This window comes from Ensifer adhaerens (assembly GCF_001270265.1).
In the GTDB taxonomy this organism is placed as follows: Bacteria; Pseudomonadota; Alphaproteobacteria; order Rhizobiales; family Rhizobiaceae; genus Ensifer; species Ensifer adhaerens_B.
This window is the reverse complement of the sequence record NZ_LGAP01000004.1, coordinates 57,672-113,540: the sequence shown is the minus strand read 5'-3', so window position 1 is coordinate 113,540 and position 55,869 is coordinate 57,672. Positions and strand designations below refer to the sequence as shown.

Here is a 55,869-nt window from a genome sequence, read left to right as displayed (position 1 = left end):
CCTTGTCGTGTTTGCGCTCTATGCGCACACGCTCAGCCGGCTCTAGGAGGCATCGATGTTCGAAGCCTTGCTCGGTCTCACTGTGGTCGCCGCACTGACGGTCTATCTCATCGTGACTCTCGTTCGACCGGAACGGTTCTGACCCCAGGTCGAACTTCGTACCCCGGGTCGAGTTTCGTACCCCGGGTCGAGTTTCATACCCAAGGGCCGTCCTTCATACCGTCCGGTCGTCTTTCGTGGAGAATTCCTCATGTCTATTATCGGGTGGCTGCAGATCGGCCTCCTCTTTCTCGCCGTCTTCCTCGCGATCAAGCCGCTTGGCCTCTTCATGGCCCGGGTTTTCGCCGGCGAACGCAATTTCCTGTCCCCGGTTCTCGGACCCGTCGAGCGCGGGCTGTATCTGGCCGCCGGCGTCGATGCCAGGAAGGAGCAGGGTTGGCTCGCCTATACGCTGTCGATGCTCGCCTTCAGCGCCGCCGGCTTCGCGCTTCTCTATGCCATCCTGCGTTTCCAGGGATCGCTGCCGCTGAACCCGCAAGGCTTTGCCGACGTGCCGGCGGATCTCGCCTTCAACACGGCGGTCAGCTTCCTCACCAACACCAACTGGCAGTCCTATGGCGGCGAGACCACCATGAGCCATTTCAGCCAAATGGCTGGCCTGACGGTGCAGAACTTCGTCTCGGCTGCGACCGGCATTGCCATCGCGCTTGCCGTCACCCGCGCCTTTGCCCGTTCGGGCGCGTCGACACTCGGCAATTTCTGGGTCGATCTGACCCGCTCGACGCTTTACGTGCTGCTGCCGCTCGCGGTCCTCGTTGCACTCGCCTTCGTCGCGATGGGCATGCCGCAGACCTTCCATGCCTCCGTCAGCGCCACCACGCTCGAAGGCGTGCAGCAGACGATCGCGCTCGGTCCGGTCGCGAGCCAGGAAGCGATCAAGCAGCTCGGCACCAATGGCGGCGGTTTCTTCAACGCCAATGCGGCGCACCCGTTCGAGAACCCGACTGCGCTCAGCAACTACCTGTCGATCTTCGCGATGCTCTCCATTACCTCGGCGCTCGTCTACACCTTCGGCCAGATGGTCGGTGACCGCCGCCAGGGTTGGGCCTTCATCGCTGCCATGGCGACCCTGCTGATTGCGGGCATCGGTGTCATCTATTGGGCGGAAAGCTACGGCAACCCGATCCTGCATGGGCTCGGCCTCGAGGCGTCGCTCGGCAACATGGAAGGCAAGGAAGTCCGCTTCGGCCAGGCCATGTCGGCGGCCTATGCCGGCGTCACCACCGGTATCTCAACCGGCGCGGTCAATGGCATGCACGGTTCCTTCACCGGTATCGGCGGCCTTGTTCCCATGCTCCTCATCCAGCTTGGCGAAGTGCTGCCCGGCGGCGTCGGCTCCGGCCTTTACGGCATGGTCGTTTTTGCCATCCTCGCCGTCTTCGTCGCCGGTCTGATGGTTGGGCGTACGCCCGAACTGCTCGGCAAGAAGATCGAAGGCCGCGAGATGAAATACGCGATGCTGGCGATCCTCATCCTGCCGGCCTCGATCCTCGGCTTCACCGCGATTTCCGCCGTCATGCCCTCGGCCGTCGCCAGCATCGGCACATCAGGTCCGCATGGCCTGTCGGAGATCCTCTACGCCTACACCTCGGCGACGGGCAACAACGGCTCCGCCTTCGGCGGCCTCTCGGCCAACACGCCCTGGTACAACACCACGCTCGGTTTCGCGATGCTGCTCGGCCGCTTCGCCTATGCGATACCGGTGCTCGCCATCGCCGGCTCGCTTGCCGCCAAGACGCGCCATCCGGCTTCCAAGGGAACCTTCCCGACGCACACGCCGCTCTTCGTCGGCCTGCTCATCGGCATCATCCTCATTCTCGGCGGGCTGCAATATTTCCCGGCCCTCGCGCTTGGTCCCATCGTTGAGCAATTCGCCATGCTCTCGGGCCAGACCTTCTGAAGGAACAAACAATGTCTTCGAAACCCGTCGCCCCGAGCCTTCTCGACCCGGCGATTCTCCTGCCGGCATTCAAGGCCGCATTCACCAAGCTCGACCCGCGCCAGCTTGTTCGCAACCCGGTGATCTTCGTCACCGAGGTGGTGGCAGCCATGGTCACGGTCTTCTTCATCCGCGATCTTGCGACCGGGACCGGCAGCCCGCTGTTTTCGGGGCAGATTGCAGCCTGGCTGTGGTTCACGGTGCTGTTTGCCACCTTCGCCGAAGCGGTCGCCGAAGGGCGCGGCAAGGCGCAGGCCGACAGCCTGCGCCGCACCAAGTCCGAGCTGACGGCCCGCAAGCTGGTCTCGGCGGAAGGTCGTGAAACGCAGACCATCGCCGCCACGTCGTTGAAAGTCGGTGACCTCGTGCTGGTCGAAGCCGGGGAATTGATCCCTGGCGACGGCGACGTCGTCGAGGGTGTCGCCTCGGTCAACGAAAGCGCGATCACCGGCGAATCCGCACCCGTGATCCGTGAGTCCGGTGGTGACCGCTCTGCCGTTACCGGCGGCACGCAGGTGCTGTCCGACTGGATCAAGGTGCGTATCGGCACGGCGCCTGGCGACACCTTCGTCGACCGCATGATCGCGCTCATCGAAGGTGCGCAGCGCCAGAAAACCCCGAACGAGATCGCACTGTCGATCCTGCTTTCGGGCCTGACGCTGGTCTTCCTGGTTGCCGTCGTGACGCTCTGGGGTCTTGCCGGCTATTCCGGCACCGTTCTGTCGGTCACGGTTCTTGCAGCGCTGCTCGTCACCTTGATCCCGACCACTATCGGCGGCCTGCTGTCGGCGATCGGCATCGCCGGCATGGACCGGCTGGTGCGCTTCAACGTCATCGCCACATCCGGTCGTGCCGTCGAGGCGGCGGGTGACGTCGATACGCTGCTGCTCGACAAGACTGGCACGATCACCTTTGGCAACCGCATGGCCGCCAACTTCATGCCGGTCCCCGGCGTGACGGATGCCGAACTTGCCGATGCCGCGCTGCTGGCAAGCCTTGCCGACGAGACGCCGGAAGGCCGCTCGATTGCCGCACTTGCGACCGGTGAATTCGGCCGTAAGACGCCAGCCGTGACTTTGCCCGTTTCCGGCAAGCAGACGAGCCGCGAGGTCGTGGCTTTGGCGGTCGGTGGTAGTGCAGTTCAGGCCGGAGCTTTGGCAATCGACGCCGTCGTGCCCTTCGCCGCCGAAACGAGACTGTCGGGCGTCGACTTCGGCGGTCGGCGGCTGCGTAAGGGCGCCGTGGATTCGATCCTGAAATTTGCCGGCGTTCGCGACGAAAACGTGCCGGCCGAATTCCGCCGCGCCGTCGACCAGGTCGCGCGCACCGGCGGAACGCCGCTGGCCGTTGCCGACGGCAATCGCCTGCTCGGCGTCATTCACCTCAAGGACGTGGTCAAGCCCGGCATCAAGGAGCGCTTCGCAGCGCTGCGGGCCATGGGGATCCGCACAGTGATGGTGACCGGCGACAACCCGGTCACCGCGGCGGCAATCGCGTCGGAAGCGGGTGTTGACGACTTCCTCGCCGAGGCGACGCCGGAAGACAAGCTCGGCTTTATCCGCAAGGAGCAGCAGGGCGGCCGCCTGATCGCCATGTGCGGCGACGGCACCAACGATGCGCCGGCGCTTGCCCAGGCCGATGTCGGCGTGGCGATGCAGACCGGTACGCAGGCGGCACGCGAGGCGGCCAACATGGTCGACCTCGATTCCAGCCCAACGAAGCTCATCGAGATCGTCGAGATCGGCAAGCAGCTCCTGATGACGCGCGGCTCGCTGACGACCTTCTCGATCGCCAACGACGTGGCAAAATACTTTGCCATCATCCCGGCGCTGTTCATCACCACCTATCCGGCGCTGGCCGCGCTCAACATCATGGGGCTGTCGTCGCCGCAATCGGCGATCCTCTCGGCGGTCATCTTCAACGCCTTGATCATCGTTGCGCTCATCCCGCTGGCGCTGAAGGGTGTCAAGTATCGCCCGGTCGGCGCCGCCGCGCTGCTGCGCCGCAACCTGCTGGTCTACGGCCTCGGCGGCCTGATCCTGCCCTTTGCCGGCATCAAGCTCGTCGACGTCGTCGTCTCCGCTCTCAATCTGGTGTAATCATGTTGAACCAACTTCGCCCCGCAATCGTCATGGCCCTGCTGCTGACCGCGATCACCGGCCTTGCCTACCCCTTCGCGATCACCGGCGTTGCCCAGGCATTGATGCCCGTGCAGGCCAATGGCAGCCTGATCCGCATGGATGGCACCGTCGTCGGCTCCGATCTGATCGGGCAGAATTTTACCTCCGACAAATATTTCTGGCCGCGGCCCTCCGCGACCGGGCCTGAGGCCTACAATGCAGGCGGTTCGACCGGCTCCAACCTCGGCCCGACCTCGGTCAAGCTGAAGGACCGGGTTACTGCCGACGTCGAGAAGCTGCGCGCCAGCGGCATCACCGGAGAGATTGCCGCCGACGGCGGCACGGCGTCCGGCTCCGGCCTTGACCCGCATATTTCGCCGGCTTTCGCCCGCGAGCAGGTTTCCCGCGTTGCCAAGGCACGCGGGCTTGCGGAAACGGATGTGGCGACGCTGGTCGAGCAGGCGACCGAAGGTCGGCTGCTGGGGATCATAGGCGAGCCGCGCGTCAATGTGCTAGAACTCAACCTTGCTCTGGATACCCGGAGAAGCTGAGTTTGAAGCCAGAGACACTGAATGCCTGAAACCGATCGCGAATCGAAAAGCCGTCCGGACCCGGACGCACTGCTGGCGCTGGCCGGGCAGGGGCGGAAGGGAAAGCTGACGGTTTTTCTTGGCGCAGCCCCTGGCGTCGGCAAGACCTATACGATGCTGACGCGCGCGCGGCGGCTGAAGGCCGACGGCGTCGACATCGTCATCGGTCTGGTGGAGACGCATGGGCGCGGCGAGACCGCCGCGCTCGTCGAAGGACTGGAGATACTGCCGCGCCGCGATGTCAACCATCGCGGTCGTGTGCTTTCTGAATTCGATCTCGACGCGGCGCTTGCACGCCGCCCAAAGATCGTCGTCGTTGACGAACTGGCGCACAGCAACCCGGAGGACAGCCGCCATCCGAAGCGCTATCAGGATGTCGAGGAGCTGATTACCGCCGGCATCGACGTCTGGACGGCGCTCAACATCCAGCATCTGGAAAGCCTGTCCGATGTCGTCGCCCAGATCACCGGTGTTGCGGTGCGCGAGCGGGTACCCGACACGATGATCAGCCGTGCCGACGACGTCCTGCTGGTCGACCTGCCGCCCGCCGAGCTCATCGAGCGGTTGAACGAAGGCAAGGTCTATCTGCCCGACAGCGCCAAGCGCGCAATCGAGCGTTTCTTCCGCCTGGGCAACCTGACGGCGCTGCGCGAACTGGCGCTGCGGCGGACGGCCGACCGGGTCGACGACCAGATGGTCGACTACCTCAAGCAGAACGCCATCGAGGGTCCCTGGGCGAGCGGCGAGCGCCTGCTGGTGTGCATCGGTCCCGATCCGCTGTCGGAAAAGGTGGTGCGCACCGCCGGCCGCCTGGCTTCGGGGCTGAACGCGCCTTGGATCGTCGTCTTCATCGAACGGGCCGACCGCGAAAGCGGCGATGGCGAGGCGGTCAGAAGGCTCGACGAGACGTTCCGCCTGGCCGAGCAGCTCGGCGCCGAGACGCGCCGCATCGTCGGCAACGATTTCGTCGAGGAAATCCTCAAGCTTGCCCGTCGTGAGCATGCGACACAGATCGTCATCGGCATCAGGCGTCAGCGGTTCCCGCTGCGCTTGTTCCGGCAATCGCTTCCCGATGCGCTGGCCGAGCGCATAGCGGGTGTCGGCATTCACCTGGTGACTGACAAGGAGCCGCCGCGCCCGAAGAGAGGCGTGACCGCCAAACGGCAAATGCCGGAGGGCTTAGGGCGGGCGCTCGCCATTGCCACCACCACGGTGGGGGCTGCGGTTGCGCTTGGCCTCTTCATCGAGCGCTTCATCATCCTGCCGAACATCTCTCTGCTCTTCCTGCTCGCGGTGCTGGCGTCGGCGAGCTATGCCGGCCACATCGCTGCCATCGCCGCGGCCTTGCTGTCCGTTCTCGCCTACAACTTCTTCTTCATAGAGCCGGTCGGCACATTCACGGTCGCCGAGCCGCACGAGGTCTTCGCGCTCTTCATTTTCCTGGTCGCGGCAGCGCTTGCCGGCAGTCTTGCATCCCGGGTGCGCGAACAGGCGAAGTCCGCGCGGCGCCGTGCCGCGGCAACGCAGGCGCTCTATGATTTCTCCCGCAAGCTCTCGGGAACTGCCAATGTCGACGACGTGCTCTGGGCGGCAGTCACCCAGATGCAGACGACACTGAAACGCAATGCCGCGTTGCTGTTGCCGGAAGACGGCGATCTGCGCCTGAAGGCCGCCTGGCCGCCGGACACCGAACTCGATGTCACCGACACCATGGCGGCGCGCTGGGCGATGGACAAGAAGGAGGCGGCCGGCAATGGCACCGGCACGCTGCCGAACAGCCCGTTTCATTTCCGGCCGCTGACGAGCCCGCATGGCGTCGTCGGCGTTTGCGGCTTCGTGCAGGCCGGCAAGCCGCTGGAGATCAACGAAGAGCGCGCGCTCGCCGCCATCCTCGACCAGACGGCGATCGCCATCGACCGGGCACGCCTCTCACGCGAGAGCCTGGATCACGCCGCCAAGCTTGAGGGAGAGCGGTTTCGAGCCGCACTGCTGTCGTCGATCTCGCATGATCTGCGCACGCCGCTTGCCACCATCACCGGCGCCGTCACCAGCTTGCGCCAATTGGGCGACCGCATGCCGCCGGAAAGCCGTGACGATCTGCTGCAATCGATCGAGGAGGAGGGCGGTCGGCTGACGCGTTTCGTCGCCAACCTCCTGGACATGACCCGCATCGAGGCAGGAACGGTCAATGCCAAGCGCGATTGGGTGGATGTCGCGGACGCCGTGCGCGCAGCCGTCGATCGGGCGCGCAAGTATTTTCCGGCCCGCGAGATCGAGACCAGCATCGCGCCCGAACTGCCGTTGATGCGTGGCGACAGCGTGCTTCTCGGCCAGGTGCTGTTCAACCTGCTCGACAATGCCAACAAATACGGCGGTGACGAGCCGATCAGCATCTACGCGCGACGGGACGGAAACGAGATCGTGCTGTCGGTCACCGATCTCGGCAAGGGGATCGCACAGGGCGACCTCGAACAGGTATTCGAAAAATTCTTCCGCAGGGGCAAGGTAGACGGCCGCACGCCGGGCACCGGTCTCGGGCTGTCGATCGCCAAGGGCTTCGTCGAGGCCATGGGTGGCCGCATCAAGGCTGAAAGCCCGGCTTTGAGGCGTCGCGGAACACGCATTTCCATGCGTTTTCCCGCCGCCGAAGCTGAAATATCCGAAAAGGACCGTGCATGAGCGTGGAGCGCATCCTCGTTGTCGACGACGAACCCCAGATCCAGCGCTTCCTGCGGCCGGCCTTGAGCGCTGCCGGCTACGATGTGCTGGAGGCGTTGACCGGAACGGACGCGTTGAAGGCGGCGGCGACGACCGCGCCCGACGTGGTGATCCTCGATCTCGGCCTGCCCGACATGGACGGCAAGGATGTGATCGCCAACATCCGCGCCTGGTCGCAGGTGCCGATCATCATCCTGTCGGCGCGCGACCGGGAGAGCGAAAAGATCGCCGCCCTCGATCTCGGCGCCGACGACTATATCGAGAAGCCTTTCGGCATCGGCGAGCTGACGGCGCGCATCCGGGCGGCTCTTCGCCACCGCATCCAGATGGAGGGTGGCCACACCCAGCTTTCGGCCGATGGTGTGGCGATCGATACGATCAAGCGGCTGGTGACGCGCGACGGAGAGCCAGTGCGTTTGACGCCGAAGGAGTATGACCTTCTGGTCATGCTGGCGCACCATGCCGGGCGCGTCGTCACCCACAAGACGCTGCTGACCTCGGTCTGGGGTGCGGCCCATGGCGAGGATCTGCACTATCTGCGCGTCTTCATCGGCCAGTTGCGCGGCAAGATCGAGCGTGATCCGGCCGATCCGAAGATCATCCGCACGGAGCCTGGTGTCGGCTACCGCTTCGTCGGCGACGACGACTGAGGCCGTGGTGCTGGTTCGATCGAGGCTGCATGGGCGGTAACCAACCCGGCGGACCGTGGCGCTTCTCGCACACGCCGATCCGTGCTAGGAGCGCGGTCAGAGGGATAACCGAAGCTCTGCCTCGAAACCCGGTGTGCAACCAGTCGCCACATCGGGAAGACCTTTTCCGACCGTGGCGTCCACTGATCGGGAAAGGCAAGATGAACATCCCCCTTCTTCTCCTCGCACTGGCGACCTTCGCCACCGGCACGGCCGAAAACATCGTCATCGGCATCCTGCCGGATGTGGCATCAGGGCTCGGCGTCTCCATCGGTCTTGCCGGGCAGTTGACCTCGGTATTCTCCGTGACATTTGCGTTGACGGCACCGGCAGCCCTTCTGCTGACGGCACGCCTGGAGCGCAAGACCCTGCTCTTGTTGGCGCTGGTGCTCTTCATCGCCAGCAATGTGCTGGCGGCTGCCAGCCCGAATTACGGCGTTCTGGTCGCTGCCCGCATCGGCATGGCGGCCGCGAGCGCTACGGCTTGCCTGGTCGCGACCATGCTGGCGACGGAGATCGTGCCGCCCGGGCGGCGAGGCCGGGCGATCGGCCTGATCTTCATGGGCATCAGCGCCTCGCTCGTTCTCGGCGTACCGGCAGGTATGCTGGTGAGCGGCGCGTTCGGATGGCGCAGCGTCTTCATCGGCCTTGCGCTGTTTGCCGTTTGTGTCCTGTTCGCATGTCAGTGGTTCGTGCCGGCCGCCGGCCGGTCGAAGCCGCCGCGCGGCCGCTCCTATGCCAGCCATCTGCGCTCGTTCTCGTGTGTCTGTGCGCAGCTGGTGTCGGTGCTGATGATCGGCGGCGCCTATCTCGCGCCCTATCTGGCCGAGATCGTCGGGATGCAGGGCGATGAGGTCGTCACGGCCTTCTTCGCCTTCGGCATAGCGGGTGTCTGCGGCGGCTATCTCGGCGGTCGGTTGAGCGATGCCGTGGCGCCGCGGCTGGCGATCCGGTTGACGCCGCTCGGCTATATCATTGCACTGATCGCCATACCCTTCGTGTCTGATACGCGTGTGCTGTTCGTTGCGGTCATGATGCTGTGGGGCTGCGTCAGCTGGATGATCTCGCCGGTGGTGCAGAGCTTCTTGATCAGGCAGAGCCCTGAGACGGCGGAAGCCGGTGTCGGCCTCAACCTGTCGGCCATGCATGTCGGCGTCGGGCCGGGCACGGGCGTCGGCGGCGTGCTTGTCGAGGCGGCCTCGCCATCGGTGCTTCCGGTTGCCGCGGTGCTCTTGGCGGGCCTTGCCGTCATCGCGGCTTTTGCCGCGACATGGCGTGCACCGGCTGCAAATGAGGCCAATCGCCAGCCGGTGTCGTGAGCGGTCTATGGCTTGTCGCGCAAGAGTGTGTAGCGGTTTTGTGATAACGACATACGCAAAAACAAGAGCTTAAACCGCAGCAGGCGAATCCTGGAGATCACGATGCGCTTTAGGTTGCCGCTTGTTTGCAGATCAGGACGCCGTGCCGGGCAGCGGCAGGTTGAGCGCCGGGCCGGGGCTGACGCCGTGCTGCCGGCGGACCTGCCGCGACGCGCTGCCGTCGAAGAGGGACATCGGCAATGTCCCGGTCAGGATCCAGCGATAGGGCGAGCCGGCATCGGGTTCGCGCGCTTGATGCGGGATCGACGCCAGCGGCAGAACGTATTCCGGCCGGCGTAGGCCCGCGTCCTTGTTTCCGAGCCATGTGAGCACGACAAGCACCTCGCCGCCGATCTCAAGCGCCGACAAGGAGCAAGTGCGGCCGGAGACATTGGCCTGCACGGCATCCTCATGAACTTGAAAACGGCTAACTTTAAGCGACATCGATCGGCTTCCTCGAAATGGACCTCTTGCCCGCCGCTCGTGCGTAGCAAGACGAGCTGGCCCTGGGCCAGCTTCAGACTATCATCCCGCTACAGTGCTCATTTCTTTGAAGGAAAATGGTGCCGCTTACGTGACTCGAACACGTGACCCCATCATTACGAATGATGTGCTCTACCGACTGAGCTAAAGCGGCCCTGAGGCGGTTCCGCGAAAAGATCGCGGAACGAAGTGTGAGGCGCTGATAAACGCAAAGCGCCAAGATTTCAAGCCATCAGTTTCGAGAACTTGAAAATTCCTTGTTGGTAGCAATCGTGGGGGTCGTATGCAGCCCGAGGCAGGCGCGCGCCGCGTCGTATTCGCGCTCCCAGCGATCGACCATATGTCCGACCGAGGTGACCTCGCGCACCGCACCGATGCCCTGGCCGCAGCCCCAGATGTCCTTCCAGGCCTTGGCGCCTTCGGTGGCCTGGGCGAAATCCATCTTCGACGGGTCGGCTTCCGGCAGGCTTTCCGGGTCCATGCCAGCCGCCACGATCGACGGCTTGAGGTAGTTGCCGTGGATGCCGGTGAAGTAGTTGGAATAGACGATGTCGGCGGCATTGCTGTCGACGATCATCTGCTTGTAGGCGTCGCTGGCGCGTGCCTCTTCGGTGGCGATGAAGGGCGAGCCTATATAGGCCATGTCGGCGCCCATGGCCTGGGCGGCCAGGATGGCGCCGCCGGTGGCGATCGCGCCGGAAAGCAGCAGGGGGCCATCGAACCAGGAGCGGATTTCCTGGACGAGGGCGAAGGGCGAGAGCGTGCCCGCATGGCCGCCTGCGCCGGCGGCGACGGCGATCAGCCCGTCGGCGCCCTTGCGGATCGCCGAATTGGCGTGGCGGTTGTTGATGACGTCATGCAAGACGATGCCGCCATAGGAGTGAATGGCGGCGTTGACCTCGGGCACGGCGCCGAGCGAAGATATGACCACCGGCACCTTGTACTTGATGCAAAGCATCAGATCCTGTTCGAGGCGGGTGTTGGACTTGTGGACGATCTGGTTGACGGCAAAGGGGGCGGCCGGGCGGCCGGGGTTCTTGGCGTCATGGTCGGCCAGCGCTTCGGTGATTTCGGCGAGCCATTCGTCGAGTTGCGATTGCGGGCGGGCGTTGAGTGCCGGGAAGGAACCGACCACACCGGCCTTGCACTGAGCGATCGTCAGCTTGGGATGCGAGACGATGAACAAAGGTGCGCCGACGACGGGCAGTCTCGTCGTTTCGGAAAGAATTGGCGGCAGCGACATCGAGTTCTCCATCCCTTAGAATTTTTGACGTTTGCGTAAACGTCAAAATAGATAGCAGCAAGTTGCGCGCTTGCAAAGGTGCGGTTTTTCCGGCCGAAGCTCTAAGCAGAAGGCAGTTTTCCCCGGCGTTGCCGGGACCAGTGGCGCGCCGGACTTGCGGATTTCGAAAGCAGCGGTTACGCAATTGTTAACAAAACCAACGGCGTGCATCCGGAATTAACCGATAAGCGCTTGCGGATGATGAAAAAGGCGTCGATCGATTGACGAGCGCCGGCGGGGCTACTGCATAATCCCTTAAATCGGATCCGATTTCAGGATAAAATTATGCAGCAGATTTAAAGCGTTGCAGCGTCCATTGCGCGCCATATTTGACGCGCGGCGCTGTAAGGCCCGGTGTGCACAGAAGGATTTGATGTGAGCGGACTCGAGACTGCAATCCGAAACGCGCTGGAGCGCTCCGACAGAACCAGCGCCGAAACGCGGGCGCGCATCTATCAATCCGCGCGCCAGGCGCTGGAAGCCGGGCTGCAGAAGCAGGGGATCGAGGACCAGAATGTCGTCGCCCAGCAGCGTCATCGGCTGGAAGCGGTCATTCATGCGATCGAAACCGAGGAGCGCGCAGCGCTGAAGGCGCGTCCGGCGCCGGCACCTTCTGTCAGCCTCGATGACGCGGTTGCACCGCGTGCGGCGGCGACCGCCAGGCCCGAGCCGCAGCCATCCGCCCCCGACCGCCGCGAACCGGCTTTCGCCGGCCAGGCGCCGCGCGCCGGGCAGAATGATGGTGGGCTGGGAGGCCTTCGCGCCGATCGCGACGGCCCTGTCGTATCGACGGCTGCGGCCGGTGAGGTTGCGGCCAGGCAGTCAAGTGACGGCAAAGGCGCGGTTGCGCCGGAAGTGCGCGCGATGGACGGCCGCACGCGTCGACGCAAGCGCGGGCGCCTGCTGTCGCTGACCATGGTCGTCGCAACGCTGGCCGCGGCGCTGGTCGCGGCCGTGTGGTGGGTCGAGACCAACAATCTGCTGCAATCTCCGGCCGCGCGCGACACCAATGTCGCTAACCCGCCGGCAACCGTGGCATCGCAGGATTTCGATGGCGCTGCCGGTCTGCAGACGCTCGGGGCCCAGGAAGGCTTCACCGGCGATTGGGTCGAGGTGTACACACCCGGCAAAACAGGCGCGATCGCGCCCGGCCCGCGGGCGACCGCCGAGCCGGTCAACGACGATGGCGGCCAGCGGGTGCTGCTGACATCGGCGAACGCCGATGCCGATGGCGATGTGACCATCGAGATTCCGGCCACGATCCTCGCCGAGCTTTCAGGCAAGACGTCGACGCTGGCGCTGACCGTGCAGGCGACGCCCGGAAAGTCGACCGAGTTTGCGGTAGAGTGCAACTTCTCTTCGCTGGGCGAGTGCGGCCGTCACCGTTTCACCCTGCATGACGAGCGCGTCGACATGCTGTTCAAGGTCACCTTCGATCGCAGCCTTGCGCCGAGCGCCGCCGGGCAGCTCGTCATCAACAGCGACATCAGCGGCGGCGGCAAGGGACTGAACCTCTACGCCATCCGCGTTCTGCCCGGGCAATAATACCAACTCTCTGCCGGCGTGCATAATTCCTTAAATCGGATCCGATTTAAGGAATTATGCAGCAAGTTTAAAGCGTTACAGCGTCCTTTGCGCGTCATAATTGACGCGCGGCGCTGCAAGTCTATTTCAGGAAGCCTGGGCCCGAGCCGATGATCTTGTCGTCGACCTCGCCGATCGCGTCCTTGTCCTTGCGGTCGTAGTCGAGCGTGGAAAGGATGTGGCGAATGAGGTTGAGGCGCGCGCGCCGCTTGTCGTTGCCGCGCACGACGGTCCACGGCGCATGGTCCGTGTGGGTCGCCTTCAGCATCTGGTCGCGCTTTTCGGTATAGTCATCCCACTTGTTGAGGGCTGCGATATCCATCGGCGACAGCTTCCAGATCTTCAGCGGATCGTGGCAGCGGTCGTGAAAGCGCTTGAGCTGCATCTCGCGGCCGATGTTGATCCAGAATTTGAAGAACTGGATGCCTTCGTGCACGATCATCTTCTCGAAACGCGGCACCTGCTTGAGGAATTGTTCGTGCTGTTCCGGAGTGCAGAAGCCCATGACCGGCTCGACGCCGGCGCGGTTGTACCAGGAGCGGTCGAAGAGAACGAGCTCGCCGGCGGTTGGCATGGTGGCGACGTAGCGCTGAAAGTACCATTGTCCGCGCTCGGTCTCCGTCGGCTTCGTCAGCGCAACCACGCGCGCCCAGCGTGGGTTCAGGTTGCCGCTCGTGGCTTGGATCGCGCCGCCCTTGCCCGCCGCGTCGCGGCCCTCGAACAGGGCGATGATGCGCTTGCCGGTCGCCTGCTGCCAGAGTTGAAGCTTGACCAGTTCGATCTGCAGCTTTTCCAGCGTCTCTAGGTATTCTTCCTCATCGACCTTCTTCTTGTACGGGAAATCGTCGGAGGAGAAAGCGGCCTCGTCGATCCACTTCGGCAATTCGGGATTGTCGATGTCGAAGAGCTTCTTCTTGCCGCCGATATCGAGTTCCACCGCCCGGCTTTCGGTCTTCGTTGCTGCCTGCGTTGACGCCATATGGTCTTCCTCCAGCCCGAGCGATTTCCTGTGAGGAGGCCACAATTGCATTGCGGATTCAAGCGCGTCGTGAAAATCATGTCATGAAGGGTCGCTATCTCTCGACCATTTGAGGCCGGGAGGAAGACAAAGTGATTCATGAGGATATGGTGCTGGACGGTTCCAAAGCGTTCTGGCGGGCGCTCGTGCCGCGACTGAAGGCGGAGCGTTGGCTCCTGGGCCTGACGGCGCTGCTCGCAGCACTTGCCACCGTTGCCGGCATTCATTTCCTCGTCGTGCTACCGTTCTGGATCGTGCTTGCCGCAGCCCTGCTCAATCGCAGCACGCCTTCGGCGCTGCCGAAGGCGACGAAGCCGACAAAGGTGACGGCGGTGACGGGCACGGCCAGCGATGCGCTGATCCCCGCCCTGAACGCGCTCGACATGCCGGTGCTGGTGGTGGCGGTCGATGAAACCGTTGTCTTCCAGAACATCGCTGCCGAAAAGGCCTTCGGCACCATCCCGCCCAACAGCTATCTCGCCGCCCGCGTCCGCTCGCCCGGCATTCTCGACATGGTCCGCGAGACGATAGCGACCGGCAAGATCAACCAGATCGAACATACCGAGCGCCTGCCGTCCGATGCCGTCTACGTGGTCCGAGTGGCGCCGGCCGAAATCGGTGGCGAGGGCCCGTGGCGCCGGGTTTTCCTGTTGACCTACCGCGATATTTCGCAGGCCCGCCGCATCGATCGCATGCGATCGGACTTTGTCGCCAATGCCAGCCACGAGCTGCGCACGCCGCTGGCTTCGCTGCGCGGCTTCATCGAGACCATGCAAGGGCCGGCGCGCAACGACATGAAGGCGCAGGAGAAGTTCTTCGGCATCATGCATGAGCAGGCAACGCGCATGAGCCGCCTTGTCGACGACCTGCTGTCGTTGTCGCGCCTCGAGCTGAAATCGCACATCGCACCCGACGATACGATCGATCTGCGCCCGCTTCTCGGTCATGTCCGCGACAGTCTTGCACCGCTTGCGAGCGATCTCGACGTGACGATCACGCTGACGATGCCGGATACCCCTGTCGTGGTTCAGGGGGACCGCGACGAGCTGACCGAGGTCTTCGAGAACCTGATCGAGAACGCCTGCAAATACGGCCAGGAAGGCAAGAAGGTCGATGTCGAGCTTTCCGGCGGCGAGGGCGGGCAGGCCGAGGTCGTGGTCAGAGATTACGGCCCCGGCATTCCGGCCGAGCATGTGCCGCGCATCACTGAGCGGTTTTACCGCGTCAATGTGGAGGCCAGCCGCTCGAAAAAGGGCACCGGTCTCGGCCTTGCGATCGTCAAGCACATCCTGACCCGTCACCGCGCGCGGCTCTTGATCCACTCCGAGCTGGGCAAGGGCACGGTGTTTACCGTGCGTTTTTGACATATTGGCCCGGGATAAATCCGCTCTGTTCATTTTTCATTATTATTTTCAATGACATGAGCTGTCATAAATGTTTCGCGAAACTGACATAAAAGGTGTGGCTATCGGCGGCTAGTTAGGGGCAGCCGATCAAACGGCGAAGAGCGCTGCAACGCTTGGCGCACTCAACACAAGCCCATTCCGGGAGAACTTTTATGAAAGCTCTTAAACTCACTGTTGCGGCGCTCGTCGCATCCGCCGCATTCGCTGGCGTGGCTGCCGCGCGCGATCAGGTTCAGGTCGCCGGCTCCTCGACCGTTCTTCCCTACGCCAAGATCGTCGCCGAGACGTTCGGCGAAACCTTCCCGGACTTCAAGACGCCGGTCGTCGAATCCGGCGGCTCCTCGGCCGGTCTGAAGGAATTCTGCAAGGGCGTCGGCCCTGACACCATCGACGTCGCCAACTCCTCGCGCAAGATCAAGGACAGCGAAGTCGAAGCCTGCAAGGCCGCCGGCGTCACCGAAATTCAGGAAATCAAGATCGGCTACGACGGCATCGTCTTCGCAACCGACGCCGGCAATGCCGACCTCGCCCTGAAGCCGGAAGACCTCTACAAGGGTCTGGCTGCCGAAATCGTCGTCGACGGCAAGCTCGTCGCCAACCCCTACAAGAAGTGGTCTGAAGTCAACTCCGCTCTGCCGGACGCCGACATCGCCGCCTTCATCCCGGGCGAAAAGCACGGCACGCGCGAAGTCTTCGAAGAGAAGATCCTGGCCGCAGGCTGCAAGAACGCTGGCGCCGTTGACGTCATCAAGGCTGCCGTTGCCGATGAAAAGCAGCAGCACAGCAAGTGCGTCGCGGTCCGCAAGGACGGCCTGGCTGTCGACATCGACGGCGACTACACCGAAACGCTGGCCCGTATCGCTGCCAACAAGAACGGCATCGGCGTATTCGGCCTGTCCTTCTACGAAAACAACGCCGACAAGCTGAAGGTCGCCACCGTCAACGGGATCGTTCCGTCGACCGAAACGATCGCTTCCGGCGAATACCCGGTTTCGCGCCCGCTGTACTTCTACGTCAAGAAGGCACACCTCGGCGTTATCCCGGGCCTCAAGGAATATGTTGAGTTCTTCCTCGACGATCAGATGATCGGCCCGGAAAGCCCGCTTGCCGAATACGGCCTCGTCGCCGCTCCGGACGCCGAGCGCGAAGAAGTTCGCAAGGCTTTCGCCGCCGGCAACATGCTCTGATACTGACAAGCCCCGGCGCGACATTTTCGCGCCGGGGCACGCCTCCATCCGAACTGCCGGCAGCGCATTGAGCGCCCCGCCGCGGAGACGTGCCGATGAGTACTTCGCTTCTTCTTTTGCTCATTGTTTTAATTGGTTTTATTTCTTACTTTGCAGGCCGCGCGCGCTCGCTCGCGCAGGCCAACGGCAAGCTCTCCAACCTGCATTCCTTGCCCGGCTATCACGGCAGCTATGTTGCCATCTGGGCGATCCTTCCGGCCGCGCTCGTGCTCGGCGCATGGCTCGTTGCGGCGCCGATGTATATCGATTCCAGCACCCGGGCGACCTTGCCTGAGGCGGTGCAGACGCAGGGCGGCGCGACCGTCGAACTGGCGCTTGGCCAGGTCAAGTCAGTCGCCGGCGGCCTGAAGCGGCTGACGACCGAAGAGATTTCGGCGCTTGAAAGCGGCTCGGCCAATCTTCGCTCCACGCTTGCGGCCAAGGGCGTTGCCCTTGCCGGCGAGGGCGAACCCTACATGATCACCGCTGCCCAGCATTTCAATGCGATGAACGCCACCAACCGCTGGCTGATGAGTGCGGTCGTGCTGCTGATCGCCATTGCCGGCGGCGTTTACGCCATCCGCAACATCGCCACCCGCTTCCGTGCCCGCAATCAGGTTGAGCGCGTCATGCTCGGCTCGCTCATCGTCGCTTCCTCGATCGCCATCCTGACGACGGTCGGCATCGTCGCTTCGATGCTGTCGGAAGCTGGCCGCTTCTTCACGATGGTTTCGCCCTTCGAGTTCTTCTTCGGCACGGTCTGGGATCCACGGTTTGCTGCCGCCGGCAGCGGCGGTGCGTCCGGCCAGTTCGGCCTGATCCCGCTTCTCGCCGGCACGCTCTACATCGCTTTCGTCGCCATGCTCTTTGCGGTGCCGATCGGTCTGTTCGCAGCCATCTACATGGCGGAATATGCGAGCCCACGCCTGCGTTCGACGGCAAAGCCCTTGCTCGAAGTGCTCGCCGGCATTCCGACCATCGTCTACGGTTTCTTCGCACTCGTGACCGTCGGCCCGTTCCTGCGCGATATCTCTGCCCAGTTGAACGGTCTCGTTACCGGCAACTATCAGAACTTCATCCAGGCGCAGAGCGTCGTGACCGCCGGCATCGTCATGGGCATCATGCTGATCCCGTTCGTGTCCTCGCTTTCCGACGACATCATCACCCAGGTGCCGCGGGCGCTGCGCGATGGCTCGCTCGGTCTCGGTGCCACCCGCTCTGAAACGGTCAAGAAGGTCATCCTTCCCGCAGCACTTCCGGGCATCGTTGGCGCCCTGCTTTTGACCGCCTCGCGCGCCGTCGGCGAAACGATGATCGTGGTGCTTGCCGCCGGTGTCGCGGCCCGCATGCAAATCAATCCCTTTGAGCCGATGACCACGGTGACGGTGAAGATCGTCAACCAGTTGACGGGCGACCTTGAGTTCACCTCGCCGCAGACGCTGGTTGCCTTCGCACTCGGCATCACGCTCTTCGTCATCACGCTCGGCCTCAACATTTACGCGCTCTACATCGTGCGCAAATATCGGGAACAGTACGAATGACCGACATCGCTTCCCCGACCGTCCGGATCTCCGCCCGTCCCGCATCCGCAACGCGCGATATCGGCATCAAGCGCCGCTACGCAGCCGAGCGCCGGTTCCGTGCCTATGGCATCGGCGCCATCAGCCTCGGCCTGTTCTTCCTCGCTCTGTTGCTGTGGACGGTGGTCTCCAACGGCTACACCGCGTTCCAGCAGACGACGATCACGCTGCCGATCGAATTCACCGAGAAGGTCATCGACCCCAAGGGTGAGCGCGCGACCGATGGCAAGGTGCTGATGACCGCCAACTATCCGCTGCTGGTGCGTGAGGCGCTGATCAAGCAGCTCGGCATCGATGCGAGCAAGCGTCCGCAGGTCAAGCAGGCCACCGACATGGTGTCGGCAAGCTCCCGCACGCTGTTGCGCGATATCGTCGTCGCCGACCCGTCGGTTATCGGCAAAACCATTCCGGTGACATTGCTCGCCGAAGCCAATGTCGACTCCGCGTTCAAGGGTCAGATCGACCTGAACGTCGAGGAGAGCAAGCGCAAGGTCAAGGACCAGCAGGTCACCTGGATGAACGAGCTGGCAAGTGCCGGCGTCCTGAAGAAGAGCTTCAACACCGGCATCTTCACCTTCGGCGCCTCGAGCCGCCCTGAAGCGGCAGGCGTTGGCGTTGCCGCCCTCGGCTCGCTGTTCATGATGCTGATCGTGCTTGTCTTGTCGCTGCCGATCGGTGTTGCCGCTTCGATCTATCTCGAAGAGTTCGCGCCGAAGAACAGGCTGACCGACCTGATCGAAGTCAACATCAACAACCTCGCCGCCGTCCCGTCGATCGTCTACGGTCTCCTGGGTCTGGCCGTGTTCATCAACTTTGCCGGCATGCCGCGCTCGGCTGCCGTCGTCGGCGGCCTGGTGCTGACACTGATGACCCTGCCGACGATCATCATCGCCACCCGCGCCGCGTTGAAGGCGGTCCCGCCGTCCATCCGCTCGGCAGCGCTCGGTCTCGGTGCGTCGAAGATGCAGACCATCTTCCACCACGTGCTGCCGCTGGCGATGCCGGGCATTCTGACCGGAACGATCATCGGCCTCGCCCATGCGCTTGGCGAAACCGCGCCGCTCCTGTTGATCGGCATGGTCGCCTTCGTCGTCGACTACCCCGGCTCGCCGATGGAGCCGTCGACCGCACTGCCGGTGCAGATCTACATGTGGGCCAACGAGGCGGAACGCGCCTTCGTCGAGCGCACCTCCGGCGCGATCATCATCCTTCTCATCTTCCTCGTCGTCATGAACCTTGGCGCCATTCTGTTGCGACGTCGCTTTGAGCGCCGTTGGTAGTGAGGTAATTACTATGAACATCATGTCAGAAGCAGCAGTCGAGAAAGCCTTGGATCAGAAAATGAACACCGTGCCCTACAAGATGATCGGCAAGGATGTGTCGGTCTACTACGGCGAGAAGCGGGCGCTTTTCGACGTCAACCTCAACATCCGCGAGAACACGGTTACGGCTCTGATCGGTCCTTCGGGCTGCGGCAAGTCGACCTTCCTGCGCACGCTGAACCGCATGAACGACACCATCGAGAACTGCCGCGTCACCGGCAAGATCACGCTCGATGAAGACGATATCTACGATCCGGCGATCGACGTCGTGGAACTGCGTGCCCGCGTCGGCATGGTGTTCCAGAAGCCGAACCCGTTCCCGAAGTCGATCTTCGACAACGTCGCCTACGGCCCGCGCATCCACGGCCTTGCCCGCACCAAGGCCGAGTTCGACGAAGTCGTCGAGACCAGCCTGCACAAGGCTGGTTTGTGGAACGAGGTGAAGGACCGCCTACATGAGCCGGGCACCGGCCTTTCGGGCGGCCAGCAGCAGCGCCTCTGCATCGCGCGTGCCGTTGCCGTCAGCCCGGAAGTGATTCTGATGGACGAGCCCTGTTCGGCGCTCGATCCGATCGCGACCGCCAAGGTCGAGGAGCTGATCCACGAGCTGCGCACCAACTTCACGATCGTCATAGTCACGCACTCGATGCAGCAGGCGGCGCGTGTATCGCAGCGCACCGCCATGTTCCACCTCGGCAATCTCGTCGAGGAGAACGACACCGACAAAATGTTCACCAATCCGGATGACCAGCGCACCCAGGACTACATCATGGGCCGCTTCGGTTGATGGCCGAAGCGCCTCGTCACCCTGTTTCCTGAACGCGCCCGCAAGGATCGAAGACTATGTCCATGCACATAATGTCCGCCTACGACGAAGAACTGAAATATCTCACGCGCCGCATCTCCGAGATGGGCGGTCTGGCCGAGCAGATGGTGGGCGAATCCGTCCGCGCGCTGGTCAATTCCGACCTCGCATTGGCGCAGAAGGTGATCTCCGACGACACCATCCTCGATGAAGCCGAACGTCAGATCGGCGAAAAGGCGATCATCACCATCGCCAAGCGTCAGCCGGTCGCCGCCGACCTCCGCGAGATCATGGGTTCGATCCGCATTGCGTCCGATCTGGAACGCGTCGGCGACCTCGGCAAGAACAACGCCAAGCGCGTCATTGCCGTTGCCGGCTCCGGCATCCCGCGCAAGCTGGCACGCGGTCTCGAGCACCTGGCCGAACTCGCGCTCGTCCAGCTCAAGGAAGTCCTCGACGTCTACGCCTCCCGCTCGCCGGAGAAGGCCAACAGCATTCGCGAGCGCGACGAGGAGATCGATGCGATCTACACCTCGCTGTTCCGCGAACTGCTCACCTACATGATGGAAGATCCGCGCAACATCACGCCCTGCACGCATCTTCTGTTCTGCGCCAAGAACATCGAGCGCATCGGCGACCATGCCACCAACATCGCCGAGACGATCTATTACATGGCGACGGGCGCGCAGCCGGAAGGCGAGCGTCCGAAGGATGACAATACGTCGACGCTGGGTGCCGTGAAGGACTAAACCCAAACTCGTTCGAGTGACTGCTTATGAACCTGCTCCGGTCGCAGCCTTGGTTGCGGCCCTGCTTTGTTGCGTCTGAAGTTATCCGTTTTCGCGCGTGCCTTTGAAAGCGCGCGGAGTGCTCCAGATGCTATATGTTCGAGCATCTCTGCCCGTTCGACCGAACGCGAGACGCTCTGGGTAAGGAGACGTTACCTGATGTTGCCGAAAATCGCCGTTGTCGAAGACGAAGAGGCGCTGAGTGTCCTGCTGCGTTATAACCTCGAAGCCGAAGGGTTCGATGTCGATACGATCCTGCGCGGGGACGAGGCCGAGATCCGCCTGCAGGAGCGCCTGCCGGATCTGCTGATCCTCGACTGGATGCTGCCGGGGGTGTCCGGTATCGAACTTTGCCGCCGGCTGCGCCAGCGCCCGGAAACCGAGCGCCTGCCGATCATCATGCTGACGGCGCGCGGCGAGGAGAGCGAGCGGGTTCGTGGCCTTGCCACCGGCGCTGACGACTATGTCGTCAAGCCGTTCTCGACGCCGGAGCTGATGGCCCGCGTCAAGGCGATGCTGCGGCGCGCCAAGCCCGAGGTTCTCTCGACGCTGCTTCGCTGCGGCGATATCGAACTCGACCGCGAGACCCATCGCGTCCATCGCCGCACCCGCGAGGTCCGTCTCGGCCCGACGGAATTCCGTCTGCTCGAATTCCTGATGTCTTCCCCGGGTCGGGTCTTCTCGCGGTCGCAGCTTCTGGATGGCGTCTGGGGCCACGATATCTATGTCGACGAACGCACGGTCGATGTGCATGTCGGTCGCCTTCGCAAGGCGCTGAACTTCTCGAGCATGCCGGATGTCATTCGCACTGTTCGCGGTGCCGGGTACTCGCTCGAAAGCTGAGCCATTCAATCAGTCACTAAAAAAGGGGCCGTGTGGCCCCTTTTTCATGCGTTGTTTTCGGTAGTCGCAAAGCGCGTCGCGATCTCTAGGATTCGCTTATTGCGCTTTACGCTCTTGTTTTTGCGCATGCCGTTATCGCAAAACCGCTGCGCACTTTTGCGCGACATGTCTTAGCGAGCGCGGCGGCGCTCGGCGGAAGGCTGGTAAGCAAGCCGTGCATGGAAGCTGCAATAGGGCGAAGCTTCCGGGGAGTCGTTGCCGCAGAAGTGGAACTCTTCCTTCAGCGGGTCGCCGATCGGCCACTTGCAGGTGCGCTCGGTCAATTGCGTCAGCTCCAGGCGGCGCGACATCGGCACGACCACATCCGTCCGAACGTGAAAATCCTGTTCGGCAACGAGATCGACTTCGACCTCCTCCTTGAGCACGGTCGCGCCGGCCGAACGGGTGACCGTGCGGGTCGTGACGCGCGACGCATAGTTCGGAGCGCGCGGCGCCGACGTTGCCGGGCGCTGCTTCGGCCGGGTCGCGGCGGTGGTTCCGCCAGCCTTGGCCCTGCCGGGCAGGCTCAGCCGGTGAACCTTGCCGATGACCGCATTGCGGCTGACGCCGCCGAGCTGTGCCGCGATCTGGCTCGCGCTCAGGCCCTCGGACCAAAGCTTCTTCAGTTTTTCCACCCGCTCGTCAGTCCAGTTCATTTCTGCACTCTCCGTTCTCAGCGTTGGCGATGGCAGAATCTCTCACCACGCTCCGGAGGAGCTCCGGAGCTGCAACGCGATAACACTTTTGGTGACTAGGTCCGCCGCATGCGTCTAGTAATTGAACATTAACCTACTGACGGGCGGACTCCGTGGCAAGAGTCCCGGGAATCACGCCGAATCGATTTCTTGGTTTTCCCCAACTTGCTCGGTGGGCGTTGCATTTTTGCAAGCCCCGCCGCGCGATTTTTTCGTCGCATGGAACAGACCCGTCCGACCGCACTGCACAGCTTGGTTTTGTTGACATTGCGCTGCGAAATAGGAATAGTGCCTGCGCCGCCGCAAGGCGGCATTTTTAATTTTTTGCCGGGCTCGACACGCGCTCGGATCGATGCCGATAGCAATGAAGGAGAGGCTCGCCATGACTGCAACCACGCCGCTTTACGACACCTACATGCGTGCGCCGTTGCGTTTCGAGCGAGGAGAGGGCGTCTGGCTGATCGCCGAAGACGGTTCGCGCTATCTGGACTTCGCCGCCGGCGTCGCCGTCAACTCGCTTGGCCATGCGCATCCGCATCTGGTCGAAGCGTTGAAGGCGCAGGCCGAGAAGGTCTGGCACCTGTCCAACCTCTATGAGGTCCCCGGCCAGGAGAGCCTGGCGCGCCGGCTGACGGCCGTCACTTTCGCCGACCGCGTGTTCTTCACCAACTCGGGCGCCGAAGCGCTCGAATGCGCGATCAAGACCGCCCGCCGCTACCACTATGCCAGGGGTAATCCGGAAAAATTCCACGTCATCACCTTCGAGGGCGCCTTCCATGGGCGCACGATCGCGACCATCGCCGCCGGCGGTCAGCAGAAGTACATCGAAGGCTTCGGCCCGAAGGCTCCGGGTTTCTACCAGGTTCCGTTCGGCGACATCGCGGCGGTCAAGGATGCGATCACCGACGAGACGGCGGCGATCCTGATCGAGCCGATCCAGGGCGAGGGCGGCATCCGCCCGGTCACCAAGGAGTTCATGCAGGAACTGCGCGCGCTTTGCGACGAGTTCGGCCTGCTGCTGATCCTCGACGAGGTCCAGTCCGGCGTCGGCCGCACCGGCAAGCTCTTCGCCTATGAATGGGCCGGCATCCGTCCCGATATCATGGCTGTCGCCAAGGGGATCGGCGGTGGCTTCCCGCTCGGCGCCTGCCTTGCGACCGAAGAGGCGGCGGCCAGCATGGTCGCCGGTACGCATGGTTCCACCTACGGCGGCAACCCGCTCGCCATGGCGGTCGGCAACGCCGTGCTCGACGTCATCCTGGCCGACGGCTTCCTGGAGCAGGTGCGCGACGTTGCACTGGTCTTCCGCCAGGGACTCGCCTCGCTGAAGGACCGTTTTCCCGATGTGATCGAGGACATCCGCGGCGACGGGCTGATGCTCGGCATCAAGGCGAAAGGCCCTTCGGCCGATCTGCTGAAGGCGATCCGCGCGGAGAAGCTGTTGGCCGTCCCCGCCGGGGAGACCGGGCGGCGCCTGCGGCCGCCGCTGACGGTGACCGCCGCGGAAGCACGCGAAGGCCTGGCGCGGATCGAGCGCGCGGCCGAAGCCGTGAGAAGCAGCAGCGGCACCGCCGCAGCGTAGTTTTTGAACCCGGAGATCGGCAGCGATTTTCCCATGGGTCCATGCGCGCACCTGAGGTGTCGAAGCGTCTATTGTGCTCTTCGACACCGGTCGTGCGTCAGGGGCCATTCTGAGGACAGGAATTGAGTACGATGGCAGGCACAAGACACTTCATCGATCTTTCGGCCATGACGGCGGCGGATCTGCGCACGATCATCGACGATGCACGCGTGCGAAAGACGGCAACCAAGGCCGGAACTGCCGAGAAGCCGCTCGCCGGCAAGATGCTGGCGATGATCTTCGAAAAGCCCTCCACCCGTACGCGCGTCTCCTTCGATGTCGGCATGCGCCAGCTCGGCGGCGAAACCCTGTTCCTCTCGGGCACCGAGATGCAGCTCGGTCGCGCAGAGACCATCGGCGACACCGCCAAGGTGCTGTCGCGCTATGTGGACGCGATCATGATCCGCACCACCGACCATCGCCGCCTTCTCGAGTTGGCCGAACACGCGACGGTGCCTGTTATCAACGGCCTGACAGACGACACCCATCCCTGCCAGATCATGGCTGATATCATGACCTTCGAGGAACACCGCGGGCCGGTGAAGGGCAAGACCATCGCCTGGACCGGTGACGGCAACAACGTGCTTCACTCGCTGATCGAGGGCTCGGCCCGTTTCGGCTACCGCATGAACATGGCGGTGCCGCTCGGCTCCGAGCCGCATGACAAGATCCTCAACTGGGCGCGCAACAATGGCGGCGAGATCCTGCTTTGCCATGAGGCCGAACAGGCCGTTGCCGGTGCCCATTGCGTCGTCACCGACACCTGGATCTCCATGAACCAGGAGCATCGCGCCCGCGGCCACAATGTCTTCCAGCCGTTCCAGGTCAACGAAGCATTGATGAAGCACGCGTCGCCGGACGCGCTGTTCATGCACTGCCTGCCGGCGCACCGCGGCGAGGAAGTGACCGACGAGGTCATCGACGGCCCGCAGTCGGTGGTGTTCGACGAGGCCGAAAACAGGCTGCATGCGCAGAAGTCGATCATCGCCTGGTGCATGGGGCTCGTCTGATCGGCGCGTCTGCCTATTGAAATTACCTGCATGCGACCCGATTTAGGCCGCATGCGGGACGTTCCGGGGTGGAAACAACGGACGTAACCTGGCGACAGGCAGCGCATGGGTGGCCGGCAAAACGGCACATGCCTGCTGGACAAATCCGTTTCTGGCGGGATCAAATAGGGTAACGGGCAGGCCGCGCCGGGGGATGTTTATGTCCTCTGCGCGGCCTTCTCCAGAGCATGTCGCGGAAAAGTGCGCAGCGGTTTTGCGATAGCGACATGCGCAAGAACAAAAACTTAAAGCGCAGTCCGCGAATCCTGGCGATCGCGACGCGCTTTAGTGACGTAAGGAGCAGCAGATGACAGAGATGGCACCAGGACTTGGCGAATTCGATTTTGCCGGTGACGACCATGTCGTGCCCTTCCAGGTGGAAGGCCTCGACGTGCGTGGCCGTGCCGTTCAGCTCGGCCCGATGCTCGATGCAATCCTTGAGCGCCACAACTATCCGCTTCCGGTCGCTCGGCTCGTTGCCGAGACCGTCGTGCTGACCGTGTTGCTCGGCACGTCGCTGAAGTTCGAAGGCAAGCTTATCGTTCAGACGAAGGGCGACGGTCCGGTCGATCTCGTGGTTGCCGACTTTGCCACGCCCGATCGGGTGCGCGCCTATGCCCGCTTCAATGAGGAGGCGTTGGCTGAAGCTCTGAAGGACGGACGCACGCAATCGCACGAGCTGCTCGGCAAGGGCGTTCTCGCCTTCACCATCGATCAGGGCGCCCATACCCAGCGCTATCAGGGCATCGTTGCGCTCGATGGCGCCACGCTCGAGGAAATCGCCGGCGTCTACTTCCGCCAGTCGGAACAGATCCCGACCAAGGTACGGCTTGGCGTCGCCGAACTGCTTGACCGCGATGAGAACGGCAAGCCCCGCCATCGCTGGCGTGCCGGCGGCATGGTCGCGCAGTTCCTGCCGGATGCGCCGGAGCGCATGCGTCAGCCGGATCTCTCGGGTGGCGACGACGACGGCGACGACAACGAGGACCTCTTCGACGAGGATGATCTCTGGGCGGAAGCCAAGGTCATGGTCGAGACGATCGATGCCGACGAACTGACCGACCCCATGGTCGGCACGGAACGCCTGCTCTATCGGCTGTTCCACGAGCGCGGCGTTCGCGTCTACCAGCCACAGGCGGTCTATGATCGCTGCAGCTGCTCGCGCGAAAAGATCCGTTCGGTGCTGACCGGGCTGCATGCCGACGATATCGAGAGCACGATCGAGGACGGCTTGATCAAGGTGACGTGCGAGTTCTGCTCGACCACCTATCGCTTCGAGGCAAGCGAAGTCCGTCAGCAGTAGGATGTGTCAATTCAGGGTTCGAACGAGCCCTGGTGAATCGAGCGAGAAGGCGGGGATGGCCACTTTGAAGGTTTCCCCGCCTTCCGATTCCATGCTGTAGTGGCCGAACATCACGCCCGACGGCGTATCCAGCGGGCATCCGGAGGAGTATTCGTAGGTGTCGCCCGGGTTCAGCAACGGCTGCTCGCCGATGACGCCGGGGCCGCTGACCTCATCCACCTGACCGTTCTCGTCGGTGATGTGCCAGTAGCGCGTCATCAGCCGAACCGTCTCGGCAGAATGGTTGGAGATGACGATGCGGTAGCCCCAGACGTAGCGGCTGTCATCCGGGTCAGATTGCTCTTCCAGATAGTACGGCTCCACCGTAACTTCTATGTCGCGAGTGAGCGCGCGATACATGGGCAACACCTTGTTTCAAGTCTTTCAGGGTATTCTACAGCAATATGGTTTCGTCAAGAATAACGGCAGGATTGCAGGCGTCCGCGACCAAGATGCGGGAAGGCGAGGCCTATGCTTGATGGCGCGGTGAGAAAACGCCTGGGTCCGAGGCTGGATCGGCTGGGTGCGGCGCTCGCCCAAAGAGGTGTCAGCGCCAATGCAGTCACGATGACCGGCCTCGCGCTCGGCCTCGTTGCCGCCCTCCTGATTGCCGGGCAATATTATCTTGCAGCGGCCGCCGTCATCGTTGTCAGTCGGCTTTGCGATGGTCTCGACGGCGCGGTGGCGCGAGCGACACGCAAGACCGATTTCGGCGGTTTCCTCGACATCGTGCTCGACTTCGTCTTCTACGGCGCCATCCCGCTCGGCTTCATCGTCGCCGATCCGCAGGCCAATGGTCTTGCCGGCGGACTGCTGCTCTTCTCGTTCTACGTCAATGGATCGAGTTTCCTCGCCTATGCCGTTATGGCCGAGAAGCGATCGATGACGACGGATGTGCGGGGGGCAAAATCGCTTTACTTCACCACTGGGCTCGCGGAGGCGACGGAGACGATTGTCGTCTTCCTGGCCTTCTGCCTGTTCCCGACGTGGTTTCCGGTGCTGGCGGCGCTGTTTGCGCTCGTCTGCCTCTATACGGCGCTGTCGCGCATCGTTCTTGCGCGGATGCAATTTCGCGACGCGCCGTAGCGGCCGCCACCGATCTCGGGGCGGCCGTACTTGTTTGATCTCAGGCCTTGACGGCCTTCAGCGCGCGGGCGAAGTCCTCGACGATGTCGTCGCCGTCCTCGATGCCGGCGGAGAAACGCACGGTGCCGGCCGAAATACCGAGCTCGTCGCGGGCCTCGTCCGTCAGGTTCTTGTGCGTCGTCGTTGCCGGATGCGTGATCAGGCTCTTGGAATCGCCGAGATTGTTGGAGATGCGGGCGATCTGCAGTGCGTTCTGCAGCGCGAAGGCCGCGTCCTTGCCACCCTTGAGTTCGAAGGCGACGAGTGTCGATCCGCCGCTCATCTGCTTGGCGATGATGTCTGCCTGCGGGTGATCCTTGCGGCCGGGGTAGATCACCTTGGCGACCTGCGGCTGCTCGGCTAGGAAGTCGGCGACGCGGCGCGCGTTCTCCGTCTGCTGCTTGACGCGCAACGGCAGGGTCTCGATGCCCTTCAGCAGCGTCCAGGCGTTGAACGGCGACATCGCCGGACCGGTGTGGCGGAAGTAATCGTGCAGGTGCTCGTTGATCCAGTCCTTGTCGGACAGAACCACACCGCCGAGGCAACGGCCCTGGCCGTCGATGTGTTTGGTGGCGGAGTAGACGACGATATGTGCACCGAGCTCCAGCGGCTTCTGGAAAAGCGGCGTGGCGAAGACGTTGTCGACCACCACCTTGGCGCCGATCTGGTTGGCGAGCTTGGATACGCCGGCAATGTCGATGACTTCGAGCGTCGGGTTGGTCGGGCTTTCCAGGAAGAAGACCTTGGTGTTCTTCTGGATTGCCTTTTCCCAGTTGGCGAGATCGCGGCCGTCGACCAGGGTGCATTCGATCCCGTATTTCGGGGCCAGCGTTTCGACCACCCAGCGGCAGGAGCCGAAGAGGGCGCGGGCAGCGACGATATGGTCGCCGGCCTTCAGCTGGCATAGAATGGCGGAAGCGACGGCGGCCATGCCCGATGCCGTGGCGCGCGCATCTTCTGCGCCTTCCAGCATGCACATGCGCTTTTCGAACATGTCGTTGGTGGGGCTGCCGTAACGGGCATAGATGAAGCCCTCGGTCTCGCCCTTGAAGCGCGCTTCCGCCGCCTCGGATGTCTCGTAGACGAAGCCCTGGGTGAGGAAGATCGCCTCGGACGTCTCGCCATGCTGGGAGCGGGTCGTTCCGCCGTGGACGAGTTGGGTTGCCGGGCGCCAGTTTTTGCTCATGTGACGGTCACCTTCAAAAACAAAAAAAACCGGCCGCGTGAAGGGCCGGTTTGATACCCGGCCTTTTTAGCTACTTGTTTAACGTGGCTGCAAGCCGACCGGCCAAATCACCACGGGATAAAGCTCCAATACTGCTTGGGTGCGCTTGCGTCAATTCCTGGAGTTTGGTTTTGTCTCGCAACTGAAAAGAGGATCGAAATGGGCCGCGAGACTGGGATTTTGGCCGACCGCGCGATCGCCGCGCTGTTCACGACCGGACGCTTGAAAAGCGAAAAGGCGCTGGATGCCGATCAGATCCAGCCGGCAAGCCTCGATCTGCGCCTTGGCGCCACGGCATTTCGCGTGCGCGCGAGCTTCATGCCGGGCCCGGCGCATCTCGTTGCCGACAAGCTCGATCGACTGAAACTGCATGTCGTCGATCTCTCCGACGGCGCCGTGCTGGAGACCGGCTGCGTCTACATCGTGCCGCTGATGGAAAGCCTCGACCTGCCGGAGAACATGTCGGCTTCGGCGAACCCGAAAAGCTCCACCGGCCGCCTCGACATCTTCACCCGCGTCATCACCGATCGCGCCCAGGAGTTCGACAAGATCCCGGCGGGATATCGCGGGCCGCTCTATCTCGAAATCAGTCCTCGCACCTTCCCGATCGTCGTGCGGCGTGGTTCGCGGCTGTCGCAGATCCGTTTCCGCATCGGCCAGTCGCTGCTCTCCGAACAGGAACTGCTGGCACTGCATGAAAGCGATGTGCTGGTTGCAAGCGACAAGCCAAATGTCAGCGGCGGCGGAATCGCGCTCTCGATCGATCTCAAGGGCACCGGGCCGGACGGGCTGATCGGCTACCGCGGCAAGCATCACACCGCAGTCGTCGATGTCGACAAAAAGGCGCAGCACGCCGTGTTCGACTTCTGGGAGCCGCTCTACAGCCGCGGGCGCGACGAGCTGATCCTCGATCCCGACGAGTTCTACATTCTCGTGTCGCGCGAAGCCGTGCACGTTCCGCCGCTCTACGCCGCCGAGATGACGCCGTTCGATCCGTTGGTCGGCGAATTCCGCGTGCATTATGCCGGCTTCTTCGACCCGGGCTTCGGCCATGCGTCTGCCGGCGGCAGCGGCAGTCGGGCGGTGCTCGAAGTGCGAAGCCACGAGGTTCCTTTCATCCTGGAGCACGGCCAGATCGTCGGCCGGTTGGTCTATGAGCACATGCTGGAGCGTCCGGAGGGGCTTTACGGGCTCGGCCTCGGCTCCAACTATCAGGCGCAGGGCCTCAAGCTCTCCAAGCATTTCCACGCGAACTAACAGAAAAAGTGCCGTTGCGCGGCGACGCGGCGCAACGGTCCTTGACAGATGCATGCGGTTGAGGAAGTTTCCGAGGCGCTGCGGGTGTAGTTCAGTGGTAGAACGCCAGCTTCCCAAGCTTGATGTCGTCGGTTCGATCCCGATCACCCGCTCCACTTTTTTCCTCGAGATCAACCCACCGGGTTTTGAGCCGGCGCTCCTGAGTGCGACGGTCCGAAACGTAGGGCTCCGAAGCCAGTAGCCAGCCCGGTTCCGTCCGGCTAATCTTGCTGTCACCCATGAATCATCTGCGGCCGCACAGGCCGTGCCGCAACACCCAAGAGACGCGCTGGCCATTGCCCATGAAAATCCACCGACTGCTGGCTCTGTGCGTGTATCTGATGGCGGGCTCGCTTGCCGCCCAGCCCAAGGATCTGCCCAATCTGTTCGATGCGCGCGAGCGCATTGCCAAGCCGGATCTGACCGGCCTTGCCCGCCTGCGGTTCCTGACCACGGTGGATTTCCCGCCGTTCAACTTCATCGACCAATCGGGCAAGCTTTCGGGCTTCCATGTCGATCTGGTGCGCGAGATCTGCCGCGAACTCGATATCGAAGCCAAATGCCAGATCCAGGCGGTGACCTATGCCGAGCTGCTGCCGGCACTGGAGGAGGGGCAGGGCGAGGCGATCGCCGCCGGCATCGCCGTCAGCCCGGAGCTGCGCCAGCGCTTCGGCTTCTCCCGGCCCTTCATGCGGCTTCCGGCGCGCTTCGCCGTCAACACGAAGACGGCCGGTGCCGTCTCCGATCCCACGGGCCTGAAGGGCAAGCCGGTCGGCGTTGTTTCCGGCACCACGCATGAGGTGATGTTCAGGGCCTTCTTCCCCAAGCTGGAAGCCAAGGTCTTTCCAGATCGCGATAAGATGCTCGCCGCCCTGCAAAAGGGCGAGATAGCGGCCGTCTTTTCCGACGGCATGCAGCTCTCCTTCTGGGTGTCCGGCAGCACTGCTGCCGGCTGCTGCTCGCTTATCGACGGCGCCTATTTCTCGCAACGCTTTCTTGGCGAGGGCCTGACGATCATGAACCGCAAGGCCGAGCCGGCGCTGACGCAGGCGATCGACCATGCCTTGCTGGCGCTCTCGCGCAGCGGACGGCTTGACGAGATCTACCTGCGCTATTTCCCGAACGGTATTTACTAAAGCATTTCCAGGAAAAGTGCGAAGCGGTTTTCCGTCAAGAAATGCGTAAAAACAAAGAGATAGAGTGTTTCTGCGAGTTCGTCTAAGGCGGAAACGCTCTATGGCGCGCATGTCGTTGTCGCAAGGCCGCTGCACACTTTTGCGCGACATGTTTAATCAGCTGCGCCGGAACGGCAGAAGCAACGACCACAGAAGCTTCGTCGGTTCGCTGCGGCCATAGGCGGAGAGCCCTGTTTCGATCCCATCGTCGCCCCGTCGTGGTCGATCGGTATAGGTCGAAAACAGCCGGTCCCAGATCGCCAGGTTGAAGCCGTAGTTCGAATCCGTCTCCGAGCGCTCGGTCGAGTGGTGGATGCGGTGCATGTCGGGCGTGACGATCAGCGGCCGCAGCGCCCGGTCGAGGCGGAGTGGCAGCCGCAGATTGGCATGGTTGAACATGGCAGCGGCGTTGAGCACGATCTCGAACAGCAGAACGGCGACGGCCGGCGCCCCGAGTGCGACGATAACCACGATCTTCCAGACCATCGAGACGACGATCTCCAGCGGATGAAATCGCAACGCCGTGGTCAGGTCGACGCCCGGATCGGCATGATGAACCCGGTGCACCCGCCATAGGATGGGGAACTTGTGGAAGGCGACGTGTTCGAGCCAGATGGCAAAGTCGAGCGCGATGAAGGCGATCAAGCCGGCGAAGAGCGAAGGAACGCCCAATGCCGGCAGCAGGCCGTATCCCTGCGCCTGGGCCCAAAGTGCTGCGCCCGTGGCAGCAGCCGGGAAGATCAGCCGCAACAGAAGCGAGGACAACACGAGGATCGACAGGTTGGTAAACCAGCGGCGCGCCTTCAGCGCCCTTTGCAGTTCCGGCCGCTCCAGCCTCGGATGCAGAAGCTCGAGTACCGCTATGGCGGCAAAGACCGAGAGAAAGGCCGCAAGGCGCCATAGGGGCTCGGTCACGCCGAAAAGCTGCATCTGCTACGCCTCGCTGCCGGTTTCCGTGAAGCGATATCACGCGTTGGCAGCGCCACGCCAAGACACGTTCACGTGAGCCGACTGGACGGCCTGCCGCTACTTGCGGAAGCGGGCGAGGGCACCCCGTTCGATCGCCGCGCAGGTAAGCTTGTCGAGACCGAGCCGGTCGCGCAGCAGCTGAAGGAAGCGGATTTCTTCGTTGCGGATGCGCTGGTCGGCAGCCGCAATCTCGACTGCGAGCGCGTAGGCCGTTTCGTGAAGCCGCTCGGGCAGTGCCTCGCGTACGATCTCAAGCACGATGTCGAGGCCTTCAGGGGCGGCAAGTTGGGCTGCGCATTCGTGGCCGATCAACACAAGCTGGTCCTCGTCGAAGCCCTCGAAGGCGGGAAGAAACTGCACGAGCCTGCCGATACGTGCGAACTCGTCGTCGCTCATCTCCCGGTCGACGGCCGACATCATCACCATGACATAGACAAGGGCTTCGTGCTGGCTGAGGTTTGGGGGCATCGGGGCTTTCCGGAACGTGTTTGCGAAGAACTGGGAAGTTCCGCCGCTACTTACAAGTCTGGCGCTGCTTCGTCCATGCTTGCAGCGGCGCTCGGATCGTCGAATGGCATCGGTGTCTGACGAAAATCGCGCGGATCGTCGCCAAAGAAGCCGAGCTTTGCCTTGCGCGCGGCCTCCCCTTGCACTTCGAGCGCGGAGCCCGGCAGCGGCGTCGCCCAGCCATTGGCAACGAGCCAGGCGGCCGGATCCTGTCCGCCGACGGTGCACTGTCCGGTGACGGTCTCGTTTGTCCCGTTCCCGGCAACATCGCAAGTGACCGCACGGGCGCGCAGGAAATTGCGGAACGCCGTCCGGGCGACCATGCCGCAGGGCCAGCTCTTGCCGCCGCTTTCGCAGGTGCGCTCCGCTGCTTCCGGTTCGATGCCGTCGAGCTGCAGTGTCATCTTGTCGAAGCGGATGAGTCCGGCGGCGAGCGCCACCGGCTGCCGGAGGACGGTCGGCGTCTTCGGCTTGTCCTTGTTTACATCCGAAAGCGGCGATCGTGGTTCTATGCGTTCGAGCGGTTTCGTCGTCACCTCGTCGGGCAGGCCGAACTGCCGCGGCTCGATCGCGCGGGCGGTGGTCTCGGTCGACCTTGAGCTGCTTTCGCCTTGGCCGCTTGCATCAGGCGTCGTGTCGCTCGCGTCGGGGGCGATCATGTCGAACGGCACGTCTTCGGCTTCTGCGGAAAACTCCGTCTCACCCATGTCGGGCGTTTCCAGCACGAAATCCGGCGCGGCGGCGCTTTCCCGGTCGCGGATCGTTGCCGCACCGGCATAGAGGATGCCGGCATAGAGCGCTATGGCGGCAATCCCGCCTGCAAGGGTGACCAGTTGCTGCCGCATCAGGAAAGATGTCCTATTGGCTGGCCCAGATGATCCGGGCGATCCATTCGACTTCGCTCATCTCGAAACTCCGGTTGGGATGTTCCGGGTTGAGCGATAGCAGTTCGATGTTGCGCGGAGTATGCCGCATCAGGATTTTCGCCATGACCTCGCCTTCACGGGTCTTGACCACGACGCGGTCGCCGCGCCGGACCTGCGCGCCGGGGTCGACGATCAGCACGTCGCCATCACGATAGAGCGGCAGCATGCTGTCGCCCTGGATTTCGAGCGCATAGATGCCGGCGCGCCGCTCCGCTGTCGCGGGGAAATCGACGACGTCCCAGCCCTGGCCGGCCGGAAACCCGCCGTCGTCGAAGAAGCCGCCGGCGCCGGCCTGGGCAAAGCCGATCAGCGGTATGGCGCCCGTGTAGGGTTCGCTTCGGGCCGTATCCGGGCGCATCAGCGCCATGAACTGGTCGACGGTGGCGCCGGTCGCATCCAGCACCTTGGCGATCGATTCTGTCGACGGCCAGCGCTCCCGGCCGTCGGCAGACTGGCGCTTGGATTTGTTGAAGGATGTCGGGTCGAGCCCGGCGCGGCGCGCAAGGCCGGAGGGCGAGAGCTGGTGGCGCTCGGCCAGCGTATCGATGGCGTGCCAGATGGTGTCGTGCGACAGCATGAATGTCTGTTCCGGGGCAGGGGGGCGACGGCCGCTATGCCTTTATTCGTCAATAGATTAACCAAGCCAGCCAGGATGGTAAAGAACAGGGAGGAAAATAGTCCTTGATTGGTCTGATTGAAATACAGCGGGCTGCTTCTATAGTCCTTGCCGTTGCTTGAGTTTGGCCGGCGAGGGGTCATTTGTTGGCGGCGCTGAAGTCCGCACGTCTGCTGTTCGCCACCTTCGTCATGCTTTCGGCGATTGGGTTGTAGTCCTCAGGCGACCGCGCTTTCCCTGGCCTTCCTGGCGACGACATCCTCATAGGCTGCCTGCAGGGTGGCGCGCACGCGCGGCGGGCCGTCCAGGGGCAGGCCGAGATGCTCGTATCGAAGCTCGTCCATGAAGCGGTTCCAGAGGTCCGGACCGCCGGTTTCCATCAGCTCGGCCCTGATGCTGAGCTCTTCGCTGACCGGCAGGTAGCGCCGCCCCCAGGCGCCCAGATGCGCCATGATCGGCACCAGTGCGATGGTCATCTCGGTGAGGCTGTAGATGGCCTTCTGCTTGTGCGTCGGGTCGTCCGTCTTGGTCAGCATGCCCTGTTCGACCAGCATCTTCAGACGGTCCGCCAGAATGTTCGAGGAGATGCCTTCCTGCGATCGCAGCAGTTCGCGGAAGTGCCTTTTCGCCCCGAAGATCATGTCGCGGATGATCAGCAGGCTCCATTTGTCGCCGAAGACCTCTAGCGAGAGATTGATCGGGCAGCCTGAGCGGTAATCGTCTTTCATTGAGACCTCTTTAAAACTGCTTGCATTGTCGCATCAGTGAGGTTACCTTGCAACTGCTTTTAATATGAAAGCAGTTGCAGAGTGGGTTTGGTTCGAACATGGGCGGTGGAGCGTCCGCGCCGGACCCTCAGCAGCGGATCGAAGAGGAGAAGATCATGAGTGCCAATTCCGTGGAACATGCGAGCTTCACCATCGAGCGGGTTTTCAAGGCGACGCCCGAACAGGTCTTTCGGGCCTTTGCCGACCCGGCAGCGCATGATCGGTGGTTCGTCAAGGCCGACGGCTGGCCGGTCGCCGAATACAGCCACGACTTCCGCGTCGGCGGGCGCGAGAGCGGCCGCTTCAGCAAAGACGGCAAGACCTTCTACTACAACGACACCATCTACCTCGACATCGTTGAAAACCGGCGCATCATCTCGGCCTATACCATGGCGGAGAACGAGCGGCGGATCTCCGCTTCGGTGGCAACTGTCGATATCCAGCCGCACGGCACCGGCGCGCGCATCGTCTTCACCGAGCAGGCAGCCTTCCTCGACGGTCTCGACCAGGTTGCCTATCGGCGCCAGGGTTGGGAAGAGTTGATCGCCGCCCTTGGCGCCGAACTCGGCGAGACGGCTGCAGCCGCCTGATGCAAATTGCGGCGCGTCTGGAAACGGGCCGGCCGCGCCTTAAGCCATCGCCGCAAGCGCGCTGCCTGCAATGCCGAAGGAAAAGGCGGCGAGGCAGACTGCGGCAACGCGGCGCGCCAGATGCGACGTGCGTGCGCCACGCGAGAGTTGTACGAGCATGGCTCCGGCGCCGATCCAGAGCGAACCGGCGAAAACCACGAGCAGCGAAAATCCGGCAATCCAGGGCATCGTCGCGACAAGGCCGGCCTGCGGCAAGAGCACCAGCGCCACGATGAGTGCCTTGGGATTGAGAAGCGTCGTGACGAAGACATGCCGGATGGTGATCTCGGTCGAAGTCCGGCTGTCGTCGCCGGTGGTCCAGAGTGCGTAGGCGAGGAAGAGGACCCAGCAGGCCGCGACGATCCGGAGCGCAAGGCCGATCTGCGGATGCGCCGCGAGAAACGGCGCCAGCAGCGCCACGGCTGGAATGATCACCGCGAGATAACCGCCGAGCTCGCCCAAAAGCAGCGGCGTCGAGCGCCGGAAGCCGGCCGATGCTCCCGAAAGCCACAGCAACGTGTTGGTCGGGCCGGGTGTTGCCAGCAGCACGAGGGCGGCAAGGGTGAAGGCGAGCGGCTGCATCATCAGGATTCCGGTTTCGGCGACGGATATTGCTGTCTTCTAGCTGAGGTGCAAGTGGGCAGTCTTGATCTCCATCAAGCTTTGCCGTGGCGCTACTCCAAGATTTCGCCACAGCGCCGACGGCCGGCACCTCTTCCACACGCAACGGTGGCGCGCTATCAGACGGGCGCTGCCGCCTGCTCTCCCGGCTGCCTTCGGGGCTTTCCATGAACAAGACTGTGCTTTCCGGCATCGTGATGACGACGTTTTCCTATTTCCTGTTCTCGTTGCAGGATGCGTCGGTCAAATGGCTGGTGGTCGGCTACTCCGTCTGGCAGATCCTGTTTACCCGCAGCATCACCATTCTCCTGCTTTGCCTGGTGATCGGACGGGGCAAGCTCGTGCGCCGCGCGATCTCCTCGCCCGTCGTCAAGCCGCTGTTCGTGCGCAACCTGTTGCTGCTGGCCGCCTGGCTTTCCTATTTCAACGCAGCTCGCGATCTCGGCCTCGCCGAAATGACGACGCTCTATTACGCCGCGCCGATCGTGGTGACCCTGCTGGCCGTCCCGATCCTGAAGGAAGACGTGCCGCCGATCCGCTGGTTCGCAGTGTTTCTCGGTTTCGTCGGGGTGCTGATTGCCTGCGATCCGCTCGGAACGGGCATGAAACTCTCGCTGCCGGTTTTCCTGGCGCTGATGGCCGCCGTCTTCTGGGCGATCGGCACGGTCATGCTGCGCAAGACGGCGCTGGAAGAGACGACGCTGACGCAGATGACGATCTCCAACGTCTTCTTCATCGCGATGACCGGCCTTGCCGTCGGCTTCTACTGGACGCCGCCTGCGCTGTTCGACGTTGCGCTGATGGCGGGCACCGGTGTCATCGCCGGCATCGCGCAATATGCGCTGTTCGAGGGCATGCGTCGGGCGCCGATCTCGGTGATCGCGCCGTTCGAATACACCTCGCTCGTCTGGGCCTTCGGCCTCGGCTTCCTGATCTGGGGCGATATTCCGGCCACCAACGTCTTTGCCGGCGCCGGCCTGATCTTTATCGCGGGAGTGACGATCATCGTCGGCGAGCGTCTCGCGCATCGGCGGGCCGTTGCCGTTGCCTCCCACGGTGCAGGCGCGGACGCGTAGCCGCTCTGCGCTTGCGGGCCAAAGCAGCCACCTATTCCGGCCCTATCGGCAAACTGACTGGCCATGCGGCGTGGGACGCGCGCTGGGGACACGGCCGATCACCCGGAAGAACAGATGCGAGGTGACGAGGACCGAAGGATCGGCCAGATGCCGGTCCAGCGCCTGCAGATCGGCATCGAGTTCGGCGCGGCCGACAAAACCTTCGCCGACCAGGCCCTCGCGGACATTGGCGATGAAATCACGCAGGATCGGCCGGCGGTCATGGCCGGGCGGATAGACGTGCACGATGGCATCCGTGCTGAGCGCCTCGACGCCGGCCTCGCGGAACAGCCGATGGGCGCGGCGTCCTATGTGCAGATCGATGCCGCGCGCCGCCGAATAGGCGACATAGGCGGCAAGAAGACGATCCCAGGCGGCAAGCGGCGGGTCGCAGATATGGGCGAGGAAATCGGCCTCGAAGCTGGCGATCCAGCCACCCGGTTTTACCAGGGAGACCATCTCGCGCACGATGCGCTCCGGCTGCGGCACGTTGACGAGCACGAGCCGCATATGGGCGCCGTCGAAGGAGCCGCGCGGCAGGCCGCTGTCATAAGCGTCGCCCTCGTGCACTTCGACCTGTGGCAAGGCATGGCTCGCAACGAATCGGCGCGCGAGATCGACGAAGTGGGCGTCGCGCTCGATGCCGAGCACCGAGCCGGTCGGGCCGACGCGCTTGCCAAGCAGATGCAGCACGCCGCCAGGGCCGCAACCGAGATCGATGATGCGTTCACCGGGCCGGATGCCGATCCGCTCCAGCTGCTGATCGGAGTCGGGCGCGAGATTGGCAATTTGCCGCTTTAACCGTTCTTCCTCAGGCCCGGCACGCCCAAGCAGATAGAGATCAGGCTCGCTCATGGCGTTTCCCCCTCCGGCGAACAGGAACATGCACCCGCCCAAGTCGGCGGTCAACGCTGGCGGCGTTGGCGGATTCAGCTTGTCGCGGCGGTCATATAGCGCCGCTCGGGCGTTTCTTCCTGGATGCGCAATCCCTCGCGACGGTAGAAGGCAACGGCCGGATTGGTGGCAAGTACGCTCAGCCGCACTGGCAGGTCCAGCGCAACCGCTTCGCTTAGAACTTGCCGCAGGAACACTGCGAACGTTCTTTCCTCCGTCATCCTCGGGCTTGACCCGAGGATCCATGCCTACCGCGTCCAGAGGATCTGGATCCTCGGGTCAAGCCCGAAGATGACGGATAGGAACGTCGCAACGGTCGCGTCGTGCTGGAGTGGTGACGCAGGGAGTATGTTGTCCGGATCATCGTGTCGTTGCACCTTGCTTATCCCGGCTGTGCTCCCGAATTGCCAATGCGTCACTCCACGCCGATGTGGACTTGCCCAGAAGGAGAAACCGCTATCATCATTCGCGCATGGCGGGTCATGTCTACATCGTGACCAATCAGAAGAAGGGGACGCTCTACATCGGGGTAACATCCGATCTTGAGCGTCGGATCTATGAGCATCGGGAAGGCTTGTCTCCCGGCTTCGCCTCAAAATACGGGTGCACGCGGTTGGTTTGGTATGAAGAGCACCTTCAGATCGGCTCGGCGATTCAGCGTGAGAAATCACTGAAACGTTGGTATCGCCAATGGAAGCTCGACCTGATCGAGCGCATGAATCCGGACCGGCGCGATCTTTACGAGGAATTGTGGTGACAATTCTCGGCGAGATTCGTTCCAACAAACGAAAACAGGCTCCCGGAGGAGCCTGTCTGCATGTTCGATCGGACGTCTTTAAGCCGCCTGCTTCTTCTCGCCGTAGGGGTCGAAGCGGCCGTAGAAGGTTTCGCCGCGTTCGGCCATTTCCTTCAGTAGTGCTGTCGGCTTGAAGTGGCTGCCATAGTCCTTGGCGAGCTTCTCGCACATTGCGACGAAGGCCTTGGCGCCCATGCCGTCGATGTAGGAGAGCGTGCCGCCGGTGTAGGGAGCAAAGCCGAAGCCGAGGATCGAGCCGACGTCGGCTTCGCGCGGATCGGTGACGATGCCTTCTTCCATGGTACGGGCTGCCTCAAGCGCGATCGTTGCCAGGAAGCGCTGCTTCAGCACCTCGACGTCGATCTTGTCGGCGTTCTTCTGCGGATAGAGCGTCTTCAGCTCCGGCCACAGATATTTCTTCGCCGGCTTTGCCGGGTATTCGTAGAAGCCCTTGCCGTTCTTGCGGCCGCGACGGTCGAGGTCGTCGACCATCTTGTTGATCAGCGCCATGTGCTTGGGATCGACCGCCTTTTCGCCGAGATCGGCGACGGTGGCTTTCAGGATCTTCTGGCTGAGGTCGATCGCGACTTCGTCGTTGAGCGACAGCGGCCCAACCGGCATGCCGGCCATCTTGGCGGCATTTTCGATCATCGCCGGCGGCACGCCTTCGATCAGCATGTCATAGGCTTCGTGGATATAGCGGAAGACGCAGCGGTTGACGTAGAAGCCGCGTGTGTCGTTGACGACGATCGGCGTCTTCCTGATCGCGGCGACATAGTCGAGCGCAACGGCCAGTGCCTTGTCGCCGGTTTCCTTGCCGAGGATCACTTCCGTCAGCATCATCTTCTCGACCGGCGAGAAGAAGTGGATGCCGATGAACTGGCCGGCACGCTTGGAGTTCTTCGCCAGGCCGGTGATCGGCAGCGTCGAGGTGTTGGAGGCAAAGATCGTGTCTTCGCCGATCACCGCTTCCACCTTCTCGATCACATCCTTCTTGACCTGGCGGTCTTCGAACACCGCTTCGACGACGAGGCCGACATCCCTAAGGTCGTTGTAGTCGGCCGAAGGCGTGATGCGGGCGAGCAGCGCTTCGCCTTCCTCCTTGGTCAGGCGACCCTTGCCGACTGAATCCTTGACCAGGCCTTCCGAATGGGCCTTGCCCTTTTCAGCCGCTTCCATGTCGCGGTCGATCAGCGTGACGGCGATGCCGGCGGCGGCCGTCACATAGGCGATCGAGGCGCCCATGAAGCCGGCACCGACGACGCCGACATGCCTAAACTCCGACTTCGGCACGCCGGCCGGGCGACGGGCGCCCTTGCCGAGTTCCTGCATCGAGACGAACAGCGAGCGGATCATCGAGAAGGCTTCGGTCGTCTGCAGGATCTCGGTGAAATAGCGCTGCTCGATCTTCAGGGCCGTGTCGAAGGGAACCTGCAGGCCCTCATAGACGCATTTGAGGATCGCGATGGCGCCGGGATAGTTCCCTTGTGTCTCGCGGCGCAGGATGCCGGAGGCAGCCGGCCAGAGCTGGGCCGAGGCCGGGGTCCAGATACCACCGCCGGGTACCTTGTAACCCTTTTCGTCCCAGGGCTGGACCGGCTTCAGGCCGTTCTTGATCATCGCCTTGGCGGCGTCGACCAGCTTGTCGGCGTCGACGACTTCATGCACGAGGCCGAGCGCCTTGGCGCGCGCCGCCGTCAGCGACGAGCCGGTGGTCATCATCTGCAGCGCGTCCTGCGCATTGGTCAGGCGCGGCACGCGCTGGGTGCCGCCGGCGCCCGGGAAAATGCCGACCTTGACTTCCGGCAACGCGATCTTGACCGACTTGGAGTTCGAGGCGACACGGCCGTGGCAGGCGAGCGAAAGCTCGAAGGCGCCGCCCATGCAGGTGCCGTTGATCGCCGACACCCATGGCTTGCCCGAGGTTTCGAGCTTGCGGAACAGGCCGGTCATGCGGCCGACGAGGTCGAAAAGCTTCTGGGCGGCATTGGCCGGATCTTTCTTCTTTTCTTCCTGCTGGAAGGTGAACATCGACTTGATCATCGAAAGATCAGCGCCGCCGGAAAACGACGACTTGCCCGACGTGAAGACGACGCCCTTGACGGCAGCATCTGCAGTGGTTTCGTCGACGATGGCGTTGAGTTCTTCCATCACCTCCTGGGTGAAGACGTTCATCGACTTCTCGGGCATGTCCCAGGTAACAAGGGCAATGCCGTCGGCATCGGTCTCGATCTTGAAATTGGTATACTTCGTCATGGTTCTCCCCCTCAGTAGAGAATGGGTTCGATGCGCAGCGAGATATTCGATCTGCCGCTGTAACGTTGTTTGGTGGTGTTGGTGGCGATCAGCCTGCCGTCGCGCTCGACGCGGATGGTGAAGCCCGCGTCGACGGCCTTGTCGAGCTCGGGCTTCGGCACCTGCAACACGAAGGGCACGCGGTTTGCCTTGCCGTCGCTCGAAACCGAAGTCTCGGCGATCAGCTTGGCGGCCACATCCATCACGCCCTGCTCCTCGAGCCGGACAGTGACGGTGCCGGCCGGAACCGGGCCGCTGGCGACATTGGTGATCGCACCGGTCAGCGTGAAGCTGTCGCCGCCTTCCTCGTCGGAGACGCAGCCGGAAACTGCAAGCAGTCCCAAGCCCATCAGTCCGAGAAGCGTGCGGCGGGTCGCTCCCATCGTCAGACCCTTTCGATGATCGTGGCGGTGCCCATGCCGGCGCCGATGCACAGCGTCACCAGCGCGGTGTTGAGATCGCGCCGTTCCAGCTCGTCGAGCACCGTGCCGAGGATCATCGCGCCGGTGGCGCCGAGCGGATGGCCCATGGCGATCGCGCCGCCGTTGACGTTGATCTTGTCGTGCGGGATGTCGAAGGCCTGCATGTAGCGCAGCACGACGGCGGCAAAAGCCTCGTTGAGTTCGAAGAGATCGATGTCGGAGAGCTTCATGTCGGCGCGCGCGAGCAGCTTCTCGGTGACGTCGACCGGGCCGGTCAGCATCAGCGCCGGATCGGAACCGATATTGGCGAAGGCGCGGATGCGGGCACGGGGCTTGAGGCCCATGCTCTCGCCGCCGGCCTTGGAGCCGAGCAGCACGGCCGCAGCACCGTCGACGATGCCCGAAGAGTTGCCGGCATGGTGCACGTAGTTGATCTTCTCGATTTCCGGATGCGCCTGGATGCCGACGGCTTCGAAGCCGCCCATCTCGCCCGGCATCTGGAACGACGGGTTGAGCGAGGCGAGCGCCTGCATGTCTGTGCCGGGACGCATGTGCTCGTCGCGGTCAAGAATGGTCAGCCCGTTCTGGTCCTTCACCGGCACGACCGACTTCTTGAAGTAGCCCTTTTCCCAGGAATGGGCGGCGCGCTTCTGGCTTTCGACGGCGTAGGCGTCGACGTCGTCGCGGCTGAAACCGTATTTGGTGGCGATCAGGTCGGCCGACACGCCCTGCGGCATGAAATAGGCCGGCAGGTTGACGGACGGGTCCATGAACCAGGAGCCGCCGGACATGCCGAGGCCGACGCGCGACATCGATTCGACGCCGCCGGCGATCACGATGTCGTCGGCACCCTGGGCGATCTTCGCTGCGCCGAAGTTGACGGCGTCGAGACCCGACGCGCAGAAGCGCGAGATCTGCATGCCGGGCGCACGGGTGGAGTAACCTGCCTCGAAGGCGGCGGCCTTCGGGATCACCGAGCCGGCATCCATCACCGGATCGACGCAGCCCATGATGATGTCGTCGACGGTCGACGTATCGAGCCCGTTGCGATCACGCACGGCCTCCAGCATTTTGGCCGCAAGGCGAACGGACGGCACTTCGTGCAGCGATCCGTCCTTCTTGCCACGGCCGCGCGGTGTGCGCACGTGGTCGTAAACGAAGACTTTCGTCATGTCTCATCTCCCTTTCGGCAGCACCGTCCGGTGCTGCCCGTCAAACAGTTGGATATCAGAACGCGGCCGCGTCGAGCGCCATCACCGTGTCGGCGCCCGTCTCGATGCGGGCCTTGCGCAGCGCCGTTTCCGGCAGGATCCTTTCCATGAAGAAGGTCGCGGTGATCAGCTTGTTCTTCAGATAGTCCGCGCGTGCCGTTTCGCCAGAGGCTAGTTTTTCCTCGGCGGTCTTGGCGATCTTCGCCCACATGTAACCGAGCACGACGAGACCAAAGAGGTGCATGTAGTCGGTCGAGCCGGCGCCGGCATTGTCGGGCTTGGCCATGGCGTTCTGCATGAACCACATGGTGGAAGCCTGCAGGTCGTTGAGGCCCTTCTTCAGCGCCTTGGTATAGGTGGCCAGCTTCTCGTCGCTGCGGTTCTCGTCGCAGAAATCGCCGATTTCCTTGAACAGCGCCATGACGGCGCGGCCGCCGTTGAGGCCGAGCTTGCGACCGACGAGATCGAGCGCCTGGATGCCGTTGGCACCTTCGTAGATCATCGCGATGCGGGCATCGCGGACATACTGGCTCATGCCGTGCTCTTCGATATAGCCGTGGCCGCCGAACATCTGCTGCGCCATGACCGCGTGGTCGAAGCCCTTGTCGGTCAGGACGCCCTTGAGGATCGGCGTCATCAGCCCGAGGATGTCGTCGGCCGTCTGGCGGTCGGCGTCATTGTCGGAACGGTGGGCGATATCGGATTTCAGTGCGGTCCAGAGCGTGAACGCACGGCCGGCCTCGTTGAAGGCGCGGATCGTCATCAGCGTGCGGCGCACATCCGGATGCACGATGATCGGGTCGGCCTTCTTGTCCGGAGCCTTCGGGCCGGAAAGCGAACGGCCCTGGATGCGGTCGCGGGCATAGTTGGCGGCGTTCTGGTAGGCGATTTCGGCGATCGACAGGCCCTGCAGGCCGACCCCGAGGCGGGCTTCGTTCATCATCACGAACATGGCGTTGAGGCCCTTGTTCTCCGTGCCGATGAGGTAGCCCTCGGCCTCGTCATAGTTCATGACGCAAGTCGAGTTGCCGTGGATGCCCATCTTGTGCTCGATGGCGCCACAGGAAACGCCATTGCGCTCGCCCAGTTCGCCGTCGCCGTTCAGCTTGAACTTCGGCACGATGAACAGCGAGATGCCCTTCACGCCTTCTGGCGCGCCCTCGATGCGGGCGAGCACCAGGTGGATAATGTTGTCCGACATGTCGTGTTCGCCGGCGGAGATGAAGATCTTCTGGCCGGAAATCTTGTAAGCGCCGTTACCATCAGGCACGGCCTTGCTGCGAAGGAGCCCGAGGTCGGTGCCGCAATGCGGCTCCGTCAGGTTCATCGTGCCGGTCCATGTGCCTTCCACCATCTTCGGCAGATAGGCCTTCTTCTGCTCGTCCGAGCCGTGCACCAGGATCGCGGCGATCGCGCCCTGGGTGAGGCCCGGATACATCGTCAGTGCCATGTTGGCCGAGGACATGTATTCGCCGACGGCGGTGTGCAGCGTATAGGGCAGGCCCTGGCCGCCGAATTCCTCCGGCACGGAGAGCCCGAGCCAGCCGCCTTCGCGGTAGAGATCGAAGGCCTGCTTGAAGCCTTTGGGCACGCTGACCGAACCGTCGTCGCGGCGCTTGCAGCCTTCCTGGTCGCCGGAAAGGTTGACCGGGAACAGCACTTCTTCGGCAAGCTTGGCGGCTTCGCCGACGATCGCTTCGATCATGTCGGGCGTCGCATCGGCAAAGCCGGGAAGGTTGTTGTATCGCTCGATGCCGAGCACGTCGTTCAGAATGAAGAGAGTATCGTCGACCGGTGCCTTGTAGGTGGGCATTCTTTCCTCGCCTTTTTCGCTTTCGGATCGTCGCCTCCACTCGGCCGACGTCCGGTTGCAACATGCCGAATGCGCCGCCATCTGAGGGCGGTTCCGCATCGTTGGCAGGATGCTACAAAATTTTGACGTTTGCGTAAACGTCAAAAATAGCGCCCTATCGAAGTTTCGCTTGTCGGCGGCTCGAGCGGTCAAATCACCGCCGCGCCGCACTCTCCATCGTCTGCCCTGCCAAATCGTTAAAAAATCGACGCCGGTTAACGGCTTGTTTACCACGTTTAATGAAAGGTGCGTGTTGAGATGGTCAAAGCTGCAACCGGTCCGGTCCTCGCATTGTTGTAGCTTTGCTCACGTCGGAAGTGCGCAGGGGCGAAGGAAACCGTTTCCTTCCGTGGCGACTTTCGAGATGGCCGACGGACAGGGGCGAAGAGCACAATGAATGGATCGCGATCAAATCCTCAGCGCGCTGGCAGCCAGAGCTATGGCGAGCGGCCCTCGCTGGACGCCTTGAACCGCACGATCGAAGGGCTCGAAGCCCGGATCGAAGGCTTGATGAACGGCGCGGGACGCGAGCCGCCGGCCCGCCCGGTCGAGCGCGAGCGTATTGCCCCCCGCGATATCCCATCCCCCCGTGAGGCCGTTTCCGAAATCATGCAGCGCCAGCGGGCGCTGAGCACCTCGCGCGAGCGGCCGGCCTTGAGAGACCGCCTGCCGCAACGCGAGCCGGATCGCCTGGCTCAGCGCGAGCCCGAGCGCTATGTCGACGACATGCGGGCGCAGCCGGTGCGTGCGCCTGTCGCCCGGCCGGCCGCTGCCGTCAACGATATCGCCGAGGCGCTCGTCGGATTGCGCCAGGACCTCAAGCGCGACATCACCGACGGGCTCACCCGCGAGATGAATTCCCTGCGCGCCGAAATTCGCGGCATCAAGGCGCAGGCCCAGGACCACAGCTTCGCCGAAGACGTTCGCGGCGACATGCAGCGCCTTGCCGACAGCATCCAGCAGCTCGGCCGCCAGGCATCGCCCGCCCAGGCCGACGCGCTGCGCAGCGATTTTGACGACCTGCGCGCGATGATCGACGGGCTGGCGCGCGAAGACAGCGTTCGCCGTATGGAAAGCCGCTGGAACGGCGTCGAGGATCGGTTGATCGCCTTCGACCAGAATCGCGACGACGAACTGGTGGCGCTGGCCTACCGGCTTGACGAGATCAAGTCGCAGATCGGCGCGCTCGGCAACAGCTCTGCCGTCGATGTGCTCGAAGGCAAGATGATTGCCGTTGCCCAGGCGATCGAAATGCTCGGCCGCCAGATACAGCCGGACGACCGGCGCCTCGTGTCGCAGTTCGCCGATCTCGATGCACGGCTTGACGAAATCAGCCGGGCGATCGCCGCGAGCAGCCGCAGCACGACCAGCCTCGACGGTGGTTTCGCCAATCGCCTGGAAACCAGGCTCGGTGACCTTTCGCGGCAGATCGACGGATTGTCCCGCCCGAACGATTCCGGTCTCGGCTCGCGCCTGGAGGCGCTGGCTGCGCGGGTCGAGGATCTCGCGAGCGAAAAGGCAGCCGCCGGACTGGAAGAGCGCCTGGATCAGCTTTCCCTGCTGATGGAGCGCAGCCACCGGAACGCCCAGCCGGACCTGACGGGCCACCTCAACGACATTTCCCGCAAGATCGAGGCGCTCGATCAAGGCAGCGTCAACGATGCGCTCGCCGAGCGGCTCGACTATCTTGCCCGTCGCATCGACGATCTCGATACGCTGAGCGCGCACCCCGTTGCCGATCCGCGTTTCGACCGGCTCGAAGACCGGCTTGCGGGCATTGCCCAGCGGCTGGAAGAAACCTATGCGGCGCCGTTCGACGACCGCGCTGCCTTGTACAATCTCGAAGCCCAGATCGCCAATCTGTCGACCCTGGTCAGCCAGCCCCGCAGCGAGGCAGGCGCTGCCATGCCGGTGGAATTCGAGAGCCGCATGAATGCACTCGAAGACTATTTCGCCACCAGCGACGAGTACATCGTCGAGGCTGCCCGCCAGGCGGCCGAGGCGGTAATGGAGGCCTATTCGAAAAAGGGCATGCCGCAGTCGGCAGGTGGCGGCGATCTCGCGGCGATCTCGGCGCTGGCGGAAGACCTGCGCACGCTCGAAGATCTCAGCCGCTCCAGCGACGAGCGCACGGCGCGCACCTTCGAAGCCCTGCATGAAACCCTCGTCCATATCGCCGACAAGCTCGAGCGGATCGAGGGACGCGAGCCTGCCATGGCTGCGGCACATTACGAGGCGCCGGTGGCGCGCGAAATGGCTGCGATGCCCAAGGCAACGCAGCCGGAATTCAACGACCCCTTCAGCGGCGCCGATCTCGATGACCGCTATCAGGATCTGCAGCGCAATGTCCGCGCCCTCCAGGCGGAAGACGACGGCGTCATCGCCGCCGCCACTGCATCTGCGCATGCGACCGCGTTTGCCGGCGACGAAGGTCAGGTTTCGACCATCGAGCCCGACGGTGCGCGCGAACAGCCGGTCGCTGCTGCCCGCACGGGCCTGCTTGCCGGCCTGACCCGGCGCTTTTCCGGAAAGCGGGCTGAGCCCGCACAGGAGCCGGCACGGCAACTCGTCGAGCCCGCCCCCTCCATCGACCCGTCCGAGATGTTGGCGCCGGAAGAGGCCAATCAGCTGCTCGAGCCGGGTTCGGGCGTTCCCGACGTCAAGAAGATCCTCGAGCGCGTGCGCGCCGGCCAGATGAACCGCGGCGGCAAACCGGCCGCTGACGGCGACAAGGCAGACTTCATTGCCGCCGCCCGCCGGGCGGCACAGCTGGCCGTCGAGGAAGCCGATACGCTCAACAAGGCCAAGGACGGTGGCGTTGCCAGCGGGGTCGGCGGTGCCTTTGCCCGCCATCGCCGACCGATCCTCATGGCTGTCGGTGCCGTGCTTCTGGCGATCATGTCCTATCCTCTCGTCGGCGCCATGCTGAAGGGCAGCGACGCGCCCGTTGCCGAGCCGGTGGCGATCATCGAGCAGAAAGTGGCTCCCGTCGCCGAGCAGGCGACGATCGCCAATGAACGAGATATCGCAGGCGACCAGGCACCTTCGGCCGCGGCCGTTGCGACCGAAACACCGGTTGAAGCGCTGCAGCCCATTCCCGAAGCACCGCTCGATTCTGTCGAGCAACCGTCAAGCGCCGTGCAGACGCCGGCCATCTCGACGCCGCCGGCCGATATGTCCGCATCGACGGTGGCGACGACCGAAACACGGGCACCGCTGCTTCAGCCGGTGCCGGAAGCCAAGGAGCCGGTAGCCGCTTCGACGTTCCAGGCCGCGCCGGCCGATGCCGGGCAGGCCGGAACCTTTGCGCCGGTCGCAAAGGCTGCCGAAGTCGTCCTGCCTGATGGTTTCGGCCCGGTTGCGCTGGTGACGGCCGCCAAGGGTGGCGACCCCCTGGCTTTCTATGAGATCGGCGCGCGCTTCACCGAAGGTCGCGGCGTTAGGGAAGACCTGGCGGAAGCCGCCAAATGGTATCAGCGCGCCGCAGACGGCGGCGTCGTGCCGGCCGAATATCGGCTGGCCAGCATGTACGAAAAGGGCTCGGGCCTGACGCGCGACGCGGCCAGGGCCAAGGTTCTCTATCTGAAGGCGGCCGGGCAGGGCAATGCCAGCGCCATGCACAATCTTGCCGTGATGCTGGCCAGCGGCCGCGACGGCTCGCCGGATTTCGCCGGGGCGACCAACTGGTTCGCCAAGGCAGCCGAGCTCGGCATCCGCGACAGCCAGTTCAATCTGGCTGTCCTCTATGCCCGCGGCAACGGCGTGCCGCAGGATCTTGAAGCCTCCTACAAATGGTTTGCCGCCGCCGCCCGCGAGGGCGACATGGATGCCGCGGCCAAGCGCGACGAAGTGGCCAAGGCGATGAAGCCGGAGCAGCTTTCGCGTGCAAAGGCCAACGCCGATGCCTGGAAGCCGCAGCCGGTCGACGCCAAGGCAAACACGGTCGACGTGCCGGATGCGTGGGTAGGCCCGGCCAACAAGACCGCCTCGATCGACATGGGCAAGGCCATTCGCAACATCCAGGCCATCCTCAACAACAACGGCTTCGACGCCGGCAAGCCGGACGGCCAGCTGGGCAAGAAGACGGTTGCGGCGATCAAGGCCTTCCAGACATCTGTTGGCCAGGAGCCGACCGGTGAAATCACCGACCAGCTGGTGAAGGAATTGCTCAAGCGCAATTCCTGATCCGGCAGGGGTTGCCGCCGCAATAAAGCCGCAGAGCCGGGTGACACGGTTCGCGGAACCGAAGCTGTCCGCCATGTGGCTGAAAAGGTTGACAGCTCCGGCGTAGGAGCGCATGACGGAAGCCTATGCCACCTCGCCTTCGGGAGAGGTGTCGGCTTTCAGAGATAATCCCCCCTCCGTGGTGAATTACTTGCCACTGTGACGTTTTTCGCCCGCACTGCGGGCCGTTGGCATATTGAGGTCCCGGCGTGACGATTTATCTGCCCATCGCAGAGTTGTCGGTGAACATACTCATCATCCTCGGCATGGGTGCGGCCGTCGGCTTTCTCTCAGGCATGTTCGGCGTCGGCGGCGGGTTCCTGATCACGCCTCTCCTGATCTTCTACAACATCCCGCCCGTGGTCGCTGTCGCGACCGGCGCCAACCAGGTCGTGGCATCGTCGATATCAGGCGCCATCACCCATTTCCGGCGCGGCACGATCGACATCAAGCTCGGCACGGTGCTTCTGTGCGGCGGTCTTTTGGGTGCGACGCTCGGTGTCTGGCTCTTTTCATTCTTGCGTCGGGCCGGTCAGCTCGATCTCGTCATCTCGCTGCTCTATGTGGTGCTGCTGGGCTCGGTCGGCAGCCTGATGCTGTGGGAAAGCGTGCGCGCGATGCGCAAGGCCGCCAAGAACCAGGCGACGTCGCTACGCCGCCCGGGCCAGCACAACTGGGTGCACGGGCTGCCGCTGAAGATGCGGTTCAAGAAATCGAAGATCTATCTGAGCGTCATTCCCGTTGCGGCCCTTGGTTTCTGCATCGGCATCCTGACGTCGGTCATGGGTGTCGGCGGCGGCTTCATCATGGTCCCGGCGATGATTTATCTCCTGCGCATCCCGACCAATGTCGTCGTCGGCACCTCGCTGTTCCAGATCGTCTTCGTTTCCGCCTACACGGTCATCGTCCAGGCCTCGACCAACTATACCGTCGATATCGTGCTCGCCTTCGTGCTGATGATCGCCGGCGTCATCGGCGCGCAATATGGCGTGCGGGTCGGACAGAAGCTGCGCGGCGAGCAGTTGCGCGCGCTGCTGGCGCTGCTTGTCCTTGCCGTCGGCATCCGCCTGGCGATCGAGCTCGTCATTCCGCCGAAGGATATCTATTCCGTCGTGTCAGCGGGGTTCGGTTTCTGATGACCCATCTCGCCCGCATCGCCCTTGCAGCCCTGACTTTGGCTTTCGCGGCTCCCGCCGGCGCCCAGATGCAGGACGAGAATGCCAACGACTTCACCGAAAAGCTGGAGATCGGCATCTCGACCGACGAAATCGCCATCACCTCGGATTTCCGTGGCGCCGACCTGACGATCTTCGGTGCGGTCGACGGTTTCGACCCCAATCTCCTGGTGCAGGGCAAATACAACATCATCGTTTCGCTCGAGGGCCCGAAAGACAACGCCACGGTGCGCAAGAAGGAGCGCGTTTTCGGCATCTGGGTGAACACCAGCTCCATGACCTTCGAGCTGGTGCCGGAATCCTATTCGCTGTCGAGCACGCGTGACATCGAGACGATCGCCCCGCCGGGCGAAATGGGCAATATGGGCATCGGTGTCGACCATATGCGGCTCGTGCCGCTCGGTTTCGTCGGCGACGGCAGCAATCTCGGCGAGTTCCGCAATGCCTTCCGCCGCATCCGCGAGACCAGCGGCGTCTATGAGCGCGATCCGGGCGGCGTGCAATTCATCAGCTCCAGCCTGTTCAAGGCATCGGTCCGCCTGCCGGCCAACGTGCCGAACGGGGTGCATGTGGTGCGTGCCTATCTCTTCCGCGACGGCACCTTCGTTGCCGCCAAGGCGCTGCCGTTGCGCGTCGTCAAGACGGGTGTGGAGCAGGTGATCACCCAGACGGCGCATCAGCAACCGTTCTTCTACGGCCTGTTTGCGGTGTTGCTCGCCGTCATCACCGGCTGGGGCGCGAGCCTGCTCTTCCGCAAGGAATAGTCTTTGACGGCAGTCGGCCGACGTTCCCTTTTGCTCGCCGGACAGCTAAAGAAGGCCTACTGCATAATTCCTTAAATCGGAATCGATTTAAGGAGAAAATTATGCCGCAAATTTATAGTGTTACAGTGTCCTTAGCGCGCCATGTTTGGCGCGCGGCGCTGTAAGCAGAAACAGGGGAAACTCCATGAAACCGATTTTCGTCCAGTTGCAGTGCGCTCCCGGCAAGACCTACGAGGTTGCCGACGAGATCTACCGCAAGGAGATCGTTTCTGAAATGTACTCGACGAGCGGCGACTACGACCTCTTGCTCAAGATCTACATTGAAGAAGGCCAGGACATCGGCAAGTTCATCAACGACAACATCGCCACGGTCCCCGGCATTTCCCGATCGTTGACGACGCTGACCTTCAACGCGTTCTGACGGATAATCAAGCGATCAGGTTCGTAAAGCGGACCGAATAGATCCGGTCGCGACCGAGCATGTGGGCGACCAGCTTGGCGCGATCGAACAGGCCGGTCATTGCCCGGTGGCGCAGGTCGAGACCACCGGTGGTGACACCGAAGGCCGGCATCAGCAGCCGCGTCCCATCGGTGGCAAAGCAGGCCCGTCGCACCGACTTCTCCCGCCGAACAACGGTCGCTGCCGGGTGCAGGTGGCCGGCAACTTCCCCTGACGCCTCGCCCCTCGACGGTTCATGGCGAAAGGTGAGGCCCGCGTGGCGGAATTCGTCCAGCGATATGCCGGGCAGGCCTGAAGCGCCATCGGGGTCATGGTTGCCATTGATCCACACCCACTCCCGCCCCATCGCCATCGCCGCGATCATGTGACGGAAGGTATCGGGCATTGCCGCCGAACCGACCCGGTCGTGGAAATTGTCGCCGAGGCTGATGATCAGTCTGGGGTCATGGCGGGTGATCGCCGCTTCGAGCACGCGCAGGGTGGCGAGCGTGTCGTAGGGCGGCAGCATCATGCCGCGCCGCGCGAAGGCCGATCCCTTTTCCAGATGCAGATCGGAAACGACAAGCGTTCGCGTCTCCGGCAAATAGAGGCTGCCGAGCGGATCGCAGACGGCTTCGACGCCGTGGACGATGGCGCGCGCGGAGATCGCCGTGCTGTCTGCTGGAGCCGATAGTGCGTGAGCAAGCCTGTGCATGGGTCGTCTCTTCACCGTCCTTACAGCGCTGCGCGTCAAATAGGACGCGCAAAGGCGCTGTAATGCTTTAAATTGCTGCATAATTTCGTCCATAAATCGGATCCGATTTAAGGAATTATGCAGTCGCGTGTTCGCGCGAACACGGGGCTATTCTATAGCGGCTCGCCGCCCATCGCTTCGTTGATCAGGTCGTCGGCAGCTTCGGAAAGCAGGAAGTCCTGCGCCTCGCCCTGAACCGCCTCCTTGCCGATCTCCAGCATCACGGGCACGGCAAGCGGCGAAATCCGGTCGAGCCGGCGATGGGTAATGTGGCCTTTGATTCGCTTCAGCATATCCCCGAGACGGCCGATGTCCAAAAGCCCCGTCGCCGCATCGTTGCGCGTTGCCTCCAGCAGCAGATGGTCGGGCTCGTGCGCGCGCAATACGTCGTAAATGAGGTCGGCCGATACGGTCACCTGGCGGCCGGTCTTCTCCTTGCCGGGATGCCGCTGGTCGATCAGGCCGGCGATGACCGCGCAGTTGCGGAAGGTGCGCTTCAGCAGAAACGATTCGTTCAGCCAGGCCTCGAGATCGTCGCCGAGCATGTCCTCGTCGAAGAGGTCGGCGAGCGCCTTCCGGCGCAGCTGGAACGTCGCGCCGAGATCGTCCAGTGCCCAGACGGCAAGCGAATAGTCGGTGGCGACGAAGCCGAGCGGCTTCAGGCCGGCGCGGTCGAGCCGGCGGGTGAGCAGCATGCCGAGCGTCTGGTGCGCCAGCCGTCCCTCGAAGGCGTAGATCACCATGTAATGCCGGCTGCCGCGCGGGAAGGTCTCGATCAGCAACTCGTCTTCGCGCGGCAGCATCGACACGTCCTTCTGCAGCGACAGCCAGTCGCGCACCTGTTCGGGCAGTGCTGCGCGCCGCGCCGGATCGGCCAGCATCTTGCGCACCTGTTCGGCGAGGTAGGTCGACAGCGGAAACTTGCCGCCGGCATAGCTCGGCACCTTGGGGTCGAAGGAGAACGCCTGGCTGACGAGACATTCGTTTTCGCGGATGCCTTCGAAACGCAACACCTTGCCGGAAAACAGGAACGTGTCGCCCTGGGAGAGCATCTCGAGGAAATATTCCTCGACCTTGCCGAGCGACATGCCGCCGCGGCCGAGCGAGCCGCGCTGGTTGCGCTTGACCATCCGCACGTTCAGCATCGGCGATTCGACGATGGTGCCGACATTGAGACGGTATTGCTGCGCGACCAGCGGATTGGAGACGCGAAAGAGGCCTTCCTTGGTCTTGCGGATACGGGCGTAGCGCTCGTAGGTCTTCAGCGCATAGCCGCCCGTCGCGACGAAATCGACGACGCGCTCGAAGGTTTCCCAGGTGAGCGACGCATAGGGCGAGGCGCTGGTGATCTCTTCGTAGAGCGACAGCGGATCGAAGGGCGCGGCGCAGGCCATGCCGAGCACATGCTGGGCAAGCACGTCGAGCGCACCCTTGCCGACCGGAGGCGTATCCTGCGCACCGATATAGTTGGCATCGAGCGCCGCCTGGCACTCCATCACCTCGAAGCGGTTGGCCGGCACCAGGATCGCCTTCGAAGGTTCGTCCATGCGGTGGTTGGCGCGGCCGATGCGCTGGGCAAGCCGGCTTGCCCCCTTCGGCGCACCGACATGCACGACGAGGTCGACATCGCCCCAGTCGATGCCGAGGTCGAGCGTCGAGGTGGCAACGACGGCGCGCAGCCGGTTCTCCGACATCGCCGCCTCGACCTTGCGCCTTTGGGCGACATCGAGCGAGCCATGGTGAAGCGCGATCGGCAGGTTGTCGTCGTTGATGGTCCAGAGTTCCTGGAACACAAGCTCCGCCTGGCTGCGGGTATTGACGAAGAGCAGGGTGGTGCCGTGCTCCTTGATGGCGGCGTAGACGTCGGCGACGGCGTAGCGCGCCGAATGCCCAGCCCAGGGCACATGCTCGTCGGTGCGCAGGATGGAAATCTCAGGCTTGGCGCCACCCCTGACGGTCACGAGGCCGGCATGGTCGTTCCCCTCCGGCGACTGCGGCGCCAGCCAGCGCTGCAGTTCCATCGGGTCGGCGACCGTCGCCGACAGTCCGATCGTCTGCAGCCCGGGCGCCAGCCGGCGCAGCCGGGCAAGGCCGAGCGATAGCAGGTGTCCGCGCTTCGAGGTCACCAGCGAATGCAGCTCGTCGAAGACGACGTAACGCAAATCCCTGAAGAAGCGCTCGGCCTCGCCGTTGGCAAGCAGCAGGGCCAATTGCTCCGGCGTCGTCAGCAGGATGTCTGGTGGGTTGAGCTTCTGGCGCTGGCGCTTGCCCTGCGGCGTGTCGCCGGTGCGGTTCTCGACGCGCACCGGCAGGCCCATCTCGTCGACCGGCTTCATCAGATTGCGTTCGATGTCGACGGCCAGGGCCTTCAGCGGCGAGAGGTAGAGCGTGTGAATCCCTGTACAGGCGGAGCCTGGCGGAATTTTTCCGCGTCGGATGAGGTCGACAAGAGAGGGGAGAAAGCCGGCAAGCGTCTTGCCGGCGCCGGTCGGCGCGATCAGCAGCGTACTCTCGCCGGCCTCTGCCCGCGCCAGCAATTCCAGCTGGTGGGCGCGGGGCTGCCAGCCCTTCTCGCCGAACCAGCGAAGGAAGGGGGCGGGCAAGGTCAGCGCATCGCCTTGCTTGAGCGGAGAATCGATCCTGTTCACGGAGAACAAAGGTAGATCAAATCCGGCAAAAGAGAAGCCTCCCGCGGCGGTGGTCACATGGCGATTGACTCATCGTTCTAATCATGGATAAAAAATATCCATGATTAGGGAGAAGGCGAATGAAACTCGGGGACGGTGTCGAGCAGGCGATCCACAGCGTGACGATGCTGAGCTGTCTTCAGCCCGGCAGCACGCTGTCGGCGGCAGCGCTTGCCGAATTTCATGGCGTTTCCGTGAGCTATCTCCTGAAGCACCTGCAGGCGATGTCCGGGGCAGGGCTGCTCGAAGCCGTGCCCGGCCCGAAGGGCGGCTACCGTCTTGCCCGCACGCCGGAGAAGATCAGCATGCTCGATATCGTGCTTGCGGTCGAAGGGCCGGAACCGGCGTTCCGCTGCAACGAAATCCGGCTGCGCGGCCCCAATCCCTATGCCTGCAAGCCGATGGCGCCGTGCACGATCAACGTCGCAATGCTGAAAGCCGAGCAGGCCTACCGCGCCGAGCTTCGGCGCGTGACCATTGCCGACATCATGGAAGATCTGAGCGCCAAGGACGACGGCAGCGTCGCGGCGCGAACCAACACATTTCTGGCGGTCAACGAACGCAAGTCGGCCGCCGGCGCCTGAAACCTCGCCCCTCATCCGCCTGAAGGAGAAGACCATGCAACCGCGTTTGAACTTCGTCAAAGCCGCCCCCGACGCCTATAAGGCAGTCGCCGCTCTCGACACCTACATCGTCAAGGAATCGGGGTTGGAGCCGCGTCTGATCCACCTGATCAAGCTGCGCGCCTCGCAGATCAACGGCTGTGCCTACTGCGTCGACATGCATGTGAAAGAGGCGCGTCATACCGGCCTCAGCGAGCAATGGATC

General features: G+C 63.3%; 51 protein-coding genes, 2 tRNA genes and 1 riboswitch (1 of these 54 cut by a window edge). Of the genes, 31 read left to right on the top strand and 22 right to left on the bottom strand.

What is annotated here, in order from left to right:
• The first annotated feature begins 55 nt into the window (after nt 1-55).
• The 7 genes from AC244_RS38830 to AC244_RS10665 all read left to right on the top strand — a co-directional run bounded on the left by AC244_RS38830 (nt 56) and on the right by AC244_RS10665 (nt 9,435).
• A complete protein-coding gene (locus AC244_RS38830; protein WP_053248806.1) occupies nt 56-142 on the top strand; it encodes a potassium-transporting ATPase subunit F in 87 nt (28 codons plus the stop codon).
• Between the two features lie 108 nt (nt 143-250).
• Complete coding sequence (gene kdpA / locus AC244_RS10690) at nt 251-1,960, top strand: potassium-transporting ATPase subunit KdpA (RefSeq protein WP_053248805.1); 1,710 nt, start codon at nt 251-253, stop codon at nt 1,958-1,960.
• Nucleotides 1,961-1,971: 11 nt separating this feature from the next.
• Entirely contained in the window at nt 1,972-4,098 is a 2,127-nt protein-coding gene (gene kdpB / locus AC244_RS10685) for a potassium-transporting ATPase subunit KdpB (RefSeq protein ID WP_053248804.1), read from the top strand.
• 2 nt (nt 4,099-4,100) lie between these two features.
• Nucleotides 4,101-4,670 (top strand): potassium-transporting ATPase subunit KdpC, encoded by a 570-nt coding sequence (gene kdpC / locus AC244_RS10680; RefSeq protein ID WP_053248803.1) that lies wholly within the window; start codon nt 4,101-4,103, stop codon nt 4,668-4,670.
• A 21-nt stretch (nt 4,671-4,691) separates the two neighbouring features.
• Entirely contained in the window at nt 4,692-7,388 is a 2,697-nt protein-coding gene (locus AC244_RS10675; protein ID WP_053248802.1) for a sensor histidine kinase, read from the top strand.
• Complete coding sequence (locus tag AC244_RS10670) at nt 7,385-8,077, top strand: response regulator (protein ID WP_053248801.1); 693 nt, start codon at nt 7,385-7,387, stop codon at nt 8,075-8,077. Before AC244_RS10675 ends, AC244_RS10670 begins: the two co-directional genes overlap by 4 nt.
• A 200-nt stretch (nt 8,078-8,277) precedes the next feature.
• Nucleotides 8,278-9,435 (top strand): MFS transporter, encoded by a 1,158-nt coding sequence (locus AC244_RS10665; RefSeq protein WP_053248800.1) that lies wholly within the window; start codon nt 8,278-8,280, stop codon nt 9,433-9,435.
• Nucleotides 9,436-9,567: 132 nt separating this feature from the next.
• Here the strand turns inward: AC244_RS10665 and AC244_RS10660 are convergent, their stop codons facing one another.
• The 3 genes from AC244_RS10660 to AC244_RS10650 all read right to left on the bottom strand — a co-directional run bounded on the left by AC244_RS10660 (nt 9,568) and on the right by AC244_RS10650 (nt 11,200).
• The gene (locus AC244_RS10660) at nt 9,568-9,918 is read right to left on the bottom strand and encodes a hypothetical protein (RefSeq protein WP_152975910.1); all 351 of its coding nucleotides are present in this window, start codon (nt 9,916-9,918) and stop codon (nt 9,568-9,570) included.
• Between the two features lie 117 nt (nt 9,919-10,035).
• Nucleotides 10,036-10,111: transfer RNA gene (locus AC244_RS10655), tRNA-Thr, on the bottom strand.
• A gap of 78 nt (nt 10,112-10,189) precedes the next feature.
• Entirely contained in the window at nt 10,190-11,200 is a 1,011-nt protein-coding gene (locus tag AC244_RS10650; protein ID WP_053248798.1) for an NAD(P)H-dependent flavin oxidoreductase, read from the bottom strand.
• 414 nt (nt 11,201-11,614) lie between these two features.
• Here AC244_RS10650 and AC244_RS10645 point away from each other — a divergent pair, with 414 nt between their 5' ends.
• Nucleotides 11,615-12,784: a hypothetical protein gene (locus tag AC244_RS10645; RefSeq protein ID WP_053248797.1), complete on the top strand. Its 1,170-nt coding sequence runs from the start codon at nt 11,615-11,617 to the stop codon at nt 12,782-12,784.
• A gap of 121 nt (nt 12,785-12,905) precedes the next feature.
• On the opposite strand, the gene ppk2 is transcribed toward AC244_RS10645, so the two are convergent.
• On the bottom strand, nt 12,906-13,802 hold the full coding sequence (gene ppk2 / locus AC244_RS10640) for a polyphosphate kinase 2 (RefSeq protein WP_053248796.1): 897 nt from the start codon (nt 13,800-13,802) through the stop codon (nt 12,906-12,908).
• A 146-nt stretch (nt 13,803-13,948) separates the two neighbouring features.
• On the opposite strand from ppk2, the gene phoR reads away from it, so the two are divergent.
• The 7 genes from phoR (at nt 13,949) to phoB (ending at nt 21,811) form a co-directional block, all read left to right on the top strand.
• The gene (gene phoR / locus AC244_RS10635) at nt 13,949-15,205 is read left to right on the top strand and encodes a phosphate regulon sensor histidine kinase PhoR (RefSeq protein WP_152975916.1); all 1,257 of its coding nucleotides are present in this window, start codon (nt 13,949-13,951) and stop codon (nt 15,203-15,205) included.
• Between the two features lie 194 nt (nt 15,206-15,399).
• Nucleotides 15,400-16,434, top strand: a complete 1,035-nt coding sequence (locus tag AC244_RS10630; protein ID WP_053248794.1) for a substrate-binding domain-containing protein — start codon at nt 15,400-15,402, stop codon at nt 16,432-16,434.
• Nucleotides 16,435-16,529: 95 nt separating this feature from the next.
• Complete coding sequence (pstC, locus tag AC244_RS10625) at nt 16,530-18,014, top strand: phosphate ABC transporter permease subunit PstC (protein WP_053248793.1); 1,485 nt, start codon at nt 16,530-16,532, stop codon at nt 18,012-18,014.
• Nucleotides 18,011-19,333, top strand: a complete 1,323-nt coding sequence (gene pstA / locus AC244_RS10620; RefSeq protein ID WP_053248792.1) for a phosphate ABC transporter permease PstA — start codon at nt 18,011-18,013, stop codon at nt 19,331-19,333. The genes pstC and pstA overlap by 4 nt, the downstream gene beginning before the upstream one ends.
• Nucleotides 19,334-19,346: 13 nt before the next feature.
• The gene (gene pstB / locus AC244_RS10615; protein ID WP_053248791.1) at nt 19,347-20,162 is read left to right on the top strand and encodes a phosphate ABC transporter ATP-binding protein PstB; all 816 of its coding nucleotides are present in this window, start codon (nt 19,347-19,349) and stop codon (nt 20,160-20,162) included.
• 56 nt (nt 20,163-20,218) lie between these two features.
• Nucleotides 20,219-20,929: a phosphate signaling complex protein PhoU gene (gene phoU, locus AC244_RS10610; protein ID WP_053248790.1), complete on the top strand. Its 711-nt coding sequence runs from the start codon at nt 20,219-20,221 to the stop codon at nt 20,927-20,929.
• A 198-nt stretch (nt 20,930-21,127) separates the two neighbouring features.
• Nucleotides 21,128-21,811: a phosphate regulon transcriptional regulator PhoB gene (gene phoB, locus AC244_RS10605; protein ID WP_025425800.1), complete on the top strand. Its 684-nt coding sequence runs from the start codon at nt 21,128-21,130 to the stop codon at nt 21,809-21,811.
• Between the two features lie 170 nt (nt 21,812-21,981).
• Here the strand turns inward: phoB and AC244_RS10600 are convergent, their stop codons facing one another.
• Together AC244_RS10600 and AC244_RS36350 are read right to left on the bottom strand one after the other, a co-directional pair.
• On the bottom strand, nt 21,982-22,506 hold the full coding sequence (locus tag AC244_RS10600; RefSeq protein WP_053248789.1) for a GcrA family cell cycle regulator: 525 nt from the start codon (nt 22,504-22,506) through the stop codon (nt 21,982-21,984).
• 171 nt (nt 22,507-22,677) lie between these two features.
• Nucleotides 22,678-22,929: a hypothetical protein gene (locus AC244_RS36350; protein WP_152975909.1), complete on the bottom strand. Its 252-nt coding sequence runs from the start codon at nt 22,927-22,929 to the stop codon at nt 22,678-22,680.
• On the opposite strand from AC244_RS36350, the gene AC244_RS10595 reads away from it, so the two are divergent.
• From AC244_RS10595 to AC244_RS10585, 3 genes are all read left to right on the top strand, one after another.
• Nucleotides 22,928-24,127, top strand: coding sequence for an aspartate aminotransferase family protein (locus AC244_RS10595; RefSeq protein ID WP_053248788.1), 1,200 nt, complete (start codon nt 22,928-22,930; stop codon nt 24,125-24,127). The genes AC244_RS36350 and AC244_RS10595 overlap by 2 nt on opposite strands.
• Before the next feature lie 131 nt (nt 24,128-24,258).
• Entirely contained in the window at nt 24,259-25,176 is a 918-nt protein-coding gene (gene argF, locus AC244_RS10590) for an ornithine carbamoyltransferase (RefSeq protein WP_053248787.1), read from the top strand.
• A 346-nt stretch (nt 25,177-25,522) separates the two neighbouring features.
• Nucleotides 25,523-26,518 carry an Hsp33 family molecular chaperone gene (locus AC244_RS10585; RefSeq protein WP_053248786.1) on the top strand — a complete coding sequence of 332 codons (996 nt, stop codon included), beginning with the start codon at nt 25,523-25,525 and terminating at the stop codon, nt 26,516-26,518.
• A 6-nt stretch (nt 26,519-26,524) separates the two neighbouring features.
• On the opposite strand, the gene apaG is transcribed toward AC244_RS10585, so the two are convergent.
• Nucleotides 26,525-26,917: a Co2+/Mg2+ efflux protein ApaG gene (gene apaG, locus AC244_RS10580; RefSeq protein ID WP_053248785.1), complete on the bottom strand. Its 393-nt coding sequence runs from the start codon at nt 26,915-26,917 to the stop codon at nt 26,525-26,527.
• A 111-nt stretch (nt 26,918-27,028) separates the two neighbouring features.
• Between apaG and AC244_RS10575 the strand changes: the two genes are divergently transcribed.
• Nucleotides 27,029-27,643, top strand: a complete 615-nt coding sequence (locus AC244_RS10575) for a CDP-alcohol phosphatidyltransferase family protein (RefSeq protein ID WP_053248784.1) — start codon at nt 27,029-27,031, stop codon at nt 27,641-27,643.
• Between the two features lie 40 nt (nt 27,644-27,683).
• Here AC244_RS10575 and AC244_RS10570 read toward each other — a convergent pair whose 3' ends face one another.
• Nucleotides 27,684-28,868 (bottom strand): O-succinylhomoserine sulfhydrylase, encoded by a 1,185-nt coding sequence (locus AC244_RS10570; RefSeq protein ID WP_053248783.1) that lies wholly within the window; start codon nt 28,866-28,868, stop codon nt 27,684-27,686.
• 45 nt (nt 28,869-28,913) lie between these two features.
• Nucleotides 28,914-28,992, bottom strand: a riboswitch (SAM riboswitch).
• A 74-nt stretch (nt 28,993-29,066) separates the two neighbouring features.
• On the opposite strand from AC244_RS10570, the gene AC244_RS10565 reads away from it, so the two are divergent.
• The 3 genes from AC244_RS10565 to AC244_RS10555 all read left to right on the top strand — a co-directional run bounded on the left by AC244_RS10565 (nt 29,067) and on the right by AC244_RS10555 (nt 31,339).
• Nucleotides 29,067-30,164 carry a 2'-deoxycytidine 5'-triphosphate deaminase gene (locus tag AC244_RS10565; RefSeq protein WP_053248782.1) on the top strand — a complete coding sequence of 366 codons (1,098 nt, stop codon included), beginning with the start codon at nt 29,067-29,069 and terminating at the stop codon, nt 30,162-30,164.
• Between the two features lie 80 nt (nt 30,165-30,244).
• Nucleotides 30,245-30,319 (top strand) — tRNA-Gly (locus tag AC244_RS10560).
• 186 nt (nt 30,320-30,505) lie between these two features.
• Nucleotides 30,506-31,339: a transporter substrate-binding domain-containing protein gene (locus tag AC244_RS10555; protein WP_053248781.1), complete on the top strand. Its 834-nt coding sequence runs from the start codon at nt 30,506-30,508 to the stop codon at nt 31,337-31,339.
• A 156-nt stretch (nt 31,340-31,495) separates the two neighbouring features.
• Here the strand turns inward: AC244_RS10555 and AC244_RS10550 are convergent, their stop codons facing one another.
• The 5 genes from AC244_RS10550 to AC244_RS10530 form a co-directional block, all read right to left on the bottom strand.
• On the bottom strand, nt 31,496-32,308 hold the full coding sequence (locus tag AC244_RS10550; RefSeq protein ID WP_053248780.1) for a sterol desaturase family protein: 813 nt from the start codon (nt 32,306-32,308) through the stop codon (nt 31,496-31,498).
• Between the two features lie 96 nt (nt 32,309-32,404).
• Nucleotides 32,405-32,815, bottom strand: a complete 411-nt coding sequence (locus AC244_RS10545; RefSeq protein ID WP_053248779.1) for a tellurite resistance TerB family protein — start codon at nt 32,813-32,815, stop codon at nt 32,405-32,407.
• 50 nt (nt 32,816-32,865) lie between these two features.
• On the bottom strand, nt 32,866-33,699 hold the full coding sequence (locus tag AC244_RS10540) for a thermonuclease family protein (RefSeq protein WP_053248778.1): 834 nt from the start codon (nt 33,697-33,699) through the stop codon (nt 32,866-32,868).
• A 13-nt stretch (nt 33,700-33,712) separates the two neighbouring features.
• A complete protein-coding gene (locus AC244_RS10535) occupies nt 33,713-34,357 on the bottom strand; it encodes a helix-turn-helix transcriptional regulator (RefSeq protein ID WP_053248777.1) in 645 nt (214 codons plus the stop codon).
• Between the two features lie 257 nt (nt 34,358-34,614).
• The gene (locus tag AC244_RS10530) at nt 34,615-35,124 is read right to left on the bottom strand and encodes a winged helix-turn-helix transcriptional regulator (RefSeq protein WP_053248776.1); all 510 of its coding nucleotides are present in this window, start codon (nt 35,122-35,124) and stop codon (nt 34,615-34,617) included.
• A gap of 155 nt (nt 35,125-35,279) precedes the next feature.
• Here AC244_RS10530 and AC244_RS10525 point away from each other — a divergent pair, with 155 nt between their 5' ends.
• Entirely contained in the window at nt 35,280-35,753 is a 474-nt protein-coding gene (locus tag AC244_RS10525) for an SRPBCC family protein (RefSeq protein WP_053248939.1), read from the top strand.
• A 39-nt stretch (nt 35,754-35,792) separates the two neighbouring features.
• Here the strand turns inward: AC244_RS10525 and AC244_RS10520 are convergent, their stop codons facing one another.
• Nucleotides 35,793-36,377, bottom strand: a complete 585-nt coding sequence (locus tag AC244_RS10520) for a LysE family translocator (RefSeq protein WP_234716914.1) — start codon at nt 36,375-36,377, stop codon at nt 35,793-35,795.
• Between the two features lie 203 nt (nt 36,378-36,580).
• Here AC244_RS10520 and AC244_RS10515 point away from each other — a divergent pair, with 203 nt between their 5' ends.
• Entirely contained in the window at nt 36,581-37,489 is a 909-nt protein-coding gene (locus tag AC244_RS10515) for a DMT family transporter (RefSeq protein WP_053248775.1), read from the top strand.
• Between the two features lie 42 nt (nt 37,490-37,531).
• Here the strand turns inward: AC244_RS10515 and AC244_RS10510 are convergent, their stop codons facing one another.
• Together AC244_RS10510 and AC244_RS37120 are read right to left on the bottom strand one after the other, a co-directional pair.
• Nucleotides 37,532-38,383, bottom strand: coding sequence for a methyltransferase domain-containing protein (locus tag AC244_RS10510; RefSeq protein WP_053248774.1), 852 nt, complete (start codon nt 38,381-38,383; stop codon nt 37,532-37,534).
• 74 nt (nt 38,384-38,457) lie between these two features.
• The gene (locus AC244_RS37120; RefSeq protein ID WP_161807854.1) at nt 38,458-38,619 is read right to left on the bottom strand and encodes a hypothetical protein; all 162 of its coding nucleotides are present in this window, start codon (nt 38,617-38,619) and stop codon (nt 38,458-38,460) included.
• Nucleotides 38,620-38,894: 275 nt separating this feature from the next.
• Here AC244_RS37120 and AC244_RS10505 point away from each other — a divergent pair, with 275 nt between their 5' ends.
• Nucleotides 38,895-39,179, top strand: a complete 285-nt coding sequence (locus AC244_RS10505) for a GIY-YIG nuclease family protein (RefSeq protein WP_053248773.1) — start codon at nt 38,895-38,897, stop codon at nt 39,177-39,179.
• Between the two features lie 78 nt (nt 39,180-39,257).
• Here the strand turns inward: AC244_RS10505 and AC244_RS10500 are convergent, their stop codons facing one another.
• From AC244_RS10500 to AC244_RS10485, 4 genes are read right to left on the bottom strand one after another with little or no spacing between them, the layout of a single operon-like run.
• On the bottom strand, nt 39,258-41,474 hold the full coding sequence (locus tag AC244_RS10500) for an FAD-dependent oxidoreductase (RefSeq protein WP_053248772.1): 2,217 nt from the start codon (nt 41,472-41,474) through the stop codon (nt 39,258-39,260).
• Nucleotides 41,475-41,485: 11 nt separating this feature from the next.
• Nucleotides 41,486-41,896 (bottom strand): YbaY family lipoprotein, encoded by a 411-nt coding sequence (locus AC244_RS10495; protein WP_053248771.1) that lies wholly within the window; start codon nt 41,894-41,896, stop codon nt 41,486-41,488.
• 2 nt (nt 41,897-41,898) lie between these two features.
• Nucleotides 41,899-43,107, bottom strand: coding sequence for an acetyl-CoA C-acetyltransferase (locus tag AC244_RS10490; protein ID WP_053248770.1), 1,209 nt, complete (start codon nt 43,105-43,107; stop codon nt 41,899-41,901).
• Nucleotides 43,108-43,162: 55 nt separating this feature from the next.
• A complete protein-coding gene (locus tag AC244_RS10485; RefSeq protein ID WP_053248769.1) occupies nt 43,163-44,959 on the bottom strand; it encodes an acyl-CoA dehydrogenase C-terminal domain-containing protein in 1,797 nt (598 codons plus the stop codon).
• A 432-nt stretch (nt 44,960-45,391) separates the two neighbouring features.
• On the opposite strand from AC244_RS10485, the gene AC244_RS10480 reads away from it, so the two are divergent.
• The 4 genes from AC244_RS10480 to AC244_RS10465 all read left to right on the top strand — a co-directional run bounded on the left by AC244_RS10480 (nt 45,392) and on the right by AC244_RS10465 (nt 51,582).
• The gene (locus AC244_RS10480) at nt 45,392-49,183 is read left to right on the top strand and encodes a peptidoglycan-binding protein (protein WP_053248768.1); all 3,792 of its coding nucleotides are present in this window, start codon (nt 45,392-45,394) and stop codon (nt 49,181-49,183) included.
• 248 nt (nt 49,184-49,431) lie between these two features.
• On the top strand, nt 49,432-50,358 hold the full coding sequence (locus AC244_RS10475; RefSeq protein ID WP_053248767.1) for a sulfite exporter TauE/SafE family protein: 927 nt from the start codon (nt 49,432-49,434) through the stop codon (nt 50,356-50,358).
• Nucleotides 50,358-51,161: a TIGR02186 family protein gene (locus tag AC244_RS10470; protein ID WP_053248766.1), complete on the top strand. Its 804-nt coding sequence runs from the start codon at nt 50,358-50,360 to the stop codon at nt 51,159-51,161. The genes AC244_RS10475 and AC244_RS10470 overlap by 1 nt, the downstream gene beginning before the upstream one ends.
• A 184-nt stretch (nt 51,162-51,345) precedes the next feature.
• On the top strand, nt 51,346-51,582 hold the full coding sequence (locus AC244_RS10465) for an Lrp/AsnC ligand binding domain-containing protein (protein ID WP_053248765.1): 237 nt from the start codon (nt 51,346-51,348) through the stop codon (nt 51,580-51,582).
• Nucleotides 51,583-51,589: 7 nt separating this feature from the next.
• Here AC244_RS10465 and pdeM read toward each other — a convergent pair whose 3' ends face one another.
• Together pdeM and AC244_RS10455 are read right to left on the bottom strand one after the other, a co-directional pair.
• Nucleotides 51,590-52,315 carry a ligase-associated DNA damage response endonuclease PdeM gene (gene pdeM / locus AC244_RS10460; protein ID WP_053248764.1) on the bottom strand — a complete coding sequence of 242 codons (726 nt, stop codon included), beginning with the start codon at nt 52,313-52,315 and terminating at the stop codon, nt 51,590-51,592.
• A gap of 152 nt (nt 52,316-52,467) precedes the next feature.
• Nucleotides 52,468-55,011: a ligase-associated DNA damage response DEXH box helicase gene (locus tag AC244_RS10455; RefSeq protein ID WP_053248763.1), complete on the bottom strand. Its 2,544-nt coding sequence runs from the start codon at nt 55,009-55,011 to the stop codon at nt 52,468-52,470.
• 110 nt (nt 55,012-55,121) lie between these two features.
• Between AC244_RS10455 and AC244_RS10450 the strand changes: the two genes are divergently transcribed.
• Together AC244_RS10450 and AC244_RS10445 are read left to right on the top strand one after the other, a co-directional pair.
• A complete protein-coding gene (locus tag AC244_RS10450; RefSeq protein WP_053248762.1) occupies nt 55,122-55,625 on the top strand; it encodes an Rrf2 family transcriptional regulator in 504 nt (167 codons plus the stop codon).
• Between the two features lie 34 nt (nt 55,626-55,659).
• Nucleotides 55,660-55,869, top strand: partial view of a carboxymuconolactone decarboxylase family protein gene (locus AC244_RS10445; protein WP_053248761.1) — the start only. 255 nt of this gene lie beyond the right edge of the window; 210 of the gene's 465 nt are visible here — the first part of the coding sequence; the start codon lies at nt 55,660-55,662; its stop codon lies beyond the right edge, outside the window.

What these genes read in the sequence shown, in the direction of transcription:
- AC244_RS10530 (WP_053248776.1), bottom strand. Translation starts at nt 35,124, where the DNA reads ATGAAAGACGATTACCGCTCAGGCTGCCCGATCAATCTCTCGCTAGAG.
- AC244_RS10510 (WP_053248774.1), bottom strand. Translation starts at nt 38,383, where the DNA reads ATGAGCGAGCCTGATCTCTATCTGCTTGGGCGTGCCGGGCCTGAGGAA.
- AC244_RS10490 (WP_053248770.1), bottom strand. Translation starts at nt 43,107, where the DNA reads ATGACGAAAGTCTTCGTTTACGACCACGTGCGCACACCGCGCGGCCGT.
- AC244_RS10470 (WP_053248766.1), top strand. Translation starts at nt 50,358, where the DNA reads ATGACCCATCTCGCCCGCATCGCCCTTGCAGCCCTGACTTTGGCTTTC.
- AC244_RS38830 (WP_053248806.1), top strand. Translation starts at nt 56, where the DNA reads ATGTTCGAAGCCTTGCTCGGTCTCACTGTGGTCGCCGCACTGACGGTC.
- AC244_RS10540 (WP_053248778.1), bottom strand. Translation starts at nt 33,699, where the DNA reads ATGCGGCAGCAACTGGTCACCCTTGCAGGCGGGATTGCCGCCATAGCG.
- AC244_RS10535 (WP_053248777.1), bottom strand. Translation starts at nt 34,357, where the DNA reads ATGCTGTCGCACGACACCATCTGGCACGCCATCGATACGCTGGCCGAG.
- kdpB (WP_053248804.1), top strand. Translation starts at nt 1,972, where the DNA reads ATGTCTTCGAAACCCGTCGCCCCGAGCCTTCTCGACCCGGCGATTCTC.
- AC244_RS10665 (WP_053248800.1), top strand. Translation starts at nt 8,278, where the DNA reads ATGAACATCCCCCTTCTTCTCCTCGCACTGGCGACCTTCGCCACCGGC.
- AC244_RS10595 (WP_053248788.1), top strand. Translation starts at nt 22,928, where the DNA reads ATGACTGCAACCACGCCGCTTTACGACACCTACATGCGTGCGCCGTTG.
- AC244_RS10450 (WP_053248762.1), top strand. Translation starts at nt 55,122, where the DNA reads ATGAAACTCGGGGACGGTGTCGAGCAGGCGATCCACAGCGTGACGATG.
- pdeM (WP_053248764.1), bottom strand. Translation starts at nt 52,315, where the DNA reads ATGCACAGGCTTGCTCACGCACTATCGGCTCCAGCAGACAGCACGGCG.
- AC244_RS10525 (WP_053248939.1), top strand. Translation starts at nt 35,280, where the DNA reads ATGAGTGCCAATTCCGTGGAACATGCGAGCTTCACCATCGAGCGGGTT.
- AC244_RS10565 (WP_053248782.1), top strand. Translation starts at nt 29,067, where the DNA reads ATGGGCCGCGAGACTGGGATTTTGGCCGACCGCGCGATCGCCGCGCTG.
- AC244_RS10520 (WP_234716914.1), bottom strand. Translation starts at nt 36,377, where the DNA reads ATGATGCAGCCGCTCGCCTTCACCCTTGCCGCCCTCGTGCTGCTGGCA.
- pstA (WP_053248792.1), top strand. Translation starts at nt 18,011, where the DNA reads ATGACCGACATCGCTTCCCCGACCGTCCGGATCTCCGCCCGTCCCGCA.
- AC244_RS10670 (WP_053248801.1), top strand. Translation starts at nt 7,385, where the DNA reads ATGAGCGTGGAGCGCATCCTCGTTGTCGACGACGAACCCCAGATCCAG.
- AC244_RS10570 (WP_053248783.1), bottom strand. Translation starts at nt 28,868, where the DNA reads ATGAGCAAAAACTGGCGCCCGGCAACCCAACTCGTCCACGGCGGAACG.
- argF (WP_053248787.1), top strand. Translation starts at nt 24,259, where the DNA reads ATGGCAGGCACAAGACACTTCATCGATCTTTCGGCCATGACGGCGGCG.
- AC244_RS10675 (WP_053248802.1), top strand. Translation starts at nt 4,692, where the DNA reads ATGCCTGAAACCGATCGCGAATCGAAAAGCCGTCCGGACCCGGACGCA.
- phoU (WP_053248790.1), top strand. Translation starts at nt 20,219, where the DNA reads ATGTCCATGCACATAATGTCCGCCTACGACGAAGAACTGAAATATCTC.
- AC244_RS10465 (WP_053248765.1), top strand. Translation starts at nt 51,346, where the DNA reads ATGAAACCGATTTTCGTCCAGTTGCAGTGCGCTCCCGGCAAGACCTAC.
- AC244_RS10500 (WP_053248772.1), bottom strand. Translation starts at nt 41,474, where the DNA reads ATGACGAAGTATACCAATTTCAAGATCGAGACCGATGCCGACGGCATT.
- phoB (WP_025425800.1), top strand. Translation starts at nt 21,128, where the DNA reads ATGTTGCCGAAAATCGCCGTTGTCGAAGACGAAGAGGCGCTGAGTGTC.
- AC244_RS10630 (WP_053248794.1), top strand. Translation starts at nt 15,400, where the DNA reads ATGAAAGCTCTTAAACTCACTGTTGCGGCGCTCGTCGCATCCGCCGCA.
- AC244_RS10585 (WP_053248786.1), top strand. Translation starts at nt 25,523, where the DNA reads ATGACAGAGATGGCACCAGGACTTGGCGAATTCGATTTTGCCGGTGAC.
- AC244_RS10485 (WP_053248769.1), bottom strand. Translation starts at nt 44,959, where the DNA reads ATGCCCACCTACAAGGCACCGGTCGACGATACTCTCTTCATTCTGAAC.
- pstB (WP_053248791.1), top strand. Translation starts at nt 19,347, where the DNA reads ATGAACATCATGTCAGAAGCAGCAGTCGAGAAAGCCTTGGATCAGAAA.
- AC244_RS10660 (WP_152975910.1), bottom strand. Translation starts at nt 9,918, where the DNA reads ATGTCGCTTAAAGTTAGCCGTTTTCAAGTTCATGAGGATGCCGTGCAG.
- pstC (WP_053248793.1), top strand. Translation starts at nt 16,530, where the DNA reads ATGAGTACTTCGCTTCTTCTTTTGCTCATTGTTTTAATTGGTTTTATT.
- AC244_RS10495 (WP_053248771.1), bottom strand. Translation starts at nt 41,896, where the DNA reads ATGGGAGCGACCCGCCGCACGCTTCTCGGACTGATGGGCTTGGGACTG.
- AC244_RS10515 (WP_053248775.1), top strand. Translation starts at nt 36,581, where the DNA reads ATGAACAAGACTGTGCTTTCCGGCATCGTGATGACGACGTTTTCCTAT.
- AC244_RS10600 (WP_053248789.1), bottom strand. Translation starts at nt 22,506, where the DNA reads ATGAACTGGACTGACGAGCGGGTGGAAAAACTGAAGAAGCTTTGGTCC.
- AC244_RS10550 (WP_053248780.1), bottom strand. Translation starts at nt 32,308, where the DNA reads ATGCAGCTTTTCGGCGTGACCGAGCCCCTATGGCGCCTTGCGGCCTTT.
- phoR (WP_152975916.1), top strand. Translation starts at nt 13,949, where the DNA reads ATGGTGCTGGACGGTTCCAAAGCGTTCTGGCGGGCGCTCGTGCCGCGA.
- AC244_RS36350 (WP_152975909.1), bottom strand. Translation starts at nt 22,929, where the DNA reads ATGGCGAGCCTCTCCTTCATTGCTATCGGCATCGATCCGAGCGCGTGT.
- AC244_RS10480 (WP_053248768.1), top strand. Translation starts at nt 45,392, where the DNA reads ATGAATGGATCGCGATCAAATCCTCAGCGCGCTGGCAGCCAGAGCTAT.
- kdpA (WP_053248805.1), top strand. Translation starts at nt 251, where the DNA reads ATGTCTATTATCGGGTGGCTGCAGATCGGCCTCCTCTTTCTCGCCGTC.
- AC244_RS10505 (WP_053248773.1), top strand. Translation starts at nt 38,895, where the DNA reads ATGGCGGGTCATGTCTACATCGTGACCAATCAGAAGAAGGGGACGCTC.
- AC244_RS10650 (WP_053248798.1), bottom strand. Translation starts at nt 11,200, where the DNA reads ATGTCGCTGCCGCCAATTCTTTCCGAAACGACGAGACTGCCCGTCGTC.
- AC244_RS10545 (WP_053248779.1), bottom strand. Translation starts at nt 32,815, where the DNA reads ATGCCCCCAAACCTCAGCCAGCACGAAGCCCTTGTCTATGTCATGGTG.
- ppk2 (WP_053248796.1), bottom strand. Translation starts at nt 13,802, where the DNA reads ATGGCGTCAACGCAGGCAGCAACGAAGACCGAAAGCCGGGCGGTGGAA.
- AC244_RS10575 (WP_053248784.1), top strand. Translation starts at nt 27,029, where the DNA reads ATGCTTGATGGCGCGGTGAGAAAACGCCTGGGTCCGAGGCTGGATCGG.
- AC244_RS10555 (WP_053248781.1), top strand. Translation starts at nt 30,506, where the DNA reads ATGAAAATCCACCGACTGCTGGCTCTGTGCGTGTATCTGATGGCGGGC.
- apaG (WP_053248785.1), bottom strand. Translation starts at nt 26,917, where the DNA reads ATGTATCGCGCGCTCACTCGCGACATAGAAGTTACGGTGGAGCCGTAC.
- kdpC (WP_053248803.1), top strand. Translation starts at nt 4,101, where the DNA reads ATGTTGAACCAACTTCGCCCCGCAATCGTCATGGCCCTGCTGCTGACC.